Origin of the sequence: Allobosea sp. Root381, assembly GCF_001429395.1 — a bacterium.
Lineage (GTDB): Bacteria > Pseudomonadota > Alphaproteobacteria > Rhizobiales > Beijerinckiaceae > Allobosea.
This window is the reverse complement of the sequence record NZ_LMJT01000009.1, coordinates 111,236-167,303: the sequence shown is the minus strand read 5'-3', so window position 1 is coordinate 167,303 and position 56,068 is coordinate 111,236. Positions and strand designations below refer to the sequence as shown.

The following is a 56,068-nucleotide window of genomic DNA, read 5'->3' as shown; positions in this document are numbered from 1 at the left end:
CCGCCTGCTCGCGGGCGATGGTGCGCTGCTCGACCGGATCCGCCTTGGCGGTCAGCGTGCGGTAGCCCTCGCGCACCGCGCGCTCGGCCGCGCCGCGCGCGCGTTCCAGTTCCTTGGCCTGCGGCGCGAGCGTGCGCGCATCAGGGCCCCAGAGCCCGCGCGGATCGATGCGGCAGGCCGCGGCCTCGACGATGCAGGGCTGCGCCGGCTCGACCACCAGGAAGGCGCCGTCGAGCACATCGAAGACGATCGGGCAGATCGAGGCCTCGAGCCGGTAGCGCGGCACGCCCGCGGGACGGCCGAGCGAGGTGACCGGCACGGGCGCCGGCCCGAAGGAGACGGCGCAGGGCTCGAGCAGGTTATCCGCCTGGAAGCCGTCTGCGGTGAGTTTCAGCCCGAAGCCCGTCGCGGTCTTCTCGAAGACGGCTTCGCCCGGGCCGCCATTGTGCCGCAGCGTGCGGCCGATGACGGCATCCTCGCCCGCGACCTTGATCGTCGGCATGGAAGGCTGGCGCGGGGCGGCCGGCAGGCCCGAGGAGGGCGCCGCCTGCTGTGCGCCCGGCGCATTGAAGGGCTGCGCTCCCGGCAGCTGCAATGGCTGCGCCGCAACGGCCTGAACCCAGCCCGCAAGGAGCAGGGTGGTGAGGCGAAGAGCGCAATGAATCGGTCGGTTCAAGGGCGGCCGCCTGGACTGCAACAATTCTAATTGCATGAAATGCCGCTGCGCAGCGCGCAAGAGCATAGCCGCAACACTTCGCCGCTTTGAGCAGCCGCGCCGGCGACGCCAACCGTACCGGCAGAAAGCGGCGGCAGCGCCTTATGCTTAATCGGCTCGCCTGTCTTGCAAGGGCGGGAACACCCTCACTATATACGCCGCCAAGGGGCGGTTTAACCACCGTCAAACGTGGAATGCCGGTTCGTTCGCCGCTGGAGCGGGGGCGATCCGGTCCATGGGCCGGCAGGCGGCGCGACATGCGTCACCGGCCGGCGATCTGCTAATCGAAAAGGGATCCCATCCATGGGTAAAGTCATCGGCATCGACCTCGGCACGACCAACAGCTGCGTCGCAGTAATGGAAGGCTCTACGCCGAAGGTCATCGAGAACTCGGAAGGCGCGCGCACCACGCCTTCCATCGTCGCCATCACGGATGACGGCGAACGCCTTGTCGGCCAGCCGGCCAAGCGCCAGGCCGTCACCAATCCGGAGCGTACCTTCTTCGCGATCAAGCGCCTCATCGGCCGGACCTTCGAGGATCCGATGACGCAGAAGGACCTGTCGCTCGTCCCCTACAAGATCAAGAAGGCCTCCTCGGGAGATGCCTGGGTCGAGGCCGACGGCAAGGACTACTCGCCGTCGCAGATCTCGGCCTTCACGCTGACCAAGATGAAGGAGACCGCGGAAGCCTATCTCGGCGCCGCCGTCACCCAGGCCGTCATCACGGTCCCCGCCTATTTCAACGACGCCCAGCGCCAGGCCACCAAGGATGCCGGCAAGATCGCCGGCCTCGAGGTGCTGCGCATCATCAACGAGCCGACGGCCGCTGCGCTGGCCTATGGCCTCGACAAGAAGCAGGCCGGCACGATCGCGGTCTATGACCTCGGTGGCGGCACCTTCGACGTCTCGATCCTCGAGATCGGCGACGGCGTGTTCGAGGTGAAGTCGACCAATGGCGACACCTTCCTCGGCGGCGAGGACTTCGACATGCGCCTGGTCGAGTACCTGGCGGAGGAGTTCAAGCGCGAGCAGGGCATCGACCTGAAGAAGGACAAGCTCGCCCTGCAGCGCCTGAAGGAAGCTGCCGAGAAGGCAAAGATCGAGCTCTCGACCACGGCCCAGACCGAGATCAACCTGCCCTATATCACGGCGGACGCCTCGGGCCCCAAGCACCTCGCCATCAAGCTCTCGCGCGCCAAGTTCGAGAGCCTGGTCGACGATCTCGTCCAGCGCACCATCGAGCCCTGCAAGAAGGCGCTCAAGGATGCCGGTCTTTCGGCGGGTCAGATCGACGAGGTCGTTCTCGTCGGCGGCATGACCCGCATGCCGAAGGTCCAGGAGGTCGTGAAGCAGTTCTTCGGCAAGGAGCCGCATAAGGGCGTCAACCCGGACGAGGTCGTCGCCATCGGCGCCGCGATCCAGGCCGGCGTTCTCCAGGGCGACGTCAAGGACGTGCTGCTGCTCGACGTGACCCCGCTCTCGCTCGGCATCGAGACGCTGGGCGGTGTCTTCACGCGCCTGATCGACCGCAACACCACGATCCCGACCAAGAAGAGCCAGGTCTTCTCCACCGCCGAGGACAACCAGGGCGCGGTGACGATCCGGGTCTTCCAGGGCGAGCGCGAGATGGCGGCCGACAACAAGATGCTCGGCCAGTTCGATCTGATGGGGATTCCGCCGGCGCCCCGCGGCATGCCGCAGATCGAGGTGACCTTCGACATCGACGCCAACGGCATCGTCTCGGTGACGGCGAAGGACAAGGCCACCAACAAGGAGCACCAGATCCGCATCCAGGCCTCGGGTGGTCTTTCCGACGCCGACATCGAGAAGATGGTCAAGGACGCGGAAGCCAACGCCGCAGAGGACAAGAAGCGCCGCGAGATGGTCGAGGCCAAGAACCAGGGCGAAAGCCTGGTCCACTCGACCGACAAGTCGCTGAAGGACTATGGCGACAAGGTCTCGGCCGCCGACAGGACGGCGATCGAGACCGCGCTCGACGCGCTCAAGGCTGCGCTGGCCGGTGAAGACGCCGAAGCCATCCAGGCCCGTACGCAGGAGTTGATGCAGGCTTCGATGAAGCTCGGCGAGGCGATGTATGCCGCCAGCCAGAACGAGGCCGGTGCCGCCGATGGCGAGACGGCCGAGGCCGACGCCAAGAAGGACGACGTCATAGACGCCGACTTCAAGGACGTCAGCGAAGACGACAAGAAGAAGAGCGCCTGAGGCGCTCACCAAGCGTGGCCGGGCGGGTCTCAAGACCGCCGGCCGGCCACGGTGACAAAAGACGACAGGCCATGGCCGGGCTCATGCCCGGCCATGGCGCGTCAAGGTGACCATAGGGCTGCTGGCCAATGTCCAAGCGCGACTACTACGAAATCCTCGGCGTCAGCCGGACCGTGACGGAGGTCGAGCTCAAGGGCTCCTTCCGCAAGCTCGCGATGCAGCACCACCCCGACAAGAACCCCGGGGACAAGGACGCCGAGATCAAGTTCAAGGAGATCAACGAGGCCTATCAGGTCCTTTCCGACGGCCAGAAGCGCGCGGCCTATGACCGCTTCGGCCACCAGGCCTTCGAGAACGGCGGCGGCGCCGGCGGCAATCCCGACTTCTCCGACTTCATGTCGGACATCTTCGATTCCTTCTTCGGCGATGCAAGGCGCGGCGGGCCGCGCAGCGCCAATGGCCGCGAGCGCGGCGCCGATCTGCGCTACAATCTCGAGATCGGGCTGGAGGAAGCCTTCTCCGGCAAGAACGCCTCGATCCGGGTGCCGACCTCGGTATCCTGCGAGGTCTGCTCGGGCGCCGGCGCCAAGCCCGGCTCGAAGAGCCGGCAATGCCCGACCTGCGGCGGCCATGGGCGCGTGCGCGCCAATCAGGGCTTCTTCTCCGTCGAGCGCACCTGCCCAACCTGCGCCGGCCGCGGCGAGATCATCGACGACCCCTGCAAGAATTGCCATGGCGCCGGCCGCGTCACCCGCGAGCGCACGCTTTCGGTCAACATCCCGGCGGGCGTCGAGGACGGCACACGCATCCGGCTTGCCGGTGAGGGCGAAGCCGGCCTGCGCGGCGGGCCTGCGGGCGATCTCTACATCTTCCTCTCGATCAAGCCGCACGCGATCTTCCAGCGTGACGGGGCCGACCTGTTCTGCCGGGTGCCGCTCGGGCTGACCTCGGCGGCGCTGGGGGGCGAGATCGAGGTGCCGACGCTAACCGGCGAGCAGGCCAGGGTGAAGATCCCGGAAGGCACGCAGACCGGCAAGCAGTTCCGCCTCAAGGGCAAAGGCATGAGCGTGCTGCGCTCGCGCGAGGTCGGTGACCTCTACATCCAGGTCCTGGTCGAAACCCCCCAGAAGCTGACGCCGCGCCAACGCGAGCTGCTGCAGGAATTCGAGCGCGAAAGCTCCGGCGCGACCCATCCCGAGACCGCCGGCTTCTTCGGCCGGGTCAAGGAATTCCTCGGCGGCATCGGCGGAGCCGCCTGAGCACAAAAAAACGGGCCGCCCGGAGCGGCCCGTTCTTGGTCAGGCTCTGATCGAAATCAGGCCTTGTCGACCACTTTCTTGACGGCGTCCTTGCCCTTGCCGAGCGCCTGCTGGGCTTCGCCCTTGCGCTCCTGAGCGAAGCCCTCGGCCTCGAGCTCGGGCTTGTTCAGTGCCTTGCCGGCGGCCTGCTTGACGTTGCCGGCGGCCTCATTGGCCATGCCCTTGATCTTGTCAGTGGTGCTGCCCATGATCCTGATCCTTCTGCCGAATTTCGTGCCGCCGCAGCGGCTTCCGCGGCAATAACCGGCGTCCCGGAAGAAGGTTCCAAGGCTTTCTTCAGGCGTGTCCGCCGCCATTCGCCGCAAGCCCGCGCAAGCGCTCGGCGGTCGCCGCATCGGCAGGAAAGAAGGTCTCGAGCGCCAGCTCCGACAGGGTGACGTCCACCGGCGTCCCGAACACCGTCGTCGTCGAGATCAGGGAGAGTACGCCGTCGCCGATACGCAGGCGCAGCGGCACGACGATCGCCGCATCCTCCAACTCCTCTGCGTGCGCCGCTTCCGCCCCGGCCGGCCCGGGCAGATCCTGCAGTTCGCTCAGCAAGGCCGCCAACGTCGCATCGGCCGTCGCCCTGACCTGCTGGCGCAGCCGCGCCAGAAGATGGCCGCGCCATTCCGGCAGGTTGACGATGGCCGGCGCGAGCCCACCTGGATGCAGCGACAGGCGCAGCACATTGACCGGCGGCTTCAGCAATTCGGCATCGACGACATGGCCGAGCAGCCTGACGACGGCCTCGTTGGCCGCCAGCAGCGTCCAGTGCCGGTCGACGGCCAGTGCCGGATAGGGCTCGTGGCCGTCGAGGATGAGGGTGATGGCCTGCCGCGCCGCCGCGAGCGACGGATCCTCGAGCGGGCGCTCGCGATAGACCGGCGCATAACCGGCGGCGAAGAGCAGGGCGTTGCGCTCGCGCAGCGGCACGGCGAGATGCTCGGCCAGTTGCAGCACCATCTCCCGGCTCGGCCGGGAGCGGCCGCTCTCGATGAAGCTCAGATGCTTCTGCGAAATCTCGGCCTCCAGGGCGAGGTCGAGCTGGCTGAAGCGGCGCAATTGCCGCCAGTCGCGGATCAGGGCGCCGATGCGCGGGGTCTGGTTTGCTGTCATGGGCCTGAAGCTAACGGCACGGGCGGCGCGTTTCCAATTACCTCCCGCTTAATCGACGCGACGCCCGGGGGCCTGCAGCATCCACGCCATCGACCACAGGCCGCTCGCGGCCCGATCTCAAGGAGAACCGCCATGTCGATGATCCGCTCCTCCCGCCTGCTGCAGAACGCCCTCGCAATCGACGCCACAGCCTGCGCCGGCATGGGGCTCCTGCTCGCCGCCGCCGCACCGATGCTGGGCGCGCCGTTAGGGCTGCCCGAGATGTTCCTGCGTGGCGCAGGCCTCGTGCTGCTGCCCTGCGCCGCCGCGCTGGCGCTGCTCAGCCGGCGAGAGAGCCTGCCGCGCGCCGCCATCCTCGCCGTCGTCGGCATCAATATCCTCTGGGTCGCAGACAGCCTCGCCATCCTGCTGCTGGGCTGGTTTTCGCCGACCGGCCTCGGCATCGCCTTCGTGCTGGCGCAGGCGGCGGCGGTCGGCATTGTGACCGGGCTCGAAATCCTCGGGCTCGGCCGCTCGCAAGCGGTGACGCCGGCCGGAGAGCCGTGCTGAAAAGGGCCGGCGCGGCACTGTCACGAGACTGTCGTCTCCGATCTCTAGCGGATGGCCGATTCCACCCCAGAGATCGGATCGACCGATGCGCCAACCCCTCGTCCTCGCGGCTCTCGCGACTGCGCTCCTCGGCGGCACCGCCGCCGCCGAGCCCCTGTTCAACCGAATCGCCACCTTCTCGCCGCCACTCAACCTGCCGGCCGACCGCGACGCGTCGAAGAAGACCGTCTCCGAGATCATCGCCGCTAGCGAGGACGGCATGCTGCTCGCCTATACCGACGGCGAACAGAAGGGGCTCGGACTGATCGACATCACCGATCCGGCGCAGCCCAAGCCGGCCGCCTTCGTGCCGCTTGACGGCGACTCGACCTCGGTGACGATCCTCGGCGACAAGGCCTTCGTCGCGGTCGTGACCTCGGGCGACAACTTCAAGGAGCCGGCCGGGCACCTTGCCACCATCGACCTGAAGACCAAGGCCGTCGTGGCGAAATGCGAGCTCGGCGGCCAGCCGGATGCGGTGACGCTGACCAAGGACAAGGGCAAGGTCGTCATCGCGATCGAGAACGAGCGCGACGAGAAGCTGAACAAGGGCGCCCTGCCCCAGCTGCCCGCCGGCAACCTCACGATGATCGGCATCAAGGACGGCGCGATCGACTGCGCCTCGCGCCAGGCGATCGACCTGACCGGGATCGCCGCGGTCGAGCCGACCGACCCGGAGCCCGAATTCGTCGACGCCAATGCCGACGGCCTCGTCGTGGTGACGCTGCAGGAGAACAACCACATCGCCGTCGTCGATTCCAAGACCGGCAAGGTGGTGTCGCATTTCCCGGCCGGCACCGTCGATCTCAAGGACATCGACAAGACCCGCGACGGCCAGATCAAGCCGACCGAGGAGCTCAAGGGCGTCCCGCGCGAGCCCGACGCTGTGCGCTGGATCGACAATGACCGCTTCGTCACTGCGAATGAGGGCGACTGGAAGGGCGGTTCGCGCGGCTTCTCGATCTTCCGCAAGGACGGCACCGTCGAATTCGACGCCGGCTCCAGCGTCGATCATATCGCGATGCGCCTCGGGCATTATCCGGAGCTCCGCTCCGCCGCCAAGGGCAGCGAGCCCGAGGGCATCGAGGTCGGCACCTATGGTAATGACCGGCTGATCTTCGTCGGACTGGAGCGCGCCTCGCTGGTGCTGGTCTACAAGGACGAGGGCCCGGGCAAGGCGCCGCGCTATCTGCAGGCTCTCCCGACCGGCATCGGCCCGGAGGGCCTGCTCGCCATCCCGCAGCGCGGCCTCTTCGTCTCGGCCTCCGAGACCGATGTCGGCGAGAAGGGCGGCGCGCGTTCGGCCGTGATGATCTATCGCCGCAGCGAGGGCCCGGCCGCCTACCCGACCATCCAGCCGCAGGACGAGAACGGCCTGCCGATCGGCTGGGGGGCTCTGTCCGGCCTCGCCGCCGACCAGACGGCCCCGGGCAAGCTGTTCGCGATCACCGACAGCGCCTACAAGCCCTCGCGCATCCTCGAGATCGACGCGACACAGAAGCCGGCCCGCATCACCCGCGGGTTGACGGTGACGAAGGACGGCAAGCCTGCGGCCTACGACCTCGAAGGCATCGCGACGCGCCCCGGCGGCGGTTTCTGGCTCGCCTCGGAGGGCAACCCCGAGAAGAAGGACGCGCCGCTGGCCGACATCCTGTTGCGCGTCTCTGCCGCAGGCGCGGTCGAGGAGGAGATCCTGCTGCCTGAAGCGCTGGCCAAGCATGCTCTGCGCTTCGGCTTCGAGGGCGTCGCGGTGACCGGCTCCGGCGCCGACGAGACCGTCTGGATCGCCGTCCAGCGCGAATGGAAGGACGATCCGAAGGGCAAGGCCAAGATCCTGTCCTACAAGCCGGCCAGCAAGGAATGGGGCGTGCTGCACTATCCGCTGAGCCAGGCGGCGCAGGGGGCCTGGATGGGGCTGTCCGAACTCGTCTTCCTCGGCGACGACCGCTTCGCCGTGGTCGAGCGCGACAACGTCTTCGGCGCCAAGGCCTCGAAGACGATCCAGACCTTCTCTGTGAAGGGGCTGAAACCGGCCGCGATCGGCGCGGCCGAGATCCCGACGGTCACGAAAACGCAGTTCCGCGACCTCACGCCTGACCTGATGAAGCTCGGCGGCTATGGGCTCGACAAGGTCGAGGGCATGACGGTGGACACGGCCGGCAACCTCTTCGTCGTCACCGACAATGACGGCGTCGACGGCTCCTCCGGCGAGACGCAGTTCTTCGCCTTCGGGAAGATCGGCGGCTGAGCCCAAGAAAGAGCCCCGGGTGCGTGCGCATCCGGGGCAGGTGCCTGGCCGTGACCGGTCAGGTGGGGAGGAAGGAAATTACCAGCCGGCGAGGACGTTGCCCTTGAAGCGCTCGGCGACGAAGGCCTTGATCTCGGGGGTGTGGTAGGTCTCGACCAGCGTCTTGACCCAGGGCTTGTCCTTGTCGACGGTGCGGACCGCGATCAGATTGACGTACGGACCCTTCGGGTCCTCGCGCAGGATCGCCGAGGTCGGCTCGATCTTGGCATCGACGGCATAGTTGGTGTTGATCGAGGCGGCTGCGACATCGGCCAGCGTGCGCGGGGTTTGCGCGGCCTCGACCTCGATGATCTTCAGCTTCTTCGGATTCGCGACGATGTCGGCGACCGTCGGCTTGAAGCCGACGCCATCCTTCAGCTTGATCACGCCCTTGTCCTGCAGCAGCAGCAGCGCGCGCCCGCCATTGGTCGGATCGTTCTGGATCGCGATCGAGGAGCCGTCCGGCACCTCGGCCCAGCTCTTGTACTTCGACGAGTAGATGCCGAGCGGGAAGTTCACGGTCAGCCCGACGCTCTCGATCTTGAAGCCGCGATCCTTCACCTGGTTGTCGAGATAGGGCTGGTTCTGGAACGAGTTGGCTTCCAGCTCGCCGGCGTCGAGCGCCTGGTTTGGCACGACATAATCCGAGAACTCGACGATCTTCAGCTCGATGCTCTTCTTGGCGAGCAGCGGCTTCACCTGCTCCAGGATCTCGGCGTGGGGGCCGGGCGAGACGCCGATGCGGACGACCTGGTTCTGCTGGGCAATGGCGGGAGCGTGGAGGCCGAGCACGAGGCCGGCGGCGGCGAGGGCGAAATGACGGCGGTTCAGCATGGCCTTGTCCTGTCTGGAACGGAGTTGGGAAATGGTTCGGCTCACCAGGTCGGCAGGATCGAGCCTTTGAAGCGCTCGGCGACGAAGGCCTTGATCTCGGGCGAGCGGTAGCTCTCGACCAGCGCCTGGACCCAGGGCTTGTCCTTGTCGGCGGCGCGCACCGCGATCAGGTTGGTATAGGGGCCCTTCGGCGCCTCGCGCAGGATCGCCGAGGCCGGATCGATCTTGGCGTCCACCGCATAGCTGGTGTTGATCGCGGCTGCCGCGACATCCGATAGCGAGCGCACGGTCTGGCCGGCGTCGATCTCGAGGACCTTGAGCTTCTTCGGGTTCTCGACGATGTCGGCGACGGTCGGCTTGAAGCCGACGCCGTCCTTGAGCTTCAGCACGCCCTTGTCCTGCAGCAGGAGCAGGGCGCGGCCGCCATTGGTCGGGTCGTTCTGGATTGAGATCGTGGCGCCGTCCGGCACCTCCGCCCAGCTCTTGTAGCGGGTCGAATAGATGCCCATCGGAAAGTTCACGGTGGTCGCGACGCTGACGATCTTGAAGCCGCGATCCTTCACCTGATTGTCGAGATAGGGCTGGTGCTGGAAGGCGTTGGCCTCGAGATCTCCGATGTCGAGCGCCTGGTTCGGGATAACGAAGTCGGAGAACTCGAAGACCTTCAACTCATACCCCCTCTTCGCGAGGATCGGCTTGATCTGCTCGACGATCTCGGCATGCGGGCCGGGGGTCACGCCGACGCGGACGATTTGCGCCTGCTGGGCGAAGGCCGGGACGGCAAGGCCGGTCAGAAGCGCGGCGGACAGGCCAAGAGCGGCGCGGCGTGTGGTGAAAGTCATGGCAATAGTCTCGATCCGGGATTGAAAAGCGACGCTCAGGCGTGACGCAAGCGCTTGTTGAGGCGGCGGGCGAGGCGGTCACCGATGCTCTGGACGGCCTGGACCAGGACGATCAGCACGGCAACGACGGCGGCCATGACCTCGGGCATGAAGCGCTGGTAGCCGTAGCGGATGCCGAGATCGCCGAGCCCGCCGCCGCCGACAGCGCCGACCATGGCCGAGAAGCCGATCAGGCTGACGACCGCAAGCGTCAGGCCGAGCGCGATGGCCGGCAGCGCCTCCGGCACAAGCACCTTGCGGACGATCTGCACCGGCGTCGCCCCCATGGCGCGCGCCGCCTCGACCAGGCCCTGGTCGACCTCGCGGATCGCGCCCTCGATCAGCCGCGCGATGAAGGGAGTGGAGGCGACGGTGAGCGGCACGATCGCGGCCTGGGTGCCGATCGAGGTGCCGGCGATCAGGCGGGTGAAGGGGATGATCGCGACGACGAGGATGATGAAGGGCGTCGAGCGCGTGGCGTTGACCAGCGTGCCGAGCACGGCGTTGGTCACTGGCGCCGCGAAGAGCTCGCCGCGCTTGCTCGTCGCCAGGAAGACGCCGAGCGGCAGGCCGAATAGCGTGCCGAGCGAGGCCGCAATCGCGACCATCTGCAGCGTGTCAAGCGTCGCCTGGACGATCAGCGCGAGGATCTGGGGCGAGATGATCTCAGGAAACATGGCCGATGACCTCCGCCTTGAGTTCGAGGCTGTTGAGCGCGCCGAGGATGGCTGCGAGCTCCGGCTCGCGGGTCGGCACCGAGACGAGCAGGCTGCCGAAGGGCTTGCCGGCAATGGCGTCGATGCGGCCGGCGAGAATGTTGACGTCGACGCCGATGGTCGAGCTCAGGCGGCTGATGACCGGGGCCGTCGCGTTCTCGCCGGTGAAGGTGATGCGCAGCACGGTGTCGTCGCCCGGGCGGGCCTGCTCGTGGATGCGGCCAGCGAGATAGGCCGGCACCTCGACGCCGGTGACCGCCTCGACGAAGCGCGCCGTAGTGGGGTGCTTCGGACGGGTCAGCACCGAGAAGACATCGCCCTCCTCGACGATCCGGCCGTCCTCGATCACCGCGACGCGGTCGCAGATTTCCTTGATCACCGGCATCTCGTGGGTGATCAGCAGGATGGTGATGCCGAGATCGCGATTGACCTGCTTCAGCAGGTCGAGGATCGCCTTGGTCGTCTCGGGGTCGAGCGCCGATGTCGCCTCGTCGCAGAGCAGCACCTTCGGATCGGTCGCCAGCGCCCGGGCGATGCCGACGCGCTGCTTCTGGCCGCCGGAGAGTTCCGCAGGATAGCGTCCGCGCTTGTCGGTGAGGCCGACGAGATCAAGCAGCCGCGTCACCTTCTCCCCGATCTCCGCCTTGGGCGTGCCGGCAATCTCCAGCGGCAGCGCGACGTTGTCGAAGACGGTGCGCGATGAGAGCAGGTTGAAATGCTGGAAGATCATGCCGGTCGCGCGCCGGCGGCTGCGCCAGCCCGCCTCGGTGAGGCCGGTGACATCCTCGCCATCGATCAGGAGGCGGCCTTCGGTCGCGCGCTCGAGCCCGTTGACCAGCCGGATCAGCGTCGACTTGCCGGCCCCGGAGCGGCCGATCACGCCGACGATGACGCCCTTCGGCACGTCGAGATCGATGCCCGTCAGGGCCGTGACGGCGCCTTGAGCGCCACGGCCGGGATAGGCCTTGCCGATCTGCTCGAAGCGGATGATCGGCGGGGGAGAGACCGGCAACAGGCCGGCGCCGACGCGGAAGGCATCGGGCTTGACGGGAGCGTTCATCATGACCTCAGGACTGAAACCGGCCGGATCGCTGCCGGCGCATAGGCGTCGCGGTGGGCATCGTCAGGACGCCAGCCGCATGGCATAGCCGCGACGCGGGGTTGCAAGCTGTCGGGCAGCCAGCTCGGCCGCACCCGGCGTCGCGAAGCGATGGCCGTCGAGCGGGTTGAAGCGGGCCGAGGCGGCGATGAAGGTGAAATAGCGCTCGCTGCCGTTGCGGCTGACGAGACCCGCCTGCGTCTCGCCGACTTCGATGACATAGGCTTGGCGATCTTGGGCCTGGCGGCCACCCTGGGCCTGCCTGCCGTCTTCGTGCTGAGATTGGCTCATGACTGTGCTCCCGCCGCTCAAGCGGCGCTTTCGGACATCTGATGGAACTGGATCGGGATGCCGCGCGTCGTGCGCGGCTTTCACGGCAGGATCAGAGTCGACAACAGCAGCCGGCAAGCAGGGTCAGCGATGGGATCTGGTGAAGGGTCGTATCGGTCATGTTCGTCTCCTGGCTATCGGAGCCCACGACCACGTCGTGGCGCTTTAGCGTTTGGTGACGCGGCGCAAGCTGCTCGCTCAAATCCCCGCGGCCGCCCGGCAATGCCAGGTGACAAGCCGCAATCTGATAGAGATCGTCCTGTTTGTCAACTCGATCGTTCTTTTAAAAAAACGAACGAGAGCAGACGAGCCTGCCGGGATGATGGGGCGGTGGAGAAAATAATTCTCCGGCGAGGCGGCGAGGCTGCCTGCGGCACCGCCGCAGCTTGACGCTGCCGCCCCCTCGGCGCCATCTGCGCGCATGACGGTCGATGCGCCTCTGCTGGGACGACTGCGCCGCTCCGTGCTCGGAGCCTGGCTTGCAGTGGCCTATGCGCTGACGCTGCTGGCAGCGGGGCTGGCGCCCGCGCCGGCCGGCGCTCATAACGTCTTTGACGGTGCGGTGCTGTGTTCCGGCCTGGCCCTGCCGGGTGAGTCCGCGGGCACGCCGGCGCAGGAACCGACGGGCGAAGTCCTGCACTGCAAGGGTTGCCCGCTCGGCCCCGTCTTCGCCTGTCCCAGCCGCCCCACGCATATCGGCGTCGTCAGGATGGCGGCCGCGGTCTCGGCGGAAATCCTGCACGCGCAGGCTGCCGCGCCTTCGTCGATCCTCGGCCTGCCGCCCTCGCGCGCACCGCCCGCCGCTCCCACGCTGATCTGAGCCTTGCCTCTTACGCGGCTGCGCCGTCGGCACCGGCCGAGGCACCGCGGTTTTCCAATGGGCGCATCGACGCCCTGACCGGATCGGGACAGACCCATGACCAAATCCATCCTCGCAGCGCTTGCGCTCTCACTCTCGCTTTCAATTCCTCTCGGCGGTGCAGCGCTCGCCCATGACTACAAGGCCGGCGCGCTCAAGATCGATCACCCCTGGAGCCGTGCGACGCCGGGCGGCGCCAAGGTTGCAGGCGGCTATCTCGCCATCGAGAACACCGGGACCGAAGCCGACCGGCTCGTCTCGATCTCGGCCCCGACGATCTCCGGACGCACCGAGATCCACGAAATGGCGCTGAACAACGGCGTGATGACGATGCGCCCGCTGGAAAGCGGCGTGGCGATCCCGGCCGGCGCCAAGGTCGAGTTCAAGCCCGGCGGCTACCACATCATGTTCATGGAGCTGAAGCAGCCTCTGAAGCAGGGCGACAGCGTCAAGGGCACGCTGGCCTTCGAGAAGGCCGGGACCGTCGAGGTCGAGTTCAGGGTCGAGGCCGTCGGCGCGCGCGGCGCCGACCACGGCGCGCATAAGGGGCATTGATACGAACGCTGCCCCTCGCGGCAGGGCGCGCCTGCGCCCTGCCGGTCAACGAAACGGCTTTCAGATTTTCGCGCGCTTATCGACCTTTGCGACGCGCGAGAGCAGGTAATCCACCTCGGCCTTCGCGGCGGCGGTGATCGACGAGCCCGGCTTGCGCTGCGCGTCGCTCTTGAGGATGCCACGCTTCATCAGCGTGTATTTCCGCACGGCGAGGCCGACGCCCTGCTGCTGCTCGTAGCGCATCAGCGGCAGATGGGCGTCGAAGATGTCGTGTGCCTCGTCGCGCTTGCCGGCCTGCTGCAGCTTCACGACGTCGATCAGAAGCTCGGGGAAGGCGTAGCCGGTCATCGCGCCATCGGCGCCGCGCTCCATCTCGAAGTCGAGGAAGAGCCCGCCATTGCCGGTGAGGATCGAGATCGGGCGCAGGCTGCCGTCCTGCTGGAACTTGCGCAGCGTCGAGATCTTCTCCAGGCCCGGCCAGTCCTCGTGCTTCAGCATCACGCAGGAGGGGTTGTCGGCGACGATCTTGCGGATCACCGCCGGCGTCATGATAACCGAGAGCGTCAGCGGATAGTCCTGGATGACGAAGGGGATGTCGGCGCCGATAGCCTCGACGGCTTGGGCGTAATAGCCGGTGATCTGGTCGTCGGTGCGCAGGGAAGGCGGCGGTGCGATCATCACCGCGGCGGCGCCGAGCTCCATCGACTGGCGCGCCAGCGTACGCATCGCGGCAAAGCCCGGTGCCGAGACGCCGACGATCACCGGCTTGCCCGGCATGCCGGCCACCGCGCGCTTGACGATGCCGAGCGATTCCTCCGGCTCGAGCTTGGGCGCCTCGCCCATGATGCCGAGCACGGTGGTGCCGTCCGAGCCGATCTCGTCATAGAAGGCGAAGAGCTTCTCGGTCGAGGCCCAGTCCAGCGTGCCGTCCGGGTTGAAGGGGGTGGGCGCGATCGGGAAGACGCCGGAGGCGTCGGCCGTGAGAGTGGTCATGGAATTTGGCTTTCGGCTAATATGGCTGTGGCTGGCGGAGTTTCAGACGATGCGGGTGCGGACCGTGCCGACGCCGGCGATCTCGCCTTCGAGCACATCGCCGCGCACCACGGCGGCGACGCCCTCGGGCGTTCCGGTCAGGATCAGGTCGCCGGGGGCGAGTTCGACCAGCCCCGAGAGATAGGCGATCGTCTCCGGCACGTTCCAGATCTGCTTGGCGAGGTCCGAACTCTGGCGCGGCACGCCGTTGACGATGAGCTCGATCTTGCCGGCCGCCGGGTGGCCGATGCGGCTCGCCGGTGCGATCTCGCCGACAGGGCCGGAGAAATCGAAGCCCTTGGCCATGTCCCACGGCCGGCCGGCCTTCTTGGCGGCGGCCTGAAGGTCGCGGCGGGTCATGTCGAGGCCGGCGCCGTAGCCGAAGACATGCGACAGCGCGTCGGCCTCGGCGATATCCTTGCCGCCGGTGCCGATCGCCACGACCAGCTCCATCTCGTGGTGGAGGTCTTGGGTCTTGGTCGGATAGGGCATGTCGGCGCCGTTGATCAGCAGCGCATCGGCCGGCTTGCTGAAGAAGAAGGGCTCCTCGCGATCGGGATCGCCGCCCATCTCGCGGGTATGCTCGGCATAGTTGCGCCCAACGCAGAAGACGCGGCGCACCGGAAAGAAGCCGCCGCCGGCCACCGGAATTGCCGTAACGGCCGGCGGGTCGATCACGTAGTTCGTCATGGCGAGGCGCTCCGTCGATGCTTGTCGGCTCCGTTCATGGGCGAGCAGCCGTCCTTGGGCAAGAGCCTGCACGCCGGGCCAGGATGCGCGAATGCCGGGGCCGGCAGGAACGGCCACCCATTCGCGGTTGCAAAAGCCGTTGTGCGGCGCGCCATTGCAACCGGCGCGGATTGCCTCCTACAGTGTCGCCGGTCCGGCATGTGTCGGACTGTATCCAGACTGAAGGGACAGCATGTGAGCACCGGTACCGTGAAGTGGTTCAACGAGACCAAGGGCTACGGATTTATCACCCCCGATCAGGGCGGCAGCGATATCTTCGTTCATATCAGTGCCGTCGAGCGCTCGGGGCTGCGCGGTCTGAACGAGGGCCAGAAGATCAGCTACGATCTCGAGGCCGACCGCAAGACCGGCAAGTCGGCTGCGGTCAATCTCAAGACTTCGTAAGACGGGCCGTCTGCGGGAGGCGGAAAAAGCGGCGTCGCTTCCCGAGCCGACGTGAATCTCTCTCGATCTGAACTGACCTGTAGACGATTCTTCGGCATGCCCGCCGCCACAGGGCGGCGGCCAGGGGGCTTAAGGCCCCTCACGTCCAGGCTGCGGCCGGACCGATTCCCCGGCAAGACGACGAGTTGACGCGGTCGCGCCTGATTAAGACGCTTGTCGATCTAGCCGCGGCCCGCGGCCGGCCGGAACAGCTGTCCCCTCTCTGCTACCAGCACCACTGCCAGCGCCGCGATACCACAGAGCACGAAGCCGAGCGTGATCGGCACAACCGTGCCGTCGAAACGCTGACCGATGAAGAAGCCGAGCAGCGCGCCGCCGATCGTGGTGACGAAGCCCTGCACCGAGGAGGCCGTGCCGGCGACATGGCCAAGCGGGTCCATCGCCATCGCGCCGAAATTCGGTGCGACGAGCCCGAAGCAGAACATCGCCCCCGCCTGGAAGGCGGCGAAGCTCCAGAGCGATTCGTGGCCTGACAGCGCCAGCAGCGCATGCGCCCCGGTCAGTGCGATATAGGCCAGCAGCGCGCCATGCGAGACGCGCCGCATGCCGAGGCGGCCGACGATGCGGGCATTGAGCAGCGACGCCACCGCCATGCCCATCGCGATCAGCGCGAAGATGGTGGTGAACCATTCCGGCGCCTCGAAGACGTCGACGAATATCTGCTGGGCCGAGTTGATGAAACCGAAGAGCCCGCCGAGCACGAAGGCCATCGCCAACATGTAGCCGACGGCGAGCCGCGTCGTCAGCGTCAGGCGGAAGGCGGCCAGCACCGTCGCGACCGCGATCGGCTCGCGGTCCTCCGGCGCCTGCGTCTCGCGCAGCCGCAACACCACCCAGAGCATCACCAGCGCGCCGAAGAGCGTGAGCACGCCGAAGATCCAGCGCCAGGGCGCGACGAACAGAATGGCCTGGCCAACCGAGGGCGCCAGGATCGGCACGGCCAGGAAGACGATCATCGCCAGCGACATGACGCGGGCCATATCGCGGCCGGAATAGCAGTCGCGCACGATCGAGACGACAAGGACGCGGGTCGCCGCCGCGCCGACGCCCTGGACGACGCGGGCCATCATCATCGCCTCGAAGGAACCGGCAAAAGCGGCGGCGACGCTGGCGACGACATAGACCACGAGCCCGAACAGCAGGATCGGCCTGCGGCCGAAACGGTCCGACAAGGTGCCGTAGACGATCTGTGCAACGCCGAATCCGAGCAGATAGGCGGTGATGATCCACTGCCGCTCATTGGCGCCGGCGATGCCGAGTGCCTCGGCCATCTGGGGCAGCGCCGGCAGCATCGAATCGATCGCGAGCGCGTTTACCGCCATCAGCGCGGCCATCAGCGCCACGAAGGAACGGAAGCTCATGCCGTGGCGGGGCCCGGCAGGTTGAGAAGCGTCGGTCATTGCAGCCTGTCGAGAGGGAAACATCCGCCCGGCGGCGAATGGATTTTGATCATGAGCCCCTGGAGAGCCGCTCTAGGCCTACGGGAAAGACATGACAACCCGGCCATGGCGTGGCGTGCCATGCACCAAGCGGGAAGCGACGGCGTCGCAAGGCCACGCAAGCCCCGCTCTGGCGCGCCATGCGACCATCGCGCAGGCCGGCTTCGTCTGGCGCCTGCCGGATGAACTGCTATCCTGACCGTCGGAACAGGGCTGAGGGGCAATGGACGAAACAGGTGTGACGCGGCGGGTCGCCATGGCCCAGGGGCTGATGACGATCGAAGGCGTTGCGACGCGTTTCGCACAGGGGCTTGGCAGGCATCTGCGACTGAGTGCTGAGAACCTGCAGCTCGTCGGTGGGTTCGCCAGCCGAGAAGGCCGGATCGAGAACGCCGCCCGCATCCTCGGGCGGGCGTCGCTCAGCGGCGACAGCCTCCATCGCGCCGGTGCCGCAGGCGAGGCCAGGGACATTTCGCTGACCGTTCGCCCCTTCGCTGGCAGCGAGGACGGGCGCATCCTGCTGCTGCTCGGCTTCCGAGAGGGCGAAGGCGAGGAGAGTGGCTTCTTCGCCGAGATCTACGCGCCGTCCATGGTGTTCGAGGCGCTGAAGCGGGACATCCTGTCGGGCGCGGCGCAGGTGCTGTCGCTCTCCGCCATGACCAGCCTCTGGGTGCGGGAGAACGAGCGCGAGGCGGTGCCGGGCATGCCGGTCGCCTGGCATCTCGGCCTCGAGGCCGATGGCCGCAATAGCGCCCCGGCGCGCGGCCTGATCGAGACGCTGGACTGGCGCGGCGCCGCACCAGCAGTTGCGCCGCACCAGGACGACAGCGTGTCCCCTCTCGACGAAGCTGCCGACCAGCTCGGCCGGATCAATTGGAGCCTCAAGCTGATCGCGCTGGTTCTCGTGTTGCTGCTGCTCGTCGTCGCGCTGAAATAGCGGCACCTGCCCGATGATCAGCGTCCTTGTCAGCGCTCGTGGCGCCTGATCCGCCTGATCATCTCGTTCAGCGCCAGCAGCACAAGCGCCAGGATGAAGGGCAGCAGGTAGTAGATGATCCGGAACAGCAGCAACGCGCCGAGCACATGCTCGAAGGGCAGCCGGCTCAGCGCAATCAGCATCGTCGCCTCGAAGACGCCGAGGCCGCCCGGGGCATGGCTGGCGATGCCGATGAGGCAGGCGACGATGTAGACCGCGAGGAAGCTCGGATAATCGATATTGTGCCCGCCCGGCAGCAGCACGAAAAGCACTGCCGCCGCCGCGCAGACCTCGGCCGCGCCGAGAAACATCTGCCCAAGCGTGATGCCGAGCCCGGGCAAGGGCAGGTTCCAGCCGCGCACGCGGATGGTACGCTCGCCGCTCGCAATCCAGGCGAGATAGCCAAGCGTGCCGAGCGCGACCGCCACGCCCACGACCTGCACCACCAGCGGCGAGGTGCGCGCCAGAGCGGCGACCGAGCCGGTCGCCCAGAACAGGCAGACGCAGAGGATGGTGCCGAGGCCGAGCCAGAAGGTCAGCCCGGCGATCACGGTAAGGCTCGCGACCTCGGATGCGCGCACGCCCTTGGGCGAATAGATCCAGTAACGCACCGTGCCGCCGGTCACGATCGGGAAGCCGAGCGTGAACGACACCGAATAGCTGGTGAAGGAGGCGAGCGCCGTCGTCCGGTAGGGGATCGACAGGCCGAGCCGTCTCAGCGCCAGCGCGTCATAGCCGGTGAGCAGCAAATAGCTCAGCACGGTGAAGGCACAGGCCAGGCCGAGCTGGCGCAGGCTGGCATTGGCGAAAGCCTTGGTCAGTTCGCCAGGCTCGATTTCCTGGACGATGTACCAGAGCACCACCAGCGAGGCGCAGAAGATCGCGGCGCTGGCGAGCGGGCCGAGCCACCACCAGCGGCTGCGCCTGCGCGCGGGCATTCCTGGCTCTAGCGGGCCGAACGACATACGCACTCATGGTCGGTTGCGCGCAGGAGGCGGTTGCCAGCGGCGCCGATTGCGGGCGGGGGCGCGAGCACGCCCCGGCCGGAGACATAGCGCCTCGTCGGCGATCCACAAGGCAGAACGGCGCGGCGAATGCGCGCCATGAGCATCGCGCAGGACGGCACCCCAGCCCTGGTTCAGCCGGTCTTGCGGAAGACGCGCAGCGTCTTGAAGGTCGCGACCTCGTCGACCTGGGCCGTCTTCGCCCATTCGGCGATGATCGGCTCGGCCGTCGCATAGGCGAAGGAGCCGGTATAGAACAGCAGATAGCCGCCGACATCGGTCTGGGCGGTGAAGAGATCGATCACCTCGCGGTCGGTCAGCGCACCATAAGCGTCGTTCGCCTCGGTCCGGAACTCGCAGGCGTGGAACAGCGTGACGATGTCGAAGCGCGGCAGGAGCTTCGCGTTGCTGGTGTAGATGTCGCCGAAATAGGCGCTGTAGCTCTTGGTGATCGTCGGATTCGACGTCGCGAGCTTGACGAAGGCGTCGTATTCCTTGGGCGAGGCGGTGATGCCGAGCACCGTGCAGTCGAGCTCAGGTTCGGCGCAGCGGATACCGACATAATGGTGGCCGCCGGTGCCGAAGTGGTAGATGCGCTTAGCCGTAAGCCCCTCTTCCTCGAGCCATTCGACGAAGTGAACGTCGCAGGGGCACTGCTCGACCCGCAGGCCCCAATAGACGTCCCAGATGTTCATCGTGGCAGTGGTCATGTCCAACTCTTTCCTGATGGGGCAGTGATCATTCGGCCGGCACGGGCAGCGTCGCTGCGGCGGCGGCGGGCTCGGAAACGGGAGGACGCGCGGCCATGCGCACGACGCCACCGGCGCGCTTCAACTGCAGGCGCTGCGTCGCGGCTTCCGCGAAGCCGGCGCCCTGCCCGAAGACGATGACGATCGCGTCCGGCCGCGCGGCACGCAGCTCGGCGAGGAGTTCGAGGCCGTGCTCGGTATCGAAGGCGCTGGTGGCTTCGTCGAGCAGCACAATGTCCGGGTTTTCGAGTTCGGCGCGGGCCAGAGCGAGCCGCTGGCGGTCCCCGGTCGCCAGTTCCTTGTCCCAGTCGCGGCTCTCGTCGAGAAGCGGCGCGAGGCCGGACAGGCCGTAGCGGCACAAGGCGCCCTCCAGCTCGACCTGCGGAATCGTCCGGCCGGTTTCGAGCACCGCACGCAGGCTGCCCTCGGAGAGATGCAGCTTCTGCGGCACGGCGGTGACGAAGGCGCCCCGCGGGATGCCGATCGCGCCGCGGCCCCAGGGCCAGAGCCCGGCGATGGCCTGGATCAGCGCGGCCTTGCCGAGGCCGAGTTCACCGGAGATATGCAGCATCGCGCCCGGCGGCACGGATCCGGATATGTCGGCAACCAGCGTCCGCCCATCGCGGTCGATCAGCGTGACCTCGTCGAGATGCAGTTGCCCGTCGCGGCTCGCAGATACCGCCAGATGCTCGCCCGGCGGCTCCCTGTCCACGCGTTCCAGGGCGTCGGCGAGCTCGTTGACGCGCCGAGCCGCCGCCAGCCATTCGGCGATGCGCATGAAGTTGTCGAGCAGCCAGTTGAAGGCGTTCTGCACGGCGACAAAGGCCGCGGCGACCTGGACGACGCCGCCGAGCGACATTTCGCCGGAAAGATATTTCGGTGCCGCCAGCAGGAGCGGCACCACCGGCACCAGCGCACCGCTGCCATTGGTGATCCAGGTCAGGTGGCCGCGCTGGCGGATCATCGCGAGCCAACGCCCGACGAGGCTCTCATAGGTTTGCGCCACGGCACGGCGCTCGCCGGCCTCGGCCCTGGCAAGCGCGATGGTCTCGCCATGGTCGCGGATGCGCATCAGCGAAAAGCGCAGCCGCGCCTCGCCCTCGTTGCGGGCGGCGATCAGGCCGGGCAGTCGGCGCCCGACGAAAGTGACGAGCGCCGAGACCAGCACGGCATAGACGATCGCCGCAAGCACCAGATAAGCGGGTATGACGATGACGCTCCCGCCCGTGCGCACGGTCAGGGCGCCGCCGATCTCCCAGAGAATCTCGATGAAGGTGATGATCGTGATGACGGCCGAGAGCAGGCCGATGGCGAAATCGACGACCGGCTCCGTCGCCCAGCGGACATCGTCGGCGATGCGGTATTCGGGATTGGCGGGCTCGTAGCCGGAGAGGCTGAGGCGGAAGAAGCGGCGCTCCCCGACCCAGCCATCGGCCAGCTTGCCCGTGACCCATTGGCGCCAATGCACCTGGAAGGTTTCGCGCGAGACCAGAATGACGACGCCGAGCCCGGCAACGACCAGCACCAGCACGGGAAAGACCGCCATCGCGGTCAGCGCGCTTTCCGTGTCGCGCTTCTCGAGCGCATCGAAGAACCAGCCGTTCCAGCGATTGACGGTGACGTTGGCGAAGACCGAAAGGATGATCGCCGAGGCCAGCAGCAGGGACCAGAACCAGGCCCGCCTGGCGCTCGCGCCGCGCCAGAAGCCGCCGGTGAGCCGCGCGAAACGAACGGCTACCTGCCGATCGCTCGGCGCAGCCGTGGTCACGCCCGGCGTCTCGCTCAGCGCCTGCACGGTTCCGATCACCCCCTACAGCCGGCTTCCCCGACATTTCGAGGACGCTGCCCGCTGCAGAATGAACTCGTCATGAACGGAACAGCGCCGGCGCTCGGCCGCGTGAGCCGGAGTGGCAGAAATCCGTCCGTCATGCTCGCCCTTGTGGCGAGCATGACGAGAGCGCGAAGATCCGGCTTGTCTCAGCCGCCGATATTGAAGGCCGCGAGCGCCGCCATGTTGACGATGTCGGAGTCCTTCGCGCCGAGCGGGACGATCTGCACCGGCTTGTCGAGGCCGACGATCAGCGGCCCGATCACCGTCGAGCCGCCGAGCTCCTGCAGCATCTTGGTCGAGATCGAGGCCGAGTGGAACGCCGGCATGACCAGGACGTTGGCCGGGCCGGTGAGGCGGCAGAACGGGTACTGGGCGAGCAGGTCGCGGTTGAGCGCGACATCGGCCGCCATCTCGCCGTCATACTCGAAATCGACGCGCTGGCCGTCGAGGATCTTGACCGCCTCGCGCACCTTCTCGGAACGCTCGCCGGCCGGATGGCCGAAGGTCGAGAAGGCGAGCATCGCGACCTTCGGCTCATAGCCGAGGCGACGGGCAACGCCGGCTGCCTCGATCGCGATCTCGGAGAGCTCCTGCGCCGTCGGCATCTCGGTGATCGCGGTATCGGCGACGAGCACGGTCCGCTCCCGCGACAGCACGATCGAGACGCCGATGACGCGGTGGCCCGGCTTCTCGTCGATGACGCGGCGGACCTCCTCCAGCGCGATCGAGTAGTTGCGGGTGACGCCGGTCACCATCGCATCGGCATCGCCGAGCGCGACCATGGCAGCGGCGAAATGGTTGCGGTCCTGGTTGATCAGGCGCTGGCAGTCGCGGAAGAGATAGCCCTGCCGCTGCAGCCGCTCGTAGAGATACTGGGCATAGGCCGCGTTGCGCTTCGACAGGCGCGCGTTCTGGACGGCGATGCCCTTGGCCTCGAGGTCGATGCCGAGGAAGGTCGCGGTCTCGTAGACGCGCTCCTCGCGGCCGACCAGGATGGCATGGCCGAGCCCCTGATTGACGAAGGAGACGGCGGCGCGGATGACCTGCTCCTCCTCCCCCTCGGCGAAGACGACGCGCTTCGGATAGCGCCGGACGCGCTCGAAGATGCGGTTCAGCGTGCCGGCGACGGGGTCGCGCCGCGCCGAAAGCTGCGCCTTGTAGCCGTTCATGTCGACGATCGGCTTGCCGGCGACGCCCGTCTCCATGGCTGCCTTGGCGACGGCCATCGGCACGACATGGATCAGCCGCGGGTCGAAGGGAACCGGGATGATGTAGTCCTTGCTGTAGCGCGGGCGCGCGCCCTGATAGGCGGCCGCGACCTCGTCGGGCACGTCCTCGCGGGCGAGCAGGGCCAGCGCCTCGGCGGCTGCAATCTTCATCTCCATGTTGATCGTGGTGGCGCGCACGTCGAGCGCGCCACGGAAGATGAAGGGGAAGCCGAGAACGTTGTTGACCTGGTTCGGATAGTCGGAGCGGCCGGTCGCCATGATGGCGTCGTCGCGCACCGCCGCGACCTCCTCCGGCGTGATCTCGGGATCGGGATTGGCCATGGCGAAGATGATGGGGTTCGGCGCCATCGACGCCACCATCTCCTTGGTGACCGCGCCCTTCTGGGAAAGACCGAAGAAGGCGTCGGCGCCTTCCAGCGCTTGGGCGAGCGTCCGCCGGTCGGTCACGGCCGCATGGGCCGATTTCCACTGGTTCATGCCCTCGGTGCGGCCCTGGTAGATCACGCCCTTGGTGTCGCAGAGGATGACGTTGTCGGGCTTGAAGCCCATCGCCTTGAGCAGCTCGGTGCAGGCGATCGAGGCTGCGCCAGCGCCGTTGATGACGAGGCGCGTCGTCTTGACGTCGCGGCCAGTGAGGTCGAGCGCGTTGATCAGGCCGGCAGCGGCGATGATCGCCGTACCATGTTGGTCGTCATGGAAGACAGGAATGTCCATCAGCTCGCGCAGGCGCTGCTCGATGATGAAGCATTCGGGCGCCTTGATGTCCTCGAGATTGATGCCGCCGAAGGACGGGCCGAGATAGCGCACCGCCTCGATGAACTTGTCGGCGTCCTCGGTATCGACTTCGAGGTCGATCGAATCGACGTCGGCGAAGCGCTTGAACAGGACCGCCTTGCCTTCCATCACCGGCTTGGAGGCGAGCGCGCCGAGATTGCCGAGGCCGAGGATAGCCGTGCCGTTGCTGATCACGGCGACGAGATTGGCGCGCGCCGTGTAGTCATAGGCGCGGGTCGGATCCTCCGCGATCGCCAGCACGGGCACCGCGACGCCCGGCGAATAGGCGAGCGAGAGATCGCGCTGGGTCGCCATGGGGACGGTCGCGACGATCTCGAGCTTGCCCGGACGTCCTTCCGAATGGAACAGCAGCGCTTCCTGGTCGGTGAAGGTCGGGCGGGAGCGTTTGATCGGCGGCTGGTCGGTCATCGTGTTCTGCTTTTTATGAGCGTTTCCTGGAGGGGGCGGACGATAGGCAAGCGCCGGCCCAGCCACAAGCGGCAGCGGCGACGAAGGCTTATTCCACAGTGTCACAGATGCCGCTTCGCAGCGGGCGTGGACATCGCCGGCACGAGGACGACACGTCCACATCAAATCGAGGTTCGCGGCCGGCCTAGCGGGTCTGCGCGGTTCCCAAGCCAAGGGCGAGTCGCTAGCGTTCGCAGACCATGCAAAGCGCCCAGACATCCAAATCCGAGCGGGTCGATCCGCCCGCCGCTCCCAAGCTCGTCGCCAAGGAGGACAGCGCCCGCGTCACGCCGATGATGGCGCAGTACGTGGAGATCAAGGCGGCGAATGCCGACTGCCTGTTGTTCTACCGGATGGGCGATTTTTACGAGCTCTTCTTCGCGGATGCCGAGATCGCCTCCCGGACGCTCGGCATCGTGCTGACGAAGCGCGGCAAGCACCAGGGCGACGACATCCCGATGTGCGGCGTGCCGGTCGACCGCGCCGACGACTACCTGCAGAGGCTGATCGCGGCCGGACATCGCGTCGCGGTCTGCGAGCAGGTCGAGGATCCGGCCGAGGCCAAGAAGCGCGGCCCCAAATCCGTGGTCAAGCGCGATGTCGTGCGGCTCGTCACGCCCGGCACGATCACCGAGGAGCGCCTGCTCGAACCCGGCCGCGCCAGCCTGTTGGTCGCGATCGCACGCCGCAAGCTCGGCGATGCCAGCGCGCTCTACGGCCTCGCCGCGATCGACATCTCGACCGGGGGTTTCAGCGTGATGGAGACGCCGCAGGAGCGGCTGGCGATCGAATTCGCCCGCCTGGAGCCGCGCGAGATCGTCTGCCCCGATGCGATCCATGACGATCCGGAGCTGCGCGAGTTCTGGCGCGAGATCGGCGTGCCGGTGACGCCGCTGGCCCGCGACGGGCTCGACGCGGCGTCGGCCGAGCGCCGGCTGAAGGATTTCTTCGGCGTCGCGACGCTGGACGCCTTCGGCAGCTTCAGCCGGGCCGAGATCGCGGCGGCCGGTGCGGCGCTGGCCTATGTCGAGCGCACGCAGCTCGGCGCCCGCCCGCCGCTGTCGCCGCCGGTACGCGACGCCGGCTCGGCCACGATGCTGATCGATGCGGCGACCCGCGCCAATCTCGAACTGACGCGCACGCTCTCAGGCGAACGCGGCGGCAGCCTGCTCGCAGCGATCGACCGCACCGTGACGCCGGGCGGCGCCCGCCTGCTCGCCGAGCGGCTCGCCGGCCCGCTCACAGACCCGGCCGCGATCGCGCAACGCCATGACGCCGTCGAGGCGCTGGTTGGCGACGGCGCCCTGCGTGAGGATTTGCAGACGGCGCTCGCCAAGGTGCCCGACATCGCCCGCGCCCTGGCGAGGCTCTCGCTCGACCGGGGCGGCCCGCGCGATCTCGCGGCGCTGGGCTCCGGTCTTGCGGCGGCCCGCGCGATCGTCGCGATGCTGCTCGGCCGCGCCTCCCTGCCGGCGGAGCTGTCCAGGGCGACGCGGGCACTGTCCGAGATCGACCCCGACCTGCCGGCGCGGCTGGAGGCGACGCTCGCCGACGAGCTGCCGCTGAACCGCCGCGACGGGCGCTTCGTCCGCGAGGGCCATGACGCGACGCTGGACGAATTGCGGCTGCTGCAGGTCGATTCCCGCAAGGTGATCGCGCAGCTGCAGGCACGCTATGCCACCGAGACCGGCTGCCGCACACTGCGGATCAAGCACAACTCGATGCTCGGCTATTTCGTCGAGGTGCCACAGGCGGCCGGCGAAGATTTCCTGAAGGAACCCTGGCGAGCGACCTTCGTGCATCGCCAGACGATGTCGGACGCGATGCGCTTCTCCTCTATCGAGCTCGGCGGGCTGGAAGCCAAGATCGCCTCCGCGGCCGACCGGGCGATCAAGCTCGAGCTCGGCATCTTCGCCGCGCTCACCGAGACGGTCCTCGCCCATGCCGAGCCGATCAAGCAGGCGGCCGCCGCGCTCGCCGAGATCGACGTCGCGGCAGGCCTCGCCGAGCTCGCCACCCGCGAAGGTTGGAACCGGCCGCTGATCGACGACAGCGAAGCCTTCACCATCCAGCGCGGCCGCCACCCCGTCGTCGAGGCCGCGCTCAAGCGCGACGGCAAGCCCTTCGTCGCCAACGAGACCGAGCTGTCGCCGCCGGGCAGCGATGCCGAGGGCGGCCGCATCTGCCTGATCACTGGCCCGAACATGGCGGGTAAATCGACCTTCCTGCGGCAGAACGCGCTGATCGCGGTGCTGGCGCAGATGGGCGCCTTCGTGCCCGCGGCGAGCGCCCATATCGGCGTGGTCGACCGGCTCTTCTCGCGCGTCGGCGCCGCCGACGACCTGGCGCGCGGACGCTCGACTTTCATGGTCGAGATGGTCGAGACCGCCGCGATCCTGAATCAGGCCGGGCCGCGGGCGCTGGTCATCCTCGACGAGATCGGCCGCGGCACGGCGACCTTCGATGGGCTCTCCATCGCCTGGGCTGCGATCGAGAACCTGCACGAGGTCAATCGCTGCCGCAGCCTGTTCGCGACGCATTACCATGAGCTGACCGCGCTTGGTGACCGGCTGGCGCGCGTCACCAATGCGACTGTGCGCGTCACCGAGTGGAATGGCGAGGTCGTGTTCCTGCACGAGGTCGTGCCGGGTGCCGCCGACCGTTCCTACGGCATCCAGGTGGCGAAGCTCGCCGGCCTGCCCCCGGCGGTGGTCGAGCGGGCGCGCGCCATCCTCGCCGAGCTGGAAAAGAGCGAGCGTGAGAAACCGGTGGCCTCGCTCGTCGACGACCTGCCGCTTTTCGCGATCCCGCAGAGGCGCGCTGCGCCGGTGCCGGAGCTGCCGGACGAAGACCCGCTTCGGCTCGCGCTCGACGATCTGGACCTCGATGAGATGACGCCGCGCCAGGCGCTGGAGGCGCTGTATCGGCTGAAGGGGATAGGCTAGCCAATCCTGCGGATGCTGGTGATAGCGCCGAAGCTCTTCGCCTGGATGCGGTCGCGCGCAGCGCGCAGCGGCTCGCTCAGAACGGTCATCGTGTAGGCCGTGGCGTGCAGCAGCGTGTCGGGATTGGTGAGGATGCCGACATGGCCCTTCCAGAAGACGAGGTCGCCGCGGCGTAAGCCGTCGAGCCCGTCATCGGAGGCCAGCTTCGTGCCGATCTCCTTCTCCAGCATGTCCGAATCGCGCGGAGAGGCGATGCCGGCTGCCGCGAGCGCGAGCTGGGTCAGGCCGGAGCAGTCGAGCCCGAGACTGGTCTTCCCGCCCCAGAGATAGGGCACGTTCAGGAAGCGCTCGGCGACGGCAACGAAATCGGCCTCGGGCGCATCGAGCGGGGCGACATGCGCGGCGAAGACGTAAGCGGTCGCGTAGCGGCCGAACTCGGACAGCACGGCGAAGTCGCCCTCGCGGCCGATGACGGTGACGCCCGCCCCCAGCGAAAGCGCGGCCAGCGGCGGCAGCTTCATCGAGGGGCCGGGATAGACGAAAGTCCGCAGGGCGGCCACACGATGCGTCGGCGCCGGAGCGTCGCCGCGGAGCATATCCTCCGGGATGTAACCGACATAGCCGTCCGAGCGGAGCTGGACCCAGGCCCAGCCCTCGAAGCTCTCATAGACATCGATAGGCTCGCCGCAGAGCACCTCTGTGTCGAGCGGCGCATCCGGCCGCGGCTCGCGGCGCAGCGGGGCCGAAGGCGCGACCATGCGCATCGGCACGGGATCGACGAAGGCCCGCGCCTCGACCTGCCCGATCAGGCGGCTGGCGGCGAGGTCCGGGCGAGCAGGGGTGATGCGGCGGTCGAGCGTGACGGTCATGAGTTCTCCTGCCGCTCAGCGACGGCGCGCGGCCAGCGCCTCGCCATCCTTGCCCTTGAGGACGAGGCTGCCGTTGCGCTGGATATCAAAGCCGGTCACGCCTTCGAGTTCACGCAGCAGCGACCGCTCCTGATCCATCAGCCGCTGCTCGCAAGCCATCCTCGCCGTCGCACCGGGACCGAAGGACAGGCCCTCGCCGGTCAGCTTGAACGGCGCACGCAAGCGGTTGCAGGAGGCGTTTCCGACGACCACGCCGTCCTCGAGAAACTGTAGCGCGGGCTTGGATCCGGCGATCACCCGCTTGCCGGCGATCCGCGTCACGGCCCATTCATGGGTACCGAGCAGGCTTCGCGGCAAGCCGCCGCAGCCGCGCAGCACCTCGCCCAGCCCGAAGATCGCGACGCGATCGGGATGCGGCATTCCGCTCATCGTATCATGGCAAAGGCGCTGCTCGATCGCGATCCGGGACGAGCGGCCGCCGAGGCTGAGATCATAGCGCGTGCGCTTGCCGGTACGCCGCGGCTTCGGCGTCTGCGCCTCCAGCCGTTCGCCGGACGCCTTCTGGAGGACGGTCCTGTCCTGCAAGATCGTCAAGCTCCAGCCGGGCTCCTGGCCGCGCGCGGAATAAGGCGGCGCGCCAAGCGGGGCGGCCAGCGCGCTCCCGCCCAGCATGAAAGCGGCGGCGCCGGCGAGCGGGCCGAGGCAGTGTTTGCGAAGCATAGCGATGCCCTAGCAGATGCGGCACCATAGTCGCTACCTCCCTCCTCCGTCACGCCATCACATGGTCAACTCCCGCCGATTTCGCGGGCGCGGTCGACCACCAGATCCGCCAGCCGCTCCACGGCGAGCGCTCCGGCAACCGTGCGCTGGATCACGACGTTGCGCCGGTCGGCCTCGTCGCGCCTGCGGCTGACGAGGCCGAGCTTGCCCATTGTGTCGAGGGCGCGGGTGATGACCGGCTTGGTGACCCCGAGCTGGGTCGCGAGACCTCTGACCGTATGTGGCGGCAGTTCGAGATAGACCGTCAGCAGGATCGCGACCTGGCGCGCCGAGAGATCGGCCTCGCCGTCGCGCACCAGATCGAGATGCACCTGCCGCCACAGCCTGAGCGCCTGCGAAGGCCTGATCTCCAAGGGCATGAGTGCTCGCGGTCCCGATCGTTACGGGTCCGTATCATTATCCTGCGGCAGCGATGGCGCAATCGGCTTCTGCCGACAGGCTTAACCGGCCGGATAGAATTGCTTGACGAGCGCGTAGGTCAGCCGCGCCGCCTGACATTCGCCGCCTTCCGGCCGTCCGGGCCGGGCGGAAGGGTTCCAGGCATAGATGTCGAAATGCGCGTAGGAAGCGCTCTTCTCGACGAAGCGGTTGAGGAACAGCGCCGCCGTCACCGAGCCGGCGAAGCTGCCGCCCGAGACGTGGTTCAGGTCCGCGACGCGCGAATCGAGCATCCGCTCATAGGGGGGCCAGAGCGGCATGCGCCAGACCGGGTCGTTGACCGCCTCGCCCTGCCGCGCGATCTCGGACGCCAGCCCTTCGTCATGGGTGTAGAAGGGCGGCAGCTCCGGCCCCAGCGCCGTCCGGGCGGCGCCCGTCAGCGTGGCATAGTCGATCAGCAGCTCGGGCGCCTCCTCGTCCGCCAGCGCCAGCGCATCGGCCAGGATCAGCCGGCCTTCTGCATCGGTGTTGCCGATCTCGACCGACAGTCCCTTACGGCTGGCGAGCACGTCGCCCGGCCGAAAGGAGGAACCGGAAACCGCGTTCTCGACAGCCGGGACGAGCAGACGCAGCCGCACGGGCAGCTTAGCCAGCATGATCATGCGCGCAGCCGCGATCGCAGCGGCAGCGCCGCCCATGTCCTTCTTCATCAGCAGCATCGCAGCCGAGGGCTTGAGGTCGAGGCCGCCGGTGTCGAAGGCGACGCCCTTGCCGACGAGGGTTACGCGCGGATGCGTAGGATCGCCCCAGACCAGGTCGATCAACCGGGGGCTGCGCGGCGAGGCGCGGCCGACGGCATGGATCATCGGGAAGTTGCGGCCGAGCAGATCGTCGCCGACGATGGAGGTCGCGGTCGCGCCGCATTCGGCGGCGAGCGTCCGGATCGTCGTTTCGATCTCAGCCGGCCCCAGATCGTTCGCCGGCGTATTGACCAGGTCTCGGGCGAGCGCGACGGATTCCGCGACATTGGCCAGTTCCGTGCCGTCGACGCCGTCCGGCAGGAGCAGACGAGCCTCGACGGGCACCGGCTTGCGATAGCGATCGAAACGATAGGTCTGGAGCAGCCAGCCGAGCGCAGCGAGAGCGGGATCGCCGATCTCGCCTTCGAGCGCATAGTCGCCGGCGGGCAGGACGGATGCGAGGCGGCCGGGCGCGAAGGGGTCGCGGCGGCGCGCATCGACGGTCTCGACACCCAGCAGCACGGCCGCGACCGCACCTGAGGCATCGGGCAGGAGGACATGCTGACCGGGCTTCGCGGCAAATCCCTGTGCCTCGGCAAAGCGACGCCCTTCCGGCCCGATTCGCTCGAGCAACGCGGGGAGATCCGCCTTCGTCACGCAATGGACGGGGGTCGCGGCAGGCGCCGCTCGAACGATGAGGCTTTGCACGACGGTCGGTACCTGGCGTGGAGGGCCGGCTAGGCCGGTTAAGGATGCGTTAGGGTTAACGTTTTATCACCGAACCCACCAGCAGTTCCGTCGTGGCTAGGCGATGAGGCCCATGTCTTTGCCCATGTCTTCGATACTTCCGCCGTTCCGTCATCGGCCCTCGCCCCGCCCGCAAGCCAGCCATCCGCTCACCGCGCCGCAGCCGAAGCTGTCGCGGGCGAGGTTGGTGCTCGCGCTTTGCCTCACCTCGCTTGCGCTGGCGGGTTGCCAGGGCCGTGGCGGCGGCATCGGCGACATCACCGGGTCGATCGGCCAGAGCAAGGCGCAGCCGCGCAGCGCCACCGACTGGCGCACGGAAAGCGAGCGCTGGGGCAAGCGCTACGAGGCGAGCCCGAAGGACCGCGATGCCGCCTTCAACTATGCCCGCGCACTCCGCGCGCTCGACCAGAACGCGCAGGCGCTCGCCGTGCTGCAAAGCGCCGTGCTAGCCCACACTAATGATCGCGAGCTGCTCGGTGCCTATGGCCGTTCGCTAGCCGACAACGGCCGGCTCAAGGAGGCCGACGAGGTGCTCTCGCGGGCGCATTCGCCCGAACGCCCGGACTGGCGCATCCTATCGGCCCAGGGCACCGTCGCCGACCAGCTCGGCGACCATGCCCGCGCCCAGCAGATTTATCAGGCGGCGCTGAAGATCGCGCCGGGCGAGCCCACCGTGCTCTCGAATCTGGGGCTGTCCTACGCCCTCTCCAGGCGCTTGCCCGAGGCCGAGCGCGCGCTGCGCGAGGCGACGTCGACCGGTACCGACGACCCCCGCGTGCGACAGAATCTCGTGCTGGTGCTGGGTCTCCAGGGCCGCTTCGCCGAAGCCGAGGCGCTGGCGAAGCGGGACCAGAACCCGGCCGAGGCCGCCGCCACCGTCGCCTATCTCAGGCGCAGCGTCAGCCAGCCCAACAGCTGGGACATGCTGCGGGACGGCGCGAAGACCAAGCCGAGATCCGCGTCCGCCCCAACACGGGAAGCAGCGGCGCCCCAGGGCTGAACCGGCGCCCTCGGGCACGCTCGTTCGGATTTCCTGCACGGGGCCGCGCGCCGCGCGCCCCACAGGCCGGACCAGACAGCGGCAAGCCGACGTGGGACGGAAGCGCGCTTAGCGCGTGCCGATCCGTAGGCCGAAGATGCGCGGGATCGCGGCGGCCGCGCTCATCGCTAGACCGGGCTTCTCGCCACGTTCCTCGGCCTCCTCGCAGCCGATGATGCCCCAGCGCACCAGCCGCCCGCCGGCGGCGCGGAACGGTTCCGGCGGCAGCGAGGGCAGGCTGCGCGTGCAGAGCGGCAGGCTCGACCACTCGTCCTTCGCATCGAGCACCAGCGAGGCCAGGCACTGGCCGCCGATATAGGTCGGGTTCACGCCATGGCCGGAATAACCGCAGCCATAATGGACGCGCGTGCCCGGCACGGTGCGGAAGAAGGGTAGCCGGTCGGCGGAGACGTCGATGCCGCCGCCCCAGATCTTGGCGATGCCGACATCGCCAAGGCCGGGCAGCAACCGGCGCAGGCCCTTCTCGGCACGGGCGCCGGAAGCCCTGTCGGTGGTCAAGCTCGGATCTTGCGTGTTGGCGGCAAACGCGATCGGCCCGGAGCCGGAGCCCATCAGCACGCGCCCATCGACCGTCTTGCGGAAATAATGGACGAACATCCGCATGTCGGCGAGGCCCTCGTCATTGTTCCAGCGCATCGCCGCGAGCTTCTCGGGCGCGGGCTCGGTCATCAGCGCGAAGGAGGAAAATACGCTGACATGGGCCTTGACCTCGGGTCGCCTGGCCAGTTCGATATTGGTGGCGAGCACGACCTCGCGGGCGATGATCTCGCCGGAAGGCGTCCGCACCCGGTTCGGCGTGCCGGAATCGAGCCCGACCATCGGCGTGTTCTCGTAGACGGAGACGCCGGCATCGATCGCGGCCTGCCGCAGGGCCCGCGCCAGCCGGGCAGGCTGTACCGTCGCGCCCTCGGTCAGGTAGACGCCGCCGCGGAAGACCGGCGAGCGGCAATAGGACGCGACCTGCTCGGGCGACAGCTCATGCGCGATGTCCGGCACGCCGAGGCGCTTGGCCGTCTCGACATAGCCCTTGATCTTGGCGTCCTGCGCCGGCGAGGCCGAGACGCGGATGCTGGCGCCCTCGCGCCACCAGACGTCGCGGCCGGGCGCCGTCGAGAAGGCGCGGATCGCGTCCTGGGCGCGGGCACCGGCACGGGCGACCGCAAGCGCGCCGTTCGCCCCGATATTTGCCTCCATGCCGGCGAGCGAGCCCCAGTAGCCCGAAACCTTGCCGCCGTTCTTGCCGCTGGCGCCGGAGCCGCAGCGCCCGGCCTCGATCAGCGCGATCGAAAGCTGCGGCGAGCGCTCTTTCAGCGCAAGCGCCGTCCAGAGCCCGGTGAAGCCGCCGCCGACGATCGCGACATCGACGGTGATTGCGCCCGACAGGGACGGCGAGTCCGGCCGGCCGCCCTCTGTGCCGATGGCCTCGCTGAACCACCAGGACGGGTCGCCGGGGGCGACGCTCGGAAGTGCGGAAGACTGGGACATGGCAGACCGGCTCACGAATGGCGCGGAAAAGTGCCCGCCGCGAGGCCTCGCGGCGGGCCGTCGAACTCAGACGAGTGCCTGAACCTGGATTTCGACGAGGATGTCGTCGGCCGCCAGGCGGGACTCGACGGTCGCGCGCGCCGGCGGCTGCTTCGGATCGACCCAGGCCTCCCAGGCCGCGTTCATCTCGTTGAAGGTGCCGACGTCCTTGAGCCAGATGTTGCCGACGACGATGCGGGTCTTGTCGGTGCCGGCCATCGCCAGATAGGCGTCGATCTGGGCGAGGATGTCGGCGGTCTGCTCCTTGACGCCGCCGCTGCGGTCCTTGGCGGTAAGGCCTGACAGGAAGGCGAACCCGTTGGCGACCAGCACCTTGCTGAGACGGCCGGTGACTTCGTGACGCGTGATCATGATCTCTCTCAGTCTGCTGGAAATGGCAGGTGGATGGCGGCCGCGGCCGCCCCGCCTGGTGCTACCGCCCCTAGAGGTGCGATTCCCGGATATTGATGATCCAGACCAGCTTCGCCTCGGCGCCCGAGCGGTTGACGACCTGATGCGGAATGGTGCTGGGAAACTGGAAGCTGTCGCCTTCGCCAATCTCGAAGACGTCGTCGCCGATCGTGAGCTCGACCCGGCCGGAAAGCACATAGCCGCCCTTGTCGCCGGGGCCGCTCAGGAAGCTGCCGCTCGCCGCGCCGGGCGGGACAGTCAGGATCATGAAGCGCAGCTCGTTGTTGTCGCGCGGCGAAAGCAGCTCCTTGGTGAGCTGGTTGGTTCCGACCACGATGCGCGGGCGGTTGGCCTGGCGCCGGACGTATTGCGCCTCGCGCGCCGGCGCGGCGGCCGCCCCGTCGCTCTCCAGGAACGACCACAGCGTGACGCCGAGCGCGGCGCGAAGCTTCTGCAGCGTGCTGACGGAAGGATTGGAAGCGCCGCGCTCGATCTGGCTGATGCTGCCGGAGGAAACCCCTGCCTTCGCCGCGAGTTCGAGGATCGTCAGCCCGCGCTCGGCCCTGAGCGCCCGCAGCCTTTGCCCGATCCTCATCGCCTCGAGCTGCTCGTCGGCATCGACGTCCAAGTTCTCGGCGGGCAGCGCTGAATCCGACATTGGGGGGTCCGAGGGCGATTGAAGGCCCGGGAACGATATGATGAGCGGCGGGCGTCGTGCAACCATTTTGATGAAAATCGGGTGATGGAAATCAATATCGTTATATTTCAATATGTTACGAGATAATCCCGCTCTGACCTGGCTCAACGGCGTGAAGAGGCCCTTGACGTCGCATCACGTATGATGAAGATTTTTAGCCGAATGACACCTGCAGTGAAAATCTGGCGCCGGCCTGTTTCATTATTGTGATGATGCCTTTCAGCGTCCGCTGGAAACAGTTGCCTTGGGAGAGGGAAGCACGATGAGAGACATTCACGATCCGCGACTGTTTTCGAACTGGAGCCTGAACCGTCGCGACCTGTTCGGCCTCGGCGCCGGCGCGCTCGCCGCGACCTCGGGCTTCGCTGCCCAGGCCCAGACCGCCGGTAAACCGGTACCGCCGGCCCCCGCCAAGCCGACCGGCGTGGTCGTCGTGGGCCTGTCGCAGGAGCCGGTTTCGTTCAACCCGCTGATGCCCGGCGTCGAGGTCGACGAGGTCGTCTGGACCAGCGTGTTCAACTCGCTCTGGGTCGCCGAGCCCGATGGCACGCTTCGCCCGGACCTCGCGGTCGCGGTGCCGAGCGAGGCCAATGGCGGCATCTCGGAGGGCGGCCTCGCCTGGAGCGTGAAGCTGCACGACGACGTGAAGTGGCATGACGGCACGGCCTTCACCGCCGAGGACGTCAAGTTCTCGCTGGAGCTGATCAACGCGGCCGGCTTCAAGGCGCGCACCCGCGTCGGCCACGCCTTCGTCAAGGACATCGTGGTCAAGGGCCCGCACGAGATCTCCTGGCGGATGGAGAAGGCCTACGCGCCCTATCTCGCCATGCTGGCGAACACCCACATCGTGCCCAAGCACATCCTCGGCAAGGCGACCGACCCGAACACCGCGCCGTTCAACAATGCTCCCGTCGGCACCGGCCCGTTCCGCTGGAGCACGCGCACGCCCGGCGACAACATCACCCTCGTCGCCAATGAGAGCTATCACGGCGACGGCCCCCATCTCGAGAAGGCCGTCCTCAAATACATCCCTGACCTGACCGCGCTCTATGCCCAGTTCCGCACCGGCCAGGTCGACATCGTCATCATCTCGGGCATCCCGGCGAATTTCTACCAGGAGGCAATCAAGCTGCCCGGCCGCCGGGTCGCGGTCGCGCCGAGCGGCAATCTCGAGATCATCATGCCGAATCTCGGCAACAAGGCCTTCGCCGAGAAGGCCGTGCGCCACGCGCTCTATGCGGCGATGGACAAGCAGGCGATCATCGACGCGATCTATTACGGCGTCCCGAAGGCGACCGAATCCTTCGCACCGCGCGAATCCTGGGCCTTCAATCCGAATCTACCGGCTCAGAAGCGCGATCTCGCCCGCGCCAACAAGCTCCTCGACGAGGCCGGCTGGAAGCGTTCCGGCTCAGGCACCCGCATGAAGGACGGCGTGCCGCTGGAGTTCGCGGTCTCGACCACGACCGGCAACCAGCTCCGCGAGCAATGCCAGCAGCTGATCCAGCAGGACTGGCAGCAGATCGGCGCGAAGATGACGATCAACAACATGCCAGCCGCCGTGATCTGGGGCGAGTTCTACGTCCGATCCAAATTCGACTCCCTGCTGGTCGGCACTACCTTCCGCACCGGCGTCGATCCGGACCCGGCCTCGCGATTCGCCTCCGACGCCATCCCGGTCAAGGGCGGCAGCGGCGGCAATTACATGCAGTGGGAGAACGCCGAGGCCGACACCCTGCTGAAGCAGGGCCAGGAGACCTTCGACCAGGAGAAGCGCAAGGCGATCTACTTCAAGCTGCAGGAGATCGTGCGCGAGGAGCTGCCGATCCTGCCGATCTTCCAGTACGCGCCGATCGAGGGCGTCAAGGAAGGCCTCGTCGGCTACCGCCCCAACATCAACCAGCGCCAGAACGCCTGGAACATGGGCAGCTGGTACTGGGCCAAGTAAGCGTGACCGGACGGGGCGAGATGAGCAGCTTGGATCGTTTTCCGATCAGCCTGGATCGCCCCGTTGCCGTCATTGCGAGTGCAGCGAAGCAATCCAGGGGGCGTAGAGCGCTGCCGCTCCTGGATTGCTTCGTCGCTCACGTTCCTCGCAACGACGTCATCAGCGGCTCGACTCTATCGAAGAACACTTTGGCGACCGGGAGAACGGCATCATGATCGGCTTCCTCCTGCGCCGGCTAGGTCAGGCCGTCGTCCTGCTGTTCATCGTCTCGGTGATCGGCTTCTCGATCCTGCATCTGGCGCCGGGCGGGCCGCTGTCGCAGTTTGCCGCCGGCGGCGACATGACCCAGGCCGATCTCGACCGCATCGCGGAACAGCTCGGCCTGAACCGGCCCTTGCCGGTGCAATATGCCGAGTGGCTCTGGCGCATGCTGTCGGGCGACTGGGGCCGCTCCTATCGCGACCAGCAGCCGGTGCTGCACGTCATCGCGAGCCATCTCGGCGCGACGCTCGAACTGATGCTGAGTTCGACGCTGCTCGCCATGCTGCTCGGCGCCTGGATCGGCATCCTCGGCGCGATCCGGCGCTATTCGGTGTTCGACTCGCTCGCCACCNCTGATGCTGAGTTCGACGCTGCTCGCCATGCTGCTCGGCGCCTGGATCGGCATCCTCGGCGCGATCCGGCGCTATTCGGTGTTCGACTCGCTCGCCACCATCGGCGCCATGATCGCGCTCTCGATCCCGACCTTCTGGTTCGGGCTCGTGGTGATCTATGTCTTCTCGGTCGGCCTCGGCTGGCTGCCGGCGGGCAACCGCTACACCGTCGGCGACGGCTCCTTCCTCAACCAGCTGCACCACCTGATCGGGCCCTGCATCGTGCTGGCGCTGGTCTCGACCGCCGTCTGGAGCCGCTACATGCGCTCCTCGATGCTGGAGGTGATCAACCAGGACTATGTCCGCACCGCCCGCGCCAAGGGGCTCTCCGAGCGCACGATCCTGCTCCGTCATAGCCTGCGCAACGCGCTCCTGCCGATGATCACCATCACCGGCCTGCATGTGCCGACGCTGCTCTCGGGCGCGCTCGTCACCGAAACCGTCTTCACCTGGCCGGGGATGGGGCGGCTCTTCCTCGATTCGATCAGCTATCGCGACTACCCCGTGGTGATGGGCATCCTGATGTTCTCCGCCGTGCTGGTGCTGCTGGGGAGCCTGATCGCCGATCTGCTCTATGGCGTCGCCGATCCGCGCATCGCCAGCAGCCACCGATGAGCGAGGTGCCCCTCATGAGCGCTGTCGAGTCCATGCCCGCGCCGGCCCCCGGCTTCTGGAACAGCCCGGGCCTGCGCCGCTTCCGCCGCCACAAGCTCGCGGTCTTCGGTGCGGTTCGGTGCGGCGAGCATCATCCTGCTGACGCTGGCCTGTATCGTCGGGCCCTGGCTGCTGCCCTATACCGACACCTTCATCGACATCCGCCAGCGCTTCGCGCCGCCCTTCGCCGGGCCGCATATCCTCGGCACCGATCCGCTCGGGCGCGACATCCTCGCAAGACTCTTGATGGCCGGCCGGATCTCGCTCGCCGTCGGCTTCTCGGCCATGGCGATCGCGATGGCGATCGGCGTCACCGTCGGCCTCGTCGCCGGCTTCTACGAGGGCATCATCGGGGCTGCGCTGATGCGCTTCGTCGATGCGATGCTCTGCTTCCCCTCGATCTTCCTGCTGCTGGCAATCTCGGCGCTGATCCAGCCCTCCGTGCCCTCGATCGTCATGCTGATCGCGATGACCTCCTGGATGGAGGTCGCGCGCGTCGTCGAGGCCCAGATCCGCTCGCTCAAGACCCGCGAGTTCGCCCAGGCCGCGGTCTCCTTCGGCGCGAGCGGCCGCCGCATCATGTTCCGCGAGCTGCTGCCGAACGCCATCGCCCCGATCGTGGTCGCGGCGACGTTGAACGTCGCCCATGCGATCCTGGCCGAGAGCTACATCTCCTTCCTCGGCTACGGCATCCAGCCGCCGACGCCGAGCTGGGGCAACATGCTCGAAAGCGCACAGAGCTACCTGACCAGCGCGCCCTGGCTCGCCATCATCCCCGGCCTCGCCATCACCCTCGCCGTCACGAGCTTCAACTTCATCGGCGACGGACTCAGGGACGCCCTCGATCCGAGAATGGACGGGCAGTAGGGCGGCACTGGCCCGGCCCGATGGGTTGGCTCACCCGCCCCGTCCAGATGATCGCGCTGAAACGCTGATCCCCATCGTTGCGAGCGCAGCGACGGCAACGGGCACGATCCAGTCCGATCGGAGAACATCTCGAAAGCTGCATGCTGCTTTTCGGGCCGCCCTACCGAACGCTCACAGCCCCGGCAGCCGGCTGCGGACGATCGCCGCGTGCAGCCTGGCGCCGTGGATCAGCCCGGCATCGTCGAAATCATAGCCCGGATTGTGCAGCGGCGCCGTGTCGCCATTGCCGACGAAGGCGAAGCAGCCGGGCACATGATCGAGGAAGCGGGCGAAGTCTTCCGAGCCCGTCATCGGCTCGCGCGCGACGGCGACATTGGCCTCGCCCAGCGCAGTGCCCGCCGCCTTCAGCATCGCATCGGCCAGCGCGGCATCGTTGACCAGCGGCACGAACTCTCGCGTGTAGCCGACATCGGCGCTGACATTATGCGCCAGCGCCGTGCCCGCGGCGATGACGCGCATCTGCCGCTCGATCTCGGCGCTGACCTCGGGCCTGAAGCTGCGGGCATCTCCGAGGATCCGGGCCTGGCCCGGCAGCGCGTTGCGGGTGCCGTCTGTCAGCAGTTCGGTTACCGAGACGACGGCGATGTCGGCCGGGCTGAGGCGGCGCGAGACAATGGTCTGCAGGTTGGTGACGAGGGCGCAGGCTGCGACCAGCACTTCGTTTCCGGCGTGCGGGCGGGCGGCGTGGCCGCCGACGCCCTTGAGCACGATCTCGAAATTGTCCTCGGCCGACATGATCGGCCCGGCACGTGTCTCGAACCGGCCGATGCCGAGCCCGGGCGCGTTGTGGAGCCCGAAGATCTCCGCAAAGGGAAACCGCTCCATCAAGCCGTCATCGAGCATGGCCTGCGCACCGCGCCCCCACTCCTCGGCCGGCTGGAAGATAAACGCACGGTACCGTCGAAGCCAGCCTCCCCCGCCAGCAGCATGGCCGTGTGGCCGTCATGGCCGCAGGCATGCATGACACCCGGATTCCGGGAGCAATAGGAGCGCTCGCCCCGCTCCGCTATCCGCAGCGCATCCATGTCCGCCCTCAGCGCAATGGCCCGGTTGGCGCTGCCGCGCTTCAACGTGCCGACGACGCCGGTGCCACCCACGCCCTCGACGACCTCATCGAGGCCGAATGCGCGCAGCTTTGCCGCGACGAAGGCGCTGGTGCGCGCCTCCTCGAAGCCGAATTCGGGATGGGCATGGAGATCGCGCCGCCAGGCAGTCATCTCCGCAGCCAGCGCGTCATGGTCCAGCATGGTCATCGCGGGGCTCCGTCCTGCGTTTCACCGTCATAGGGCGTGGCTTGCATCGAGGCGCGCCGACAGAACGCGTCATGCCAGGCGGCGAGGCGCGGCGCCCGTTTGCGAAAATCAGGCATGTCGCGGAATTCAAGCCAGGCCAGCGCCGTCGCCAGTGCGATCTGGCCGATGGTGACTTGGTCATTGGTGACTTGGCCGGCGGCGACTTGGCCGGCGAACTGCGCCTGCCCCTCCAGATGGTCATAGGCTTCGAGCAGCTTCGCCGCCTGCCCCTGGGCCAGCGGCGGATAGCGCTGGGCTTCCGGCCGCCGCACCGTCTCCCAGCGCAGCGCGATGCCGGCATCGCACAGCCCCTGGGCCAGCGCCTGCAGGCGCAAGGCCTCGTAGCGGGCGGGCCCGTCGCGAGGGACCAGCGAGCCGGCGCCGCCGAGCCGGTCGAGGTAATCGCAGATCACGGTGGAATCGAAGAGCGCGCCGGCATCGGACGTCAGCAGAACCGGCACCTTCCCGAGCGGATTGGCCGCGAAGACGGCATCGTTGCGGTTGGTCGGGCTGGTCTCGTGGTGAACGACGTCGAGGCGCTCAGCGAGGCCGAGCTCATGGGCGCAGACCAGTACCTTCCGGGCGTAGGGCGAATGGCTCTGGTAGAGCAGCGTCAACCGGCCGGGCATCACGCCACCGGGCCGGCGACCTCGGCCGGCGTCAGCCCGACGAGCTCGGCGTAGCGGCCGGGATCGGTCGCGCCTTCGGTAACGACCACGAAGATGCGCGAGGTTCCGTCGAGCTTCAATGCGGCCCGCGCCTGCGGGTCGCGCAGGGCCGCGACCAGCCCGGCGAGCCCTGCCGCGCCGCTTTCCCCTGCGACGACCGCCGGATCGCCGACCACAGGCCGGGCCAGCCGGTTCATGGTCTCGACAGCGACTTCGTCCTCGACGGTCATGAAAGCATCGGCGGCGCGCGCCAGCACGCGCCAGGCCAGAGGCGACGGATCGTAGCATTCAAGCATCGCCATCACGGTCGGCTCGCCATGGCCGATCTTGGTCGGCTCTCCAGCGCGGGCGCTCTCGAAAACGCAGGCCGCGCGCGCCGGATCGACCACGGTGAAGATCGGCCGCCTCTCGCCCAATACCAGCGAGAGATGCGCCGCGATCGCCGCGGCGATGCCGCCGACACCGGCCTGGACGAAGACATGGGTCGGCGGAGCGGGCAATTCTGCGAGCGCCTCGCGCATGATCGCCGTGTAGCCCTGCATGACCAGCCCCGGAATGCGCTCATAGCCTTCCCAGGCGGTGTCGGAGACGACGATCCAGCCGCGCTCGGCCGCGACGCGCGCCGCCTCGACGACGGAATCGTCATAGGTGCCCTCGACCCGAACGATCTCGGCGCCGAAGCGCGCGATCGCCTCGGCCCGTGCCGGGCTAACCCCGCCATGCACGAAGATCACTGAACGCGCCCCGACCAGCGCGGCGCCCTGCGCGACCGAGCGGCCGTGATTGCCATCGGTGGCGCATGCGAAGGTCATTCCAGCTGCGACGGTCCGGACGGCGGGCGAGGTCAGATCGGCCTCGTCGAGCGCGCGCCCGAGCGTCTCGCCGGCCGCCTCGAGCACCAGCCGGGCGACGGCATAGGCGCCGCCGAGCGCCTTGAAGCTGCCGAGGCCGAGCCTGTGCCCCTCGTCCTTGGCGTGGAGCGCGCCGATACCGAGCTCGGCGGCGAGGCCGGGCAAGGCGACGAGCGGCGTCGGTCGATGCTCGGGACGCTGCGCGAGATGCCGCTCGATCGCGTCGGCGCCAGCGGTACCCAACATCTCCGCATCGACCGGATGAAGCGGTTGCCGATAGGCAGCGAGCGAATTGAGCAGGAACATTCGTGGCCTCTGCGACTGTGGAGGCCGAAAGGATATTGCGGCAGCAGCGAAAAATGCGCTCCAATTGCCGGGACGTTTTGCAAGTTTGTTTCAGGGGACCCTGCTTGGCCGAGCCGACCGCTATTGGACTGGACGCCTTCGACCGGGCGATCCTCGCCATCCTGCAGGCCGACAACACGACGCCTCAGCGCGTCATCGGCGAACAGGTCAATCTCTCGGCGCCGGCGGTGCAGCGCCGGATCCGGCGCATGGAGCGGGACGGGATCATCACCGCCAATGTCGCCGTCGTCGAGCCTGCCGCCCTCGGCCACCCGATCACGCTGTTCGTCGAGGTCGAGTTGGTCAGCGAGACCGCAACCGATATCGACGCAGCAAAGCGCGCCTTTCTCGCCGCGCCGGAAGTGCAGCAATGCTACTACGTGACGGGCGAGGTCGACTTCATGCTGGTCGTGCTCGTGCCCAGCATGGCGGCCTATGAGGCGCTGACGCGGCGGCTGTTCTTCGCCGATGCCAACATCCGGAAGTTCAGGACCTTCGTGACGATGGACCGCGTCAAGACTGGTTTGCGGGTCCCGGTCGTTTAGGCGATGCGCGACGGTCGCGAGCTTTCCCGCCGGATTTCTCGCAGGTCATCCCGCGGGAGACGTCGTTGAGCTTCCTCGGCCTCGGCATCAGGCCGCAGCTGATATGTCGAGGAGAGAAGTTCGTCGAGCAGCTACTCCTCGCCTCTCAAGCCCGGCGCGGGTTTTGATGGTGGAGCGGGTTTTTCGGCATCGCCGCTCTCACTGCCAGTCCCGGGATCGACCGAGACCTCTCTCAGCGAACCCTCCTTGGGCGCGCCGCTGATCGACTTCACGCGCTGCTGTTCTTCGGGTGACATCCGGTTTCCAGAGCCGTCTCGCATGGTGGCCTCCTATGATGCCTCCTGCGTTCAACGGCTGGCCCGCTCGGCAGTTCCGTTCCGGCCGAAGTCTGGTGGTCGGTCGAGGTTGAGACGGTTGCAACGCCCTTGCACCGCAAGCAAACCGTCGATAAGTCTCGATATATGGAAACTGAAAGAGTCATCCTCTCGCTTGCCGCCTTGGCGCAGGGCACCCGCCTAGACGTGTTCCGCCTGCTGGTCGCAGCCGAGCCCGATGGCCTTCCCGCCGGCGAAATCGCCCGGCGCCTCGAGGTGCCGCACAACACGATGTCCTCGCATCTCGGCATCCTGAGCCGGGCGGGCCTCGTGCATTCGGAGCGCTTCAGCCGCTCCATCATCTACCGGGCGGACCTCGACGCGCTGCGCGCGACGGTCGCCTTCCTGCTCAAGGATTGCTGCGGTGGTCGCCCGGAGATCTGCGCGCCGCTGATGGCAGAACTCAGCCCCTGCTGCCCACCGAAAGTCGCATCCGATGCCTGAAGCATTCGACGTCGTCATCTACCACAACCCGGCCTGCGGCACGTCCCGCAATGCGCTGGGCCTCATCCGCAATGCGGGCGTCGAGCCGCACATCGTGGAGTATCTCAAGACGCCGCCATCGCGAGCGCTGCTGAAGCAGTTGCTGGCTCGCGCCGGACTGACCGTCCGGGAGATCCTGCGCGAGAAAGGCACGCCCTTCGCCGAACTCGGCCTTGGCGACGCAAGCCTGTCGGATGAGGCCCTGCTCGATGCGATCGAAACGCACCCCACCCTGATCAACCGTCCGCTCGTGGTTTCACCCAAGGGCGTGAAACTGTGCCGGCCGTCCGAGGCCGTCCTGCCGCTGCTGCCGCCGCAGCGCGGCGAGTTCCGGAAGGAGGACGGCGTGCTGGTCATCAACGCCGCCGGCCAGCTCGTCGCTCTCGCCTGAGGTCATGATGTCTACCTTCGAACGCTACCTCACCGTCTGGGTCGGGCTATGCATCGTCGTCGGGATCGCGCTCGGCCACGTCATGCCCGGCGTGTTCCAGGCCGTCGGCACGGCCGAGATCGCCAGGGTCAACCTGCCCGTCGCCGTTCTGATCTGGCTGATGGTCATCCCGATGCTGCTGAAGATCGACTTCGCGGCGCTGGGGCAGGTCGGCAGGCATTGGCGCGGGATCGGCGTCACGCTCTTCATCAACTGGGCAGTGAAGCCGTTTTCGATGGCAGCGCTCGGCTGGTTCTTCATCGCCTGGCTGTTCCGGCCCTGGCTGCCTGCCGAGCAGATCGACAGCTACATCGCGGGCCTGATCATCCTGGCCGCCGCGCCCTGTACCGCCATGGTCTTCGTCTGGTCGAACCTGACGAAGGGCGAGCCGCATTTCACCCTGAGCCAGGTCGCGCTGAACGATGCGATCATGGTCGTCGCCTTCGCCCCGATCGTCGGCCTGCTGCTCGGCCTCTCGGCGATCACCGTGCCGTGGGGCACGCTCATGCTCTCGGTCGCGCTCTACATCGTCATCCCGGTCATCGTGGCGCAGCTCATTCGCAGCCGCGTGCTGGCAAGAGGTGGACAGCCGGCGCTCGACAGGCTGCTCGGCCGGCTGGGGCCGGCCTCGCTCGTCGCCCTGCTTGCGACGCTCGTCCTGCTCTTCGGCTTCCAGGGCGAGCAGATCCTCGCGCAGCCGATGGTGATCGCGTTGCTCGCCGTGCCGATCCTGATCCAGGTCTATCTCAATTCCGGGCTGGCCTATCTGCTGAACCGGATCGCCGGCGAGCAGCATTGCGTGGCGGGACCGTCAGCCCTGATCGGCGCCTCGAACTTCTTCGAGCTCGCCGTCGCGGCCGCGATCAGCCTGTTCGGCTTCCACTCCGGAGCCGCACTCGCGACCGTCGTCGGCGTGCTGATCGAGGTCCCGGTCATGCTGACGGTCGTCTGGATCGTGAACCGCTCGAAGGGCTGGTACGAGCGCGGGCAGGACGCGCGTAAGGTCCAGGCGGCGGAGTAATTCGAGAAATATGGAAATAACGCTTGACCGGGCATGCGGGGCACGTCACCTTTATTTCCATGGATATCGAAACAGCAGCATCGCAGCTCGAGGCACTCGGCAATCCGACGCGCCTTCGGCTCTATCACGTTCTCGTTCGGGCGGGGCATGGTGGGCTGCCGGTCGCTCAGGCGCAGGAGCGCCTCGGTATCCCGGCTTCGACGCTCTCCCATCATCTTCAGCGGCTGATCCGCGATGGGCTCGTCTCTCAAGAGCGGCAGGCGACCACGTTGATCTGTCGCGCGGTCTACCCGGCGATGGATGCGCTTCTCGGCTTTCTCGCGGAGGAATGCTGCATCGAGGAAGGCTGCTCGGAAGCGACTGGGAGGGCTGCCTGAGCAGCACTTATTTGCCGTTTAATTCCATGATTCCGGTAGAATCGGAGAATAACATGCAGGAACTCCCGGTCGTCGTCCTCGGGGCCGGCCCGGTCGGGCTCGCTGCTGCCGCGAATCTCGTCGCGCGCGGCATTCCGGTGAAGCTCTATGAGGCGGGCGACAGCGTCGGCGCCAATATCCGCGACTGGGGCCATGTGCGGCTGTTCTCGCCCTGGGAATACAACATCGATCCGGCCAGCCGCGCCCTGCTCGAAAGGGCGGGTTGGCAGGAGCCTGATGCCCAGGCGTATCCGACCGGGCACGAGTTCGTGGAGCGCTACCTCGCTCCGCTGGCGGCGACATCGCAGCTCGCGCCGGCCATCGAGTTCGGTAGCCGCGTGACCGCGATCGGCCGCCGAGGCATCGACAAGGTCGTCAGCCGGGACCGGGCGCTGCATCCGTTCCAGCTCACCATCCGCGACCGCGGGGGCAGCACGCGACGCAGGCTGGCCCGAGCCGTGATCGACGCCTCCGGGGCATGGACGACCCCGAATCCCATTGGGGCCAGCGGCATCCCGGCCGATGGCGAGGAAGGCTTGGCCGATCGGATCGCCTACGGCATCCCGGACGTGCTCGGCCGCGACCGCGACGCCTATGCCGGCCGGACGATTCTCGTGCTCGGCGCCGGGCATTCGGCAGCGAATGTGCTGCTCGACCTCGTCGACCTGTCGGAGCAGGACGGTGCGACGAGGGCGATCTGGGCGACGCGCGGCCGCGATCTCTCCCGCGTCTTCGGCGGAGGCGCCGACGATCGGCTGGCCGCCCGCGGCGATCTCGGCCAAAGGCTGCGCCGCCTGGTCGAGAGCGGCCGCATCGCGCTGATGAGCGGCTTTGCCGTGGCGGGCATCCGCGAGGAAGACGGGCGTCTTCATCTCGACGGCGAGACCGCAGGCGGCGGGCACATGATCGGTCCGGTCGACCGTGTCATCGCCTGCACCGGCCAGCGTCCCGATCTCTCGCTGACGCGCGAATTGAGAGTCGAGCTCGATCCCTGGCTGGAGGGTGCCCGCGAGCTCGGACCGATGATCGACCCGAACCTGCATTCCTGCGGCTCCGTTCCGCCGCACGGCCACCGCGAGCTCTCGCATCCCGAACCGGGCTTCTACACGGCCGGCATCAAGAGCTACGGCCGCGCCCCGACCTTCCTGATGCTGACGGGCTACGAGCAGGTTCGTTCGATCGCTGCGGCGCTTGCGGGCGACATGAAAGCGGCCGACGACGTCAAGCTCGTGCTGCCGGAAACCGGTGTCTGCAAGGCCCCGGCGGCTGGCGGCGGCTGCTGCGGCCCGGTGCTCGCCGAAGGTGAGGACTGCTGCGCCGAACCCACGGTGGTAAAGGCCGAAGCGCAGACGGGGTGTTGCGGTCCAGCCAAGGCTCCGGACTCTGCACCGACTTCCTCCTGCTGCGGCAAGGCGGCGTGACCGACCGACACCGGCGGTCTCGCCGTCGGCGGCCTTTCGATCGGCTTGCTCGTCGCCGATGCCGGGCGCCATCGCGACCGGGCAGATCATCCTCGGAATGTCGCCGAACCTGCCCGTCTTTGTCCTGGCTGGATCGTGCTCGGGACGGGGATGGTCGCAAGCTTCTCCGATGCGGCGCTCACGACGCTCGGATCGACTTTGGCGCATGGCAAGCACCGCGCAGCGAAAGCCCGCGCTTGCCAGTTGGGCCATGTGCCGGCAATCTCAGCTCGGCAAAGACGCTCAGCGGTGCATGCCGGAGTAGGATCTCGTCGGGCAGCAGGACACGGGAAGTCCAGAATCATGAACATCGACAGTGGGATTGGCGACGCCGGCAAGATGGACGAAAACGCCCTGCTCGGGCTCCGTGCGGGGCTTCTCAGCCGCCGGTCGTTTCTGGCCGGCTCGGCCGCCGGTCTTGGCGCGCTAGGGCTGGGCGGCTGCGTGACATCCGACGGCATGAGTCTCGCCGAGGCCACCAAGGTCTACGGCCCGGTACCCGAGGAGAAATTCCCGATTCCGGCGGTCGATGTCACCAAGGTCGATCCGAAATATTTCCGCCGGACCGTTGCCTACGACACCAAGGAAGCGCCAGGAACGATCATTGTCGATCCCGGCAACTACTACGTTTACCGCGTCGAGGGCGACGGGTCCGCCACCCGCTATGGCGCCAATGTCGGCCGCGACGGCTTCCGCTGGAGCGGTGACGCCTATATCGGGCGCAAGGCCGAATGGGCGACCTGGACACCGCCCAAGGAAATGATCAAGCGCCAGCCCGAGGCGGCCAAATATGCCCGCGGCATGCCGGGTGGCCTCGACAACCCGCTCGGCGCCCGCACGCTCTATCTTTACCAGAACGGCGCCTACACGCTCTACACGATCTACGCCAGCAGCGACCCCGAATCGATCGGAAACGGCATCACGAGCGGCTGCGTCGGCCTGCTCAGCCAGGACATGATGCATCTCTACGATCGCACGCCGGTCAAGACGAAGGTCGTCGTCCTGCCGGCTTGAGGCGGCGGTCCCAGTTCCTGTCTCCGGCCTTCACCGGAAATCAACGCCCGGTGGAGGCAGATTGGCGGCATCGAGCGCGATCAGAGCCGCATCCCGCCATCGACCGCGATTTCGGCGCCGTTGATGTAAGCGCCCTCTGCCGAGCACAGCAGCAGGGCGATGCCCGCGCAATCCTCCGGCATTCCGATGCGCCCGAGCGGAATACGCGACAGGGCCTGCTTCTCGCGCCCCGGCTGCGCCAGGATGGCGCGATTGCGACCGGTGCGGATCGCGCCGGGCTGGATCACGTTGAAGGTCAGGTCGCCGGCCTCCGTCGTGCGGGCGAGTGTCCGCATCAGGCTCGTCTGCGCCGCCTTGGTCGCGGCATAGTAGAGGCAGTCGGCATTGGCGCGCGCCTCCTGTACCGAGCCGATGGCGATGACACGGCCGAAGCCGCGCGCGCGCATGTCCGGAACGAAGGCCTTCAGCAGCCTTGCCGTCGCGTGGAGATTGACCTCGCTTTGCAGGATGAGGGCTTCGTCGCTCACGCTCTCGACCGTCTGACGGATTTCGGCTGAAGCGCCTAGGATCAGGATGTCCGGCGCAAGCGACTGCCGGCCCAGCGCAGTGGTAATCCGGGCGACCGCGTCAGGTTTGGCGAGATCTGCGACGATCGGCAGGGCGTGGCCGGCCGTATCGCCGAGGGAACGAGCGACGGCGACGGCCTCCTCGTCGCGATCATGGATCACGAGGCGCGCACCTGCCGCAGCGAGCGCGGTCGCGATGGCGAGCCCGATCCCGCGCGCCCCGCCGGTGACCAGCGCGACGCGCCCCGAAAGCGAGCCCGCCATCAGCCGAGCAGCGGCTTCACGCGCGCCACCGCATCGTCCATCGCCTGCTGCGGCGGCTTGCGGCCGAGCACGGCGGCCTGCGTTTCCTCGATGAAGATATCGTGGGCGCGGGCCTGCTCGTCGAAGGCCGGCAGGTGGATGCGCGAGGCCTTCAACGCCGCGGCCTCGTCGGAGGCATAGGGCATGGCGGCCTTGAGCTTCTCGTCGGCATAGGTCGATATCCGGGTCGGGCCGTTGCCATTCAAAGCCATGGCGGTGGTGCCGGCCTTGGAGGACAGCGTGCGGATGAACTCCCAGCTCAGCGGCTTCTGCTTTGCGTTCTTCGGGATCATCAGCGACCAGAACTCGACGGTTGGGGCATAGGCCGTCTTGCCGACGAGATTAGCCGCCATCGGCGGCAGCAGCGACTTGAAGCGCCCGCCGAACTTGCCCTTGGACGGGTCGTTATAGGTCACCAGCCGGGCGAAGGGATTGATCGTCATCGCAGCCCGGCCCTGCTGCATCCAGGTGGTGATCTCCTCGTTGTTCACGGTGGCGAAATTCCGCGGCAGCACGCCGGCCTTGTAGAAATCGGCGAGCAGCGTCAGGGCCTTGACCATAGGCGGCTCGTTGGCGACGAGCTTGCCGTCCACGGTCATGTAGTCGCCGCCGAGGCAGCGGGCGAGCGTCAGGAAATTCGAGGCGAAGACCGCGGTGAAGGCAAAGCCGTGGACCTGCGTGCCGTCATCGCGCCTGAAGGTAAGCTTGCGGGCGAGCTCGACCAGTTCCTCGAAGGTCTTGGGCAGAGCGGTGACGCCACGTTCCTCCAGGATCGCCTCGTTGTAGATCAGCGCATTGGTGGCGTGGCGCACCGGCACTCCATGCAGCGCGCCGTCGACCTTGAGCGGCCCGAGCAGCCCCGGCGCGAAATCATCGAAGGCCTCGATCGGAGCGTCCTTCATCAGCGCGTCGAGCGGCTCGAACAGCTTGAGATTGCGCGGCACGGCTCGACCATTGACCAGATAGGCGACGTCGATCGTGGTCTCCGACAGCGACGCCTCGCGCAGAAGCCGCTCATGGACGGCGTTGACGTCGCCGAAGGTCACCCAGTTTAGATCGGCGCCGCTGGCCTTGCGGAAGGGCTCGGTGGCGTCGCCGCCCGGGCCTGTCGTGGCGGCGGTCTGGTGGACACGATGGCCAAGCGCTGTCAACGTCTTCGCCTGAGCGAAGCTTCGTACCGGCAATGCGAACGAGGCTGCGGCGGCACCGGCGAGTTGGCCGAAGCGGCGGCGCGAGAGGCAATTTCTGGACATGGCGCTTCTCCCGATGAATGAGCCCGTGCCGTCTTTCCGCGGCTTCGCCCTCGGGTCCGACCTTTGGCCGGCCCAGGGGCAAACTCCGCGAAGAGCCCGGAATCCATGAACACAGGCGGAAAGCGTCTCAACGCGACAGGGAGCCTCTTCCGGAGGTTCCGGTGTTCATGGGGTCCGGGCCCGCTGCTAGGCAGCGTCCGAAAATGACGGAGCGGCCGATCAGCCCGGCAGCAGCGGCTGGACGCGCTTGACCAGCGAGGCCATCGCCTCCTCCGGCGTCTTCATGCCGAGCACGGCGGCTTCGGCCTCCTCCTTGAAGAGATCGCCGGCGCGGGCCGCCTCGTCGAAGGCCGGCATCGGCACGCGCGCGACCTTGAGCACTTTCAACTCCTCGGCCGCATAGGGCACGGTGCCGGCGAAGCTCTGGTCGGCATAGGTCGAGGCGCGCACCGGACCGTTGCCGTTGAGCGCGGCCTTGAGCGTCGCCTCCTTCGAGGCCATCGCCTTGATGAAGCTCCAGGCCAGGTCCTTGCGCTTGGCATTCTTCGGGATGACCATGCCCCAGAACTCGACCTTGGCCGGGGCGGCATCATAGCGGCCGGCGAGCGTCTTCGAGGCCGGAACCGCCACCGTCTTGATCTTCCCGGGGAATTTCGACTTCTGCGGATCGTTGTAGATCCGGTTACGGCCCATGCTCTGCAGGCTCATCGCCGCGCGGCCCTGCTGCATCCAGACATTGACGTCCTCGGGCGAGAGCGTCGTGAAATTGCGCGGGAAGGCGCCGGCCTTGAACAGATCGCGCAGCGTGGTGATCGCATTCAGCATCGGCGGCTGATCGGCGACGCATTTGAATTCCGGCGTGATGAACTCGCCATCCCAGGCGCGCGCGAGGTCGATCACGTTGGGATAGGTCGCGCCCGGCGTGCAGAGGCCGACAACCTGCGTGCCGTCGGCGCGGCGATAGGTGCAGGCCTTGGCGATCTCGATCATTTCCTCGATCGTCGCGGGCGGCTTGGAGAAGCCCTTCTCGGCCAGGATCTCCTCGTTGTAGTGCAGGCCGGACGAGGCGTGGCGGAAGGGAATGGCGAGCTGCTTCCCGCCGACATTCATGCCCTGCATCAGGCCCGGAAAGATGTCGGCGACATCCTCGACCGGGTCCTTCTTCAAATAGTCGTCAAGCGGCTCGAACAGGTTGGCGGCGCGCGGCACGACCTGCGTGTTGACGACGAAGCCGAGATCGACCGAGGTCTCGCCCAGGCTGGCCTCACGGAACAGCCGCTCCTGCAGCGGGCCGGTGTCGAAGGTCGTCCACTGGACGCTGACGCCGTTCTTCTGCGCCCAGTCCCTGGTGATGTCGCCGCCCTGCGCCCCGGTCGCGACCGTCTGCATGACGCGATGGGTGAATACGTTGAACGGGCCACCCTGCTGCGCGCGGCCGGGCGTGGCGCCCAACGCGGCGAAGCTCAGCCCCAGTATGCCGGCGCCGAATTGCCTACGGTCTAGGCCCGTCCTCTCGGTCATGGTTGTCCTCCCTGTGGTTCGCGAGTTCCGCGATGGCGGCTTCTGCCGCTTCGAAATGTTGGCTCATGGCGGCCGCGGCTGCGCCGGCATCGCCGGCCCGGATCGCCTCGACGACACGCTGATGGCGCTCGAAGGTGCGGCGCCAGTCCTGCGGGCCGCGCGCCTCGCGCGAGTTGAATATCTCCATGACCTCGCGGATGACCGGACGCAGGCCGCGGATCTGGAAGTCGAGCAGGCGGTTGCCCGAGGAGGCCGCGACGGCCTCGTGGAAATCGAGATCGGCCTCGATCCAGCGCGGCACGTTGCCGAGTGCATCCTCCATGCGGGCGAGGATGAGATCGAGCTTCTCAAGGTCGCTGTCCATGCGTCTATGCGCGGCATGGGCGGCGATCGGCGGCTCGAGAATGCGGCGCAGCTCCACCGCCTCGGTCAGCCCGTTGCGGCGCCCGCGCACGGCGAAACGATAGAAGCGGTCGAGCGGGGCGGCATCGAGCGCCTGCACCCGCGTCGCCTTGCCCTGCTGGATATGGATGACGCCCATTGCCGCGAGCTGGCGGATGGCCTCGCGTGCGATCGGCTTGCTGACGCCAAAGGACGCCGCGATGCGCGATTCCGACGGCAGGGCATCGCCCGGCTTCAGCCGCCCGTCATGGATCGCCTGGGTGATGCGCTGGATGACGGCGTCGCCAAGGCGCATCGGCACGACATCAGCCCCGGCGAAGGGGTCGTCATCGTCGACGAACAGGGGCTGCACAGCGTCGTTCATTCATCGTCTCCGGACGCATCATTGACAGATGCCTCGTTCCTTGGCAACTGTTCAACCTATCAGATAAGTAGATGCCCATCGCGGCATCGGCATCAATGCAGTCCTGGGGAGGACAGCGCCGCATGTCGGCAAACCGTATCACAAGGGTCGAGGTGCATCCGCTGCGTGCGACCTTGCCCAAGGTCCAGCGCACCTCGCAGGGCGACTACCCGGCAATCGAGCTCGTCGTCGTCGAGGTCGAGACCGAGGGCGGCATCTCCGGCTTCGGCGAGGGCCTGTGCCGGCGTGGCGCGGCCGGCTATGCCCGCTTCATCGAGGATGCGCTGGTGCCGAGGCTTCTGGGCCGCGACGCCGCCGACCGCCGCGCGCTCTGGAAGGCGATGCGCGCCGCGCTATCGGGGCGCCCTGGCGGCCAGGTGGTCGAAGCGATCGCGGCCGTCGATATCGCGCTCTGGGACATCGCCGGCAAGCAGGCCGGCTTGCCCGTTCACAAGCTGCTCGGCGGCATGGGGCGCACCGAACTCGCAGCCTATGCCTCCTCGATCAACTGGCTCGACGATGCGACGGTCGAGGCCGAGGTCGCGATGGCGCTGAACGCAGGCTTCCGCGAGATCAAGGTCAAGCTCGGGCACCCGCTGAAGGATGCCGTCGCGCGGGCAAAACTGATCCGCCGGCTCGCGGGCGACGACGTCGCCCTCTGTGTCGATGCCAACTGGGCCTATGACGTCGACGACGCCATGATCGTCGGCCGGGCGCTCGCCGATCTCGGCTACGGCTTCTTCGAGGAGCCGATCGCTCCGCATGATCGCGAGGGTTATCGGCGCCTCGCGCAGCACCTGCCGATCCGGCTGGCGGCGGGAGAAAGCGACTTCGTCGCATCGGAGGCGCTGACCATGTTGCAGGATCGCTCGCTCGGGCTGATCCAGCCGGACGTCACGCGCTCGGGCGGCATCACCGAGACCTGGCGCATCGCCGAGCTCGCCGCCGCCTTCAACACGGCCTACGCGCCGCATGTCGGCTGGTCGGGCGCGATCTGCGTCGCGGCAAGCCTGCAGCTGGCCGCGGCGGCCGAGAGCTTCCGCACCTTCGAATGCATGGTCTACGAGAACCCGCTGCGCGACGCCTTCACCCATCCGGTCGTCGGCGAGGGCTCGCAGCTCGTCGAAGGAAAGCTCTCCGTGCCGCAGGGGCCGGGGCTGGGCATCGAGATCGATCGCGAGGCGCTGAAGCGCTTCAGGATCGCCTGATGAGCACCCGCACGCCCCTCGCCGCGATCGCGCTGGTCACGCCGGTGCAGCTGATGATCGCCGGTGTCATCTTCCTGCCGGCGCTCTACGTGTTCTGGCTCAGCCTGAACCAATCCTCCTTCGGCCAGGCCGCGACCTTCGTCGGGTTCGCGAACTACGCCAAGGTTCTGGCCGACCCGTATTTCTGGAAGGCGCTGCTCAACACGGTGATCGTCGTCGCCGTGGTGGTGCATGTCGAGTTGCTGATCGGGCTCGGCATGGCGCTGTTCTTCGCCTCGGGCGTGCCGTTCCGCCCCCTGCTGCTCGCCATCGTGCTCGCGCCTTATGCGGTCAGCGAGGTCTCGGCGGTGGTGATGTGGCGCTTCCTGTTCGAGCCCGATGTCGGGATGATGAGCCGGCTTCTGATGACACTCGGCCTGCCGCCGATCGAATGGGCGGTGAATCCGAACCATGGGCTCGCCATGGTCAGCCTGCTCTCGATCTGGCTGCACCTGCCCTTCAGCTTCATCATTCTCTACGCGGCCAGGCTCTCGATCCCGACCGATCTCTACGAGGCGGCCTCCATCGATGGCGCCTCGGCCTGGACCGCGTTCCGCCGCGTGACGCTGCCGCTTTTGATGCCGGCGCTGCTGATCGCCGCGCTGTTCCGCTACATCTTCGCCTTCCGGCTGTTCTCCGAGGTCTGGCTCATGACCGGCGGCGGGCCGGCACGGACGACCGAGGTGATGGCCGTCTACCTCTATCTCGAGGCCTTCCGCTACAACGCCTTCGGCCCGGCCGCCGCCACCGGCTGGCTGCTCGTGCTTGCCTCGCTCCTGCTCGCACTCGTCTACCTGCGCCGGCTCTATCGGGAGATGTTCAAGCGCGATGCCTAGGCTTCTCCGCCATATCCTGAAGCTCCTCGGGGTCGCTGCGATCGTCGCCTGGTCGCTGCTGCCGATCGGGCTGATCGTGCTGTCCTCCTTCAAGGCGGACCGCGACATCTTCTCCACTGCGAGCAGCTATTCCTTCGCGCCGACGCTGGCGAATTACGAGGCGCTGTGGAGCCGCTGGGGCGATTTCTTCTTCGGCCTCTGGAACAGCTTCCTGGTCACGGTGGGAGCGACCGTGCTCGCCGTCGGCGTCTCGCTGCTCGCCGGCTTCGCCTATTCGCGCTTCGCCTCGCGGGGCCTGCAGGCCTCGGCCTTCTTCCTGATCTTCATCCGGCTGATCCCGCCGATCGTGATCACGCTGCCGCTCTTTCCGGCGGTGAACTGGCTCGGCCTCAACGATACCCACGCCATCCTGATCCTGCTCTACGCCACCTTCTTCGTCTCGCTCGGGACGGTGGTGATGCGCACCTTCATCGACCAGATCCCGCGCGAGCTCGACGAAGCCGCGATGATGGACGGCGCCTCGCGCATGCAGATCATCCTGCGCATCATCCTGCCGATGGCGGCGCAGGGCATGCTCGCCGTCTCCGTCTTCGTCATCGTCTATGCCTGGAACGAGTTCCTTTTCGCCTTCATCTTCACCACCACCAAGGCCAAGACCGCGCCTCTGGTGATCTCCGAGATGATCGGCGCCGTCGAAGGCGTCGAATGGGGCGTGCTCTTCGCCGCCTCGACCGTGCAGCTCCTGCCCGTACTCGCCTTCGTCATCCTCATGCAGAAGCACCTCGTCGCCGGCCTCACCGCCGGCTCGGTGAAGGGATAGGCCATGACCGCAACCGCTTCCCAGCTCGACGACCTGCGCCGTGCCATACGCGAGAGCGACCCTCAACTCAGCCGCTTCGATCCGCTGTCGCGAATCATCTGCCTCGACGATTTCGACCGCGGCATGTGCGGCTGGACCCAGCTCGTGGGCAATTACGAGGACACGCTGGACGCGATGCTGCCGGGCTATGCGCAGCACAGCCACGCCATGCTCTCGACCCTGCCGAACTGGGATTTCGGCTCGCATGGCGGCGTCGACGGCTCCTATGCGCTGAAGATCGCGACGCGGCCAAAGAAGGGCGCGCAGAATGTCGCGATCAAGCGGCTCACCTTCCGCAAGCCGGGGCCGATCCGGCTCGAGGCCTATTTCACCTTCAAGCCGGAAGCGAGCGAGCTCGCGCTTTCGGAGACGGACATCCGCTCCTTCGGCTTCCTCTACGATCTCCAGATCGGCGACAGCTCGGGGCCGGGCGACCGCGTCATGCCGCATCTGCGCTTCCTCAACGCGGAGGACGGCGAGCATCTGCAGAAATGGCAGTTCAAGCGACGTACGACGCCGATCAAGCCGATCGGCACGGCCGGGAAGACGATCACGCACTACCATCTGTCGCCCGACGATTGGGAGGATTTGCCGGGCGGCGAGCAGCGGCTCTGCTACAACGAGATTCCGACCAAGGTGAACTGGCACTATCTGCGCTTCGATTTCGACCTCGCCGCGATGCAGGCGACGCGCTTTCAGGTCAATGACCGAGTCTTCGCCATGGACGGGTTCGACTGCGTCCGCATTCCGGCGATGAAGAACCTGTGGTGCATGCTGAACCTCGCCTTCTTCGCCGAGACTGACACCGACAAGCGCGCCTTCGCCTATCTCGACTCCGTCTGCCTGTCGGGGGATTTCTGATGCTGCCCGAGAACCTCACCGCCGTCGTCGCCCGCAACGAAAGCTGGACCGGCGAAAGCGCTACCGAGCCCTATGAGGCCGGCTGGGCCAAGGAGGCCATCGTTTTCGTCAGGGCGCTCAAGGAGCCGGAAGGGGCCTTGCCGAAGGCGAGGGTGCAGATCTCGCCCGATGGTATCCGCTGGTGCGACGAAGGCTCCGAATTTGACCTGCCTGCGGCGAAGGACACGGTCGTGTTTCAGCGGCTCAGTCATTTCGGGAACTTCCTGCGCATCGCTGCGACCCTGCCGGAGGGCAGCGAAATCACCCTGCTCGTGACATTCCATCTGAAAGCCTGATCGAAAGTTTCCCAGCGGCGTCAGACTGGCATTTTATGCATGCCAGTCCG

General features: G+C 67.4%; 52 protein-coding genes and 3 pseudogenes (1 of these 55 only partly in view). 26 read left to right on the top strand and 29 right to left on the bottom strand.

Going from position 1 to position 56,068, the window contains the following annotated elements:
* Positions 1-676: the 5' portion of a hypothetical protein gene (locus tag ASE63_RS10245; RefSeq protein WP_156410288.1), read on the bottom strand. The gene continues 206 nt to the left of window position 1, outside the view; the window shows 676 of its 882 coding nt (coding positions 1-676); the start codon lies at positions 674-676; its stop codon lies off the left edge, out of view.
* A gap of 342 nt (positions 677-1,018) precedes the next feature.
* Here ASE63_RS10245 and dnaK point away from each other — a divergent pair, with 342 nt between their 5' ends.
* A complete protein-coding gene (gene dnaK / locus ASE63_RS10240) occupies positions 1,019-2,938 on the top strand; it encodes a molecular chaperone DnaK (protein ID WP_056800508.1) in 1,920 nt (639 codons plus the stop codon).
* Positions 2,939-3,066: 128 nt separating this feature from the next.
* The gene (gene dnaJ, locus ASE63_RS10235) at positions 3,067-4,197 is read left to right on the top strand and encodes a molecular chaperone DnaJ (RefSeq protein ID WP_056800505.1); all 1,131 of its coding nucleotides are present in this window, start codon (positions 3,067-3,069) and stop codon (positions 4,195-4,197) included.
* Between the two features lie 56 nt (positions 4,198-4,253).
* Here dnaJ and ASE63_RS10230 read toward each other — a convergent pair whose 3' ends face one another.
* Positions 4,254-4,445: a CsbD family protein gene (locus tag ASE63_RS10230; RefSeq protein ID WP_056800676.1), complete on the bottom strand. Its 192-nt coding sequence runs from the start codon at positions 4,443-4,445 to the stop codon at positions 4,254-4,256.
* 88 nt (positions 4,446-4,533) lie between these two features.
* Complete coding sequence (locus tag ASE63_RS10225) at positions 4,534-5,355, bottom strand: helix-turn-helix transcriptional regulator (RefSeq protein ID WP_056800502.1); 822 nt, start codon at positions 5,353-5,355, stop codon at positions 4,534-4,536.
* Between the two features lie 132 nt (positions 5,356-5,487).
* Between ASE63_RS10225 and ASE63_RS10220 the strand changes: the two genes are divergently transcribed.
* Both ASE63_RS10220 and ASE63_RS10215 read left to right on the top strand, forming a co-directional pair.
* Positions 5,488-5,904, top strand: a complete 417-nt coding sequence (locus tag ASE63_RS10220) for a hypothetical protein (protein ID WP_056800500.1) — start codon at positions 5,488-5,490, stop codon at positions 5,902-5,904.
* Positions 5,905-5,989: 85 nt separating this feature from the next.
* Positions 5,990-8,191 (top strand): esterase-like activity of phytase family protein, encoded by a 2,202-nt coding sequence (locus ASE63_RS10215; RefSeq protein ID WP_056800497.1) that lies wholly within the window; start codon positions 5,990-5,992, stop codon positions 8,189-8,191.
* Positions 8,192-8,269: 78 nt separating this feature from the next.
* On the opposite strand, the gene ASE63_RS10210 is transcribed toward ASE63_RS10215, so the two are convergent.
* The 5 genes from ASE63_RS10210 to ASE63_RS10190 all read right to left on the bottom strand — a co-directional run bounded on the left by ASE63_RS10210 (position 8,270) and on the right by ASE63_RS10190 (position 12,051).
* Positions 8,270-9,064 (bottom strand): MetQ/NlpA family ABC transporter substrate-binding protein, encoded by a 795-nt coding sequence (locus ASE63_RS10210; protein WP_056800494.1) that lies wholly within the window; start codon positions 9,062-9,064, stop codon positions 8,270-8,272.
* Between the two features lie 41 nt (positions 9,065-9,105).
* Positions 9,106-9,906: a MetQ/NlpA family ABC transporter substrate-binding protein gene (locus ASE63_RS10205; RefSeq protein WP_056800490.1), complete on the bottom strand. Its 801-nt coding sequence runs from the start codon at positions 9,904-9,906 to the stop codon at positions 9,106-9,108.
* Positions 9,907-9,941: 35 nt separating this feature from the next.
* Positions 9,942-10,607 (bottom strand): methionine ABC transporter permease, encoded by a 666-nt coding sequence (locus ASE63_RS10200; protein ID WP_056800674.1) that lies wholly within the window; start codon positions 10,605-10,607, stop codon positions 9,942-9,944.
* Between the two features lie 4 nt (positions 10,608-10,611).
* Positions 10,612-11,721 (bottom strand): methionine ABC transporter ATP-binding protein, encoded by a 1,110-nt coding sequence (locus ASE63_RS10195; protein WP_056800672.1) that lies wholly within the window; start codon positions 11,719-11,721, stop codon positions 10,612-10,614.
* A gap of 63 nt (positions 11,722-11,784) precedes the next feature.
* A complete protein-coding gene (locus ASE63_RS10190; protein WP_082609807.1) occupies positions 11,785-12,051 on the bottom strand; it encodes a hypothetical protein in 267 nt (88 codons plus the stop codon).
* A gap of 460 nt (positions 12,052-12,511) precedes the next feature.
* Between ASE63_RS10190 and ASE63_RS10185 the strand changes: the two genes are divergently transcribed.
* Together ASE63_RS10185 and ASE63_RS10180 are read left to right on the top strand one after the other, a co-directional pair.
* Positions 12,512-12,910 (top strand): hypothetical protein, encoded by a 399-nt coding sequence (locus tag ASE63_RS10185; RefSeq protein ID WP_056800487.1) that lies wholly within the window; start codon positions 12,512-12,514, stop codon positions 12,908-12,910.
* A gap of 96 nt (positions 12,911-13,006) precedes the next feature.
* Positions 13,007-13,504: a copper chaperone PCu(A)C gene (locus ASE63_RS10180; RefSeq protein ID WP_056800484.1), complete on the top strand. Its 498-nt coding sequence runs from the start codon at positions 13,007-13,009 to the stop codon at positions 13,502-13,504.
* Positions 13,505-13,564: 60 nt separating this feature from the next.
* Here ASE63_RS10180 and ASE63_RS10175 read toward each other — a convergent pair whose 3' ends face one another.
* The gene (locus ASE63_RS10175) at positions 13,565-14,497 is read right to left on the bottom strand and encodes a dihydrodipicolinate synthase family protein (RefSeq protein WP_056800481.1); all 933 of its coding nucleotides are present in this window, start codon (positions 14,495-14,497) and stop codon (positions 13,565-13,567) included.
* Positions 14,498-14,539: 42 nt separating this feature from the next.
* The gene (locus ASE63_RS10170) at positions 14,540-15,226 is read right to left on the bottom strand and encodes a fumarylacetoacetate hydrolase family protein (RefSeq protein WP_056800478.1); all 687 of its coding nucleotides are present in this window, start codon (positions 15,224-15,226) and stop codon (positions 14,540-14,542) included.
* Positions 15,227-15,460: 234 nt separating this feature from the next.
* On the opposite strand from ASE63_RS10170, the gene ASE63_RS10165 reads away from it, so the two are divergent.
* A complete protein-coding gene (locus ASE63_RS10165) occupies positions 15,461-15,670 on the top strand; it encodes a cold-shock protein (protein WP_056800475.1) in 210 nt (69 codons plus the stop codon).
* Between the two features lie 221 nt (positions 15,671-15,891).
* Here ASE63_RS10165 and ASE63_RS10160 read toward each other — a convergent pair whose 3' ends face one another.
* Complete coding sequence (locus tag ASE63_RS10160; RefSeq protein ID WP_244491360.1) at positions 15,892-17,130, bottom strand: multidrug effflux MFS transporter; 1,239 nt, start codon at positions 17,128-17,130, stop codon at positions 15,892-15,894.
* A gap of 262 nt (positions 17,131-17,392) precedes the next feature.
* On the opposite strand from ASE63_RS10160, the gene ASE63_RS10155 reads away from it, so the two are divergent.
* On the top strand, positions 17,393-18,106 hold the full coding sequence (locus ASE63_RS10155) for a hypothetical protein (RefSeq protein ID WP_056800469.1): 714 nt from the start codon (positions 17,393-17,395) through the stop codon (positions 18,104-18,106).
* A gap of 29 nt (positions 18,107-18,135) precedes the next feature.
* Here the strand turns inward: ASE63_RS10155 and ASE63_RS10150 are convergent, their stop codons facing one another.
* The 4 genes from ASE63_RS10150 to ASE63_RS10135 all read right to left on the bottom strand — a co-directional run bounded on the left by ASE63_RS10150 (position 18,136) and on the right by ASE63_RS10135 (position 24,161).
* Positions 18,136-19,083, bottom strand: a complete 948-nt coding sequence (locus tag ASE63_RS10150) for a lysylphosphatidylglycerol synthase domain-containing protein (protein ID WP_056800466.1) — start codon at positions 19,081-19,083, stop codon at positions 18,136-18,138.
* A 200-nt stretch (positions 19,084-19,283) separates the two neighbouring features.
* Positions 19,284-19,859 carry a hypothetical protein gene (locus ASE63_RS10145; protein ID WP_200962548.1) on the bottom strand — a complete coding sequence of 192 codons (576 nt, stop codon included), beginning with the start codon at positions 19,857-19,859 and terminating at the stop codon, positions 19,284-19,286.
* Between the two features lie 28 nt (positions 19,860-19,887).
* Entirely contained in the window at positions 19,888-21,705 is a 1,818-nt protein-coding gene (locus ASE63_RS10140; protein ID WP_056800463.1) for an SbmA/BacA-like family transporter, read from the bottom strand.
* A gap of 170 nt (positions 21,706-21,875) precedes the next feature.
* Positions 21,876-24,161, bottom strand: a complete 2,286-nt coding sequence (locus ASE63_RS10135; RefSeq protein ID WP_056800460.1) for an NADP-dependent malic enzyme — start codon at positions 24,159-24,161, stop codon at positions 21,876-21,878.
* A 239-nt stretch (positions 24,162-24,400) separates the two neighbouring features.
* Between ASE63_RS10135 and mutS the strand changes: the two genes are divergently transcribed.
* A complete protein-coding gene (gene mutS / locus ASE63_RS10130; protein ID WP_056800457.1) occupies positions 24,401-27,145 on the top strand; it encodes a DNA mismatch repair protein MutS in 2,745 nt (914 codons plus the stop codon).
* Here mutS and ASE63_RS10125 read toward each other — a convergent pair.
* From ASE63_RS10125 to ASE63_RS10110, 4 genes are all read right to left on the bottom strand, one after another.
* Positions 27,142-28,014, bottom strand: a complete 873-nt coding sequence (locus tag ASE63_RS10125; RefSeq protein ID WP_056800455.1) for an NlpC/P60 family protein — start codon at positions 28,012-28,014, stop codon at positions 27,142-27,144. The two genes, mutS and ASE63_RS10125, sit on opposite strands and share 4 nt — an antisense overlap.
* Positions 28,015-28,029: 15 nt before the next feature.
* Entirely contained in the window at positions 28,030-28,734 is a 705-nt protein-coding gene (locus tag ASE63_RS10120; RefSeq protein WP_056800452.1) for an META domain-containing protein, read from the bottom strand.
* 65 nt (positions 28,735-28,799) lie between these two features.
* Complete coding sequence (locus ASE63_RS10115; RefSeq protein ID WP_056800449.1) at positions 28,800-29,153, bottom strand: MarR family transcriptional regulator; 354 nt, start codon at positions 29,151-29,153, stop codon at positions 28,800-28,802.
* Between the two features lie 81 nt (positions 29,154-29,234).
* Positions 29,235-30,569, bottom strand: a complete 1,335-nt coding sequence (locus ASE63_RS10110; protein ID WP_082609805.1) for a leucyl aminopeptidase family protein — start codon at positions 30,567-30,569, stop codon at positions 29,235-29,237.
* A gap of 277 nt (positions 30,570-30,846) precedes the next feature.
* On the opposite strand from ASE63_RS10110, the gene ASE63_RS10105 reads away from it, so the two are divergent.
* Positions 30,847-31,659 carry a tetratricopeptide repeat protein gene (locus ASE63_RS10105; RefSeq protein WP_244491359.1) on the top strand — a complete coding sequence of 271 codons (813 nt, stop codon included), beginning with the start codon at positions 30,847-30,849 and terminating at the stop codon, positions 31,657-31,659.
* A 108-nt stretch (positions 31,660-31,767) separates the two neighbouring features.
* Here the strand turns inward: ASE63_RS10105 and ASE63_RS10100 are convergent, their stop codons facing one another.
* The 3 genes from ASE63_RS10100 to ASE63_RS10090 form a co-directional block, all read right to left on the bottom strand.
* Positions 31,768-33,204 (bottom strand): FAD-dependent oxidoreductase, encoded by a 1,437-nt coding sequence (locus tag ASE63_RS10100; protein ID WP_056800442.1) that lies wholly within the window; start codon positions 33,202-33,204, stop codon positions 31,768-31,770.
* Between the two features lie 66 nt (positions 33,205-33,270).
* Complete coding sequence (locus ASE63_RS10095; RefSeq protein ID WP_056800438.1) at positions 33,271-33,615, bottom strand: RidA family protein; 345 nt, start codon at positions 33,613-33,615, stop codon at positions 33,271-33,273.
* Between the two features lie 70 nt (positions 33,616-33,685).
* A complete protein-coding gene (locus ASE63_RS10090; RefSeq protein ID WP_200962547.1) occupies positions 33,686-34,312 on the bottom strand; it encodes a cupin domain-containing protein in 627 nt (208 codons plus the stop codon).
* A gap of 301 nt (positions 34,313-34,613) precedes the next feature.
* Here ASE63_RS10090 and ASE63_RS10085 point away from each other — a divergent pair, with 301 nt between their 5' ends.
* The 4 genes and pseudogenes from ASE63_RS10085 to ASE63_RS10075 all read left to right on the top strand — a co-directional run bounded on the left by ASE63_RS10085 (position 34,614) and on the right by ASE63_RS10075 (position 38,473).
* Positions 34,614-36,299 carry a peptide ABC transporter substrate-binding protein gene (locus ASE63_RS10085; protein ID WP_056800434.1) on the top strand — a complete coding sequence of 562 codons (1,686 nt, stop codon included), beginning with the start codon at positions 34,614-34,616 and terminating at the stop codon, positions 36,297-36,299.
* Positions 36,300-36,510: 211 nt separating this feature from the next.
* A pseudogene (locus tag ASE63_RS28335) lies at positions 36,511-36,912 on the top strand (ABC transporter permease); the annotation flags it as partial.
* A gap of 1 nt (position 36,913) precedes the next feature.
* On the top strand, positions 36,914-37,567 hold a 654-nt coding region (locus ASE63_RS28330; protein ID WP_244491358.1), incomplete at its 5' end, for an ABC transporter permease.
* A gap of 32 nt (positions 37,568-37,599) precedes the next feature.
* A pseudogene (locus tag ASE63_RS10075) lies at positions 37,600-38,473 on the top strand (ABC transporter permease).
* A 171-nt stretch (positions 38,474-38,644) separates the two neighbouring features.
* On the opposite strand, the pseudogene ASE63_RS10070 reads toward ASE63_RS10075, so the two are convergent.
* The 3 genes and pseudogenes from ASE63_RS10070 to ASE63_RS10060 form a co-directional block, all read right to left on the bottom strand.
* Positions 38,645-39,786 (bottom strand): annotated as a pseudogene (locus ASE63_RS10070) (amidohydrolase).
* Positions 39,783-40,442: a glutathione S-transferase gene (locus ASE63_RS10065; RefSeq protein ID WP_056800431.1), complete on the bottom strand. Its 660-nt coding sequence runs from the start codon at positions 40,440-40,442 to the stop codon at positions 39,783-39,785. Before ASE63_RS10065 ends, ASE63_RS10070 begins: the two are co-directional and overlap by 4 nt.
* 11 nt (positions 40,443-40,453) lie before the next feature.
* The gene (locus ASE63_RS10060; protein WP_056800428.1) at positions 40,454-41,650 is read right to left on the bottom strand and encodes a diaminopropionate ammonia-lyase; all 1,197 of its coding nucleotides are present in this window, start codon (positions 41,648-41,650) and stop codon (positions 40,454-40,456) included.
* 104 nt (positions 41,651-41,754) lie between these two features.
* Between ASE63_RS10060 and ASE63_RS10055 the strand changes: the two genes are divergently transcribed.
* The 7 genes from ASE63_RS10055 (at position 41,755) to ASE63_RS10025 (ending at position 47,432) form a co-directional block, all read left to right on the top strand.
* A complete protein-coding gene (locus ASE63_RS10055) occupies positions 41,755-42,234 on the top strand; it encodes an Lrp/AsnC family transcriptional regulator (protein WP_056800426.1) in 480 nt (159 codons plus the stop codon).
* Positions 42,235-42,695: 461 nt separating this feature from the next.
* Positions 42,696-43,052 carry a metalloregulator ArsR/SmtB family transcription factor gene (locus ASE63_RS10050; protein ID WP_056800423.1) on the top strand — a complete coding sequence of 119 codons (357 nt, stop codon included), beginning with the start codon at positions 42,696-42,698 and terminating at the stop codon, positions 43,050-43,052.
* Positions 43,045-43,482 carry an arsenate reductase (glutaredoxin) gene (gene arsC, locus ASE63_RS10045; protein WP_056800420.1) on the top strand — a complete coding sequence of 146 codons (438 nt, stop codon included), beginning with the start codon at positions 43,045-43,047 and terminating at the stop codon, positions 43,480-43,482. The genes ASE63_RS10050 and arsC overlap by 8 nt, the downstream gene beginning before the upstream one ends.
* A gap of 7 nt (positions 43,483-43,489) precedes the next feature.
* Positions 43,490-44,542: an ACR3 family arsenite efflux transporter gene (arsB, locus tag ASE63_RS10040; protein WP_056800662.1), complete on the top strand. Its 1,053-nt coding sequence runs from the start codon at positions 43,490-43,492 to the stop codon at positions 44,540-44,542.
* Between the two features lie 59 nt (positions 44,543-44,601).
* Positions 44,602-44,919 (top strand): metalloregulator ArsR/SmtB family transcription factor, encoded by a 318-nt coding sequence (locus ASE63_RS10035; protein ID WP_056800418.1) that lies wholly within the window; start codon positions 44,602-44,604, stop codon positions 44,917-44,919.
* Between the two features lie 53 nt (positions 44,920-44,972).
* Positions 44,973-46,379, top strand: coding sequence for an FAD-dependent oxidoreductase (locus ASE63_RS10030; RefSeq protein ID WP_056800415.1), 1,407 nt, complete (start codon positions 44,973-44,975; stop codon positions 46,377-46,379).
* Positions 46,380-46,721: 342 nt separating this feature from the next.
* Positions 46,722-47,432, top strand: coding sequence for a L,D-transpeptidase (locus ASE63_RS10025; RefSeq protein ID WP_056800412.1), 711 nt, complete (start codon positions 46,722-46,724; stop codon positions 47,430-47,432).
* 80 nt (positions 47,433-47,512) lie between these two features.
* Here the strand turns inward: ASE63_RS10025 and ASE63_RS10020 are convergent, their stop codons facing one another.
* From ASE63_RS10020 to ASE63_RS10005, 4 genes are all read right to left on the bottom strand, one after another.
* A complete protein-coding gene (locus tag ASE63_RS10020; protein ID WP_056800409.1) occupies positions 47,513-48,262 on the bottom strand; it encodes an SDR family oxidoreductase in 750 nt (249 codons plus the stop codon).
* Positions 48,262-49,554 carry an extracellular solute-binding protein gene (locus ASE63_RS10015; RefSeq protein WP_056800407.1) on the bottom strand — a complete coding sequence of 431 codons (1,293 nt, stop codon included), beginning with the start codon at positions 49,552-49,554 and terminating at the stop codon, positions 48,262-48,264. The genes ASE63_RS10020 and ASE63_RS10015 overlap by 1 nt, the downstream gene beginning before the upstream one ends.
* A gap of 219 nt (positions 49,555-49,773) precedes the next feature.
* Positions 49,774-51,075 carry an extracellular solute-binding protein gene (locus ASE63_RS10010; RefSeq protein WP_056800404.1) on the bottom strand — a complete coding sequence of 434 codons (1,302 nt, stop codon included), beginning with the start codon at positions 51,073-51,075 and terminating at the stop codon, positions 49,774-49,776.
* Entirely contained in the window at positions 51,047-51,841 is a 795-nt protein-coding gene (locus ASE63_RS10005) for a FadR/GntR family transcriptional regulator (protein ID WP_056800402.1), read from the bottom strand. Before ASE63_RS10005 ends, ASE63_RS10010 begins: the two co-directional genes overlap by 29 nt.
* A gap of 122 nt (positions 51,842-51,963) precedes the next feature.
* On the opposite strand from ASE63_RS10005, the gene ASE63_RS10000 reads away from it, so the two are divergent.
* The 5 genes from ASE63_RS10000 to ASE63_RS09980 are packed head-to-tail and all read left to right on the top strand — an operon-like array spanning position 51,964 to position 56,018.
* Entirely contained in the window at positions 51,964-53,088 is a 1,125-nt protein-coding gene (locus tag ASE63_RS10000) for a mandelate racemase/muconate lactonizing enzyme family protein (protein WP_056800400.1), read from the top strand.
* On the top strand, positions 53,088-53,963 hold the full coding sequence (locus ASE63_RS09995) for a sugar ABC transporter permease (protein WP_056800397.1): 876 nt from the start codon (positions 53,088-53,090) through the stop codon (positions 53,961-53,963). The genes ASE63_RS10000 and ASE63_RS09995 overlap by 1 nt, the downstream gene beginning before the upstream one ends.
* Positions 53,956-54,783: a carbohydrate ABC transporter permease gene (locus ASE63_RS09990; protein ID WP_056800394.1), complete on the top strand. Its 828-nt coding sequence runs from the start codon at positions 53,956-53,958 to the stop codon at positions 54,781-54,783. Before ASE63_RS09995 ends, ASE63_RS09990 begins: the two co-directional genes overlap by 8 nt.
* Before the next feature lie 3 nt (positions 54,784-54,786).
* A complete protein-coding gene (locus ASE63_RS09985) occupies positions 54,787-55,683 on the top strand; it encodes a DUF6772 family protein (RefSeq protein ID WP_056800392.1) in 897 nt (298 codons plus the stop codon).
* Positions 55,683-56,018 (top strand): hypothetical protein, encoded by a 336-nt coding sequence (locus ASE63_RS09980; RefSeq protein ID WP_056800389.1) that lies wholly within the window; start codon positions 55,683-55,685, stop codon positions 56,016-56,018. Before ASE63_RS09985 ends, ASE63_RS09980 begins: the two co-directional genes overlap by 1 nt.
* The last annotated feature ends 50 nt before the right edge of the window (positions 56,019-56,068 follow it).

Bases quoted from the DNA above. Each gene is read 5' to 3' on its own strand.
- dnaK (WP_056800508.1), top strand. From the start codon at position 1,019: ATGGGTAAAGTCATCGGCATCGACCTCGGCACGACCAACAGCTGCGTC.
- dnaJ (WP_056800505.1), top strand. From the start codon at position 3,067: ATGTCCAAGCGCGACTACTACGAAATCCTCGGCGTCAGCCGGACCGTG.
- ASE63_RS10230 (WP_056800676.1), bottom strand. From the start codon at position 4,445: ATGGGCAGCACCACTGACAAGATCAAGGGCATGGCCAATGAGGCCGCC.
- ASE63_RS10225 (WP_056800502.1), bottom strand. From the start codon at position 5,355: ATGACAGCAAACCAGACCCCGCGCATCGGCGCCCTGATCCGCGACTGG.
- ASE63_RS10220 (WP_056800500.1), top strand. From the start codon at position 5,488: ATGTCGATGATCCGCTCCTCCCGCCTGCTGCAGAACGCCCTCGCAATC.
- ASE63_RS10215 (WP_056800497.1), top strand. From the start codon at position 5,990: ATGCGCCAACCCCTCGTCCTCGCGGCTCTCGCGACTGCGCTCCTCGGC.
- ASE63_RS10210 (WP_056800494.1), bottom strand. From the start codon at position 9,064: ATGCTGAACCGCCGTCATTTCGCCCTCGCCGCCGCCGGCCTCGTGCTC.
- ASE63_RS10205 (WP_056800490.1), bottom strand. From the start codon at position 9,906: ATGACTTTCACCACACGCCGCGCCGCTCTTGGCCTGTCCGCCGCGCTT.
- ASE63_RS10195 (WP_056800672.1), bottom strand. From the start codon at position 11,721: ATGAACGCTCCCGTCAAGCCCGATGCCTTCCGCGTCGGCGCCGGCCTG.
- ASE63_RS10190 (WP_082609807.1), bottom strand. From the start codon at position 12,051: ATGAGCCAATCTCAGCACGAAGACGGCAGGCAGGCCCAGGGTGGCCGC.
- ASE63_RS10185 (WP_056800487.1), top strand. From the start codon at position 12,512: ATGACGGTCGATGCGCCTCTGCTGGGACGACTGCGCCGCTCCGTGCTC.
- ASE63_RS10180 (WP_056800484.1), top strand. From the start codon at position 13,007: ATGACCAAATCCATCCTCGCAGCGCTTGCGCTCTCACTCTCGCTTTCA.
- ASE63_RS10175 (WP_056800481.1), bottom strand. From the start codon at position 14,497: ATGACCACTCTCACGGCCGACGCCTCCGGCGTCTTCCCGATCGCGCCC.
- ASE63_RS10170 (WP_056800478.1), bottom strand. From the start codon at position 15,226: ATGACGAACTACGTGATCGACCCGCCGGCCGTTACGGCAATTCCGGTG.
- ASE63_RS10160 (WP_244491360.1), bottom strand. From the start codon at position 17,130: ATGACCGACGCTTCTCAACCTGCCGGGCCCCGCCACGGCATGAGCTTC.
- ASE63_RS10155 (WP_056800469.1), top strand. From the start codon at position 17,393: ATGGACGAAACAGGTGTGACGCGGCGGGTCGCCATGGCCCAGGGGCTG.
- ASE63_RS10150 (WP_056800466.1), bottom strand. From the start codon at position 19,083: ATGCCCGCGCGCAGGCGCAGCCGCTGGTGGTGGCTCGGCCCGCTCGCC.
- ASE63_RS10145 (WP_200962548.1), bottom strand. From the start codon at position 19,859: ATGACCACTGCCACGATGAACATCTGGGACGTCTATTGGGGCCTGCGG.
- ASE63_RS10135 (WP_056800460.1), bottom strand. From the start codon at position 24,161: ATGACCGACCAGCCGCCGATCAAACGCTCCCGCCCGACCTTCACCGAC.
- mutS (WP_056800457.1), top strand. From the start codon at position 24,401: ATGCAAAGCGCCCAGACATCCAAATCCGAGCGGGTCGATCCGCCCGCC.
- ASE63_RS10125 (WP_056800455.1), bottom strand. From the start codon at position 28,014: ATGACCGTCACGCTCGACCGCCGCATCACCCCTGCTCGCCCGGACCTC.
- ASE63_RS10120 (WP_056800452.1), bottom strand. From the start codon at position 28,734: ATGCTTCGCAAACACTGCCTCGGCCCGCTCGCCGGCGCCGCCGCTTTC.
- ASE63_RS10115 (WP_056800449.1), bottom strand. From the start codon at position 29,153: ATGCCCTTGGAGATCAGGCCTTCGCAGGCGCTCAGGCTGTGGCGGCAG.
- ASE63_RS10100 (WP_056800442.1), bottom strand. From the start codon at position 33,204: ATGTCCCAGTCTTCCGCACTTCCGAGCGTCGCCCCCGGCGACCCGTCC.
- ASE63_RS10095 (WP_056800438.1), bottom strand. From the start codon at position 33,615: ATGATCACGCGTCACGAAGTCACCGGCCGTCTCAGCAAGGTGCTGGTC.
- ASE63_RS10090 (WP_200962547.1), bottom strand. From the start codon at position 34,312: ATGTCGGATTCAGCGCTGCCCGCCGAGAACTTGGACGTCGATGCCGAC.
- ASE63_RS10085 (WP_056800434.1), top strand. From the start codon at position 34,614: ATGAGAGACATTCACGATCCGCGACTGTTTTCGAACTGGAGCCTGAAC.
- ASE63_RS10060 (WP_056800428.1), bottom strand. From the start codon at position 41,650: ATGTTCCTGCTCAATTCGCTCGCTGCCTATCGGCAACCGCTTCATCCG.
- ASE63_RS10050 (WP_056800423.1), top strand. From the start codon at position 42,696: ATGGAAACTGAAAGAGTCATCCTCTCGCTTGCCGCCTTGGCGCAGGGC.
- arsC (WP_056800420.1), top strand. From the start codon at position 43,045: ATGCCTGAAGCATTCGACGTCGTCATCTACCACAACCCGGCCTGCGGC.
- arsB (WP_056800662.1), top strand. From the start codon at position 43,490: ATGTCTACCTTCGAACGCTACCTCACCGTCTGGGTCGGGCTATGCATC.
- ASE63_RS10035 (WP_056800418.1), top strand. From the start codon at position 44,602: ATGGATATCGAAACAGCAGCATCGCAGCTCGAGGCACTCGGCAATCCG.
- ASE63_RS10030 (WP_056800415.1), top strand. From the start codon at position 44,973: ATGCAGGAACTCCCGGTCGTCGTCCTCGGGGCCGGCCCGGTCGGGCTC.
- ASE63_RS10025 (WP_056800412.1), top strand. From the start codon at position 46,722: ATGAACATCGACAGTGGGATTGGCGACGCCGGCAAGATGGACGAAAAC.
- ASE63_RS10020 (WP_056800409.1), bottom strand. From the start codon at position 48,262: ATGGCGGGCTCGCTTTCGGGGCGCGTCGCGCTGGTCACCGGCGGGGCG.
- ASE63_RS10015 (WP_056800407.1), bottom strand. From the start codon at position 49,554: ATGTCCAGAAATTGCCTCTCGCGCCGCCGCTTCGGCCAACTCGCCGGT.
- ASE63_RS10010 (WP_056800404.1), bottom strand. From the start codon at position 51,075: ATGACCGAGAGGACGGGCCTAGACCGTAGGCAATTCGGCGCCGGCATA.
- ASE63_RS10005 (WP_056800402.1), bottom strand. From the start codon at position 51,841: ATGAACGACGCTGTGCAGCCCCTGTTCGTCGACGATGACGACCCCTTC.
- ASE63_RS10000 (WP_056800400.1), top strand. From the start codon at position 51,964: ATGTCGGCAAACCGTATCACAAGGGTCGAGGTGCATCCGCTGCGTGCG.
- ASE63_RS09995 (WP_056800397.1), top strand. From the start codon at position 53,088: ATGAGCACCCGCACGCCCCTCGCCGCGATCGCGCTGGTCACGCCGGTG.
- ASE63_RS09990 (WP_056800394.1), top strand. From the start codon at position 53,956: ATGCCTAGGCTTCTCCGCCATATCCTGAAGCTCCTCGGGGTCGCTGCG.
- ASE63_RS09985 (WP_056800392.1), top strand. From the start codon at position 54,787: ATGACCGCAACCGCTTCCCAGCTCGACGACCTGCGCCGTGCCATACGC.
- ASE63_RS09980 (WP_056800389.1), top strand. From the start codon at position 55,683: ATGCTGCCCGAGAACCTCACCGCCGTCGTCGCCCGCAACGAAAGCTGG.